At 65.0% G+C, this 57,318-nt stretch carries 53 protein-coding genes (2 of these 53 running past the window's edge); 23 read left to right on the top strand and 30 right to left on the bottom strand.

The genetic code is table 11. From position 1 onward, the window contains the following. A protein-coding gene (locus tag AR323_RS08115; RefSeq protein WP_057883459.1) for a trans-sulfuration enzyme family protein crosses the window boundary here: on the bottom strand, positions 1 to 403 show its beginning. Its footprint begins 809 nt before the window's first position; 403 of the gene's 1,212 nt are visible here — the first part of the coding sequence; it begins with the start codon at positions 401 to 403; the stop codon falls past the left edge of the window. Between the two features lie 130 nt (positions 404 to 533). Beyond that, the gene (locus AR323_RS08110; protein WP_152980316.1) at positions 534 to 755 is read right to left on the bottom strand and encodes a hypothetical protein; all 222 of its coding nucleotides are present in this window, start codon (positions 753 to 755) and stop codon (positions 534 to 536) included. 170 nt (positions 756 to 925) lie between these two features. Here AR323_RS08110 and AR323_RS08105 point away from each other — a divergent pair, with 170 nt between their 5' ends. Continuing rightward, positions 926 to 2,200: a glycosyltransferase family 39 protein gene (locus tag AR323_RS08105; RefSeq protein WP_057883457.1), complete on the top strand. Its 1,275-nt coding sequence runs from the start codon at positions 926 to 928 to the stop codon at positions 2,198 to 2,200. 7 nt (positions 2,201 to 2,207) lie between these two features. Here the strand turns inward: AR323_RS08105 and AR323_RS08100 are convergent, their stop codons facing one another. The 5 genes from AR323_RS08100 to AR323_RS08080 all read right to left on the bottom strand — a co-directional run bounded on the left by AR323_RS08100 (position 2,208) and on the right by AR323_RS08080 (position 7,905). Continuing rightward, positions 2,208 to 3,299, bottom strand: coding sequence for a glycosyltransferase (locus tag AR323_RS08100; RefSeq protein WP_057883456.1), 1,092 nt, complete (start codon positions 3,297 to 3,299; stop codon positions 2,208 to 2,210). Continuing rightward, complete coding sequence (leuB, locus tag AR323_RS08095; protein WP_057883455.1) at positions 3,296 to 4,354, bottom strand: 3-isopropylmalate dehydrogenase; 1,059 nt, start codon at positions 4,352 to 4,354, stop codon at positions 3,296 to 3,298. Before leuB ends, AR323_RS08100 begins: the two co-directional genes overlap by 4 nt. After that, a complete protein-coding gene (gene recO, locus AR323_RS08090; protein WP_057883454.1) occupies positions 4,351 to 4,953 on the bottom strand; it encodes a DNA repair protein RecO in 603 nt (200 codons plus the stop codon). The genes leuB and recO overlap by 4 nt, the downstream gene beginning before the upstream one ends. A gap of 21 nt (positions 4,954 to 4,974) precedes the next feature. Beyond that, positions 4,975 to 7,095 carry a catalase gene (locus AR323_RS08085; protein ID WP_057883453.1) on the bottom strand — a complete coding sequence of 707 codons (2,121 nt, stop codon included), beginning with the start codon at positions 7,093 to 7,095 and terminating at the stop codon, positions 4,975 to 4,977. Between the two features lie 81 nt (positions 7,096 to 7,176). Continuing rightward, a complete protein-coding gene (locus AR323_RS08080; RefSeq protein WP_321164537.1) occupies positions 7,177 to 7,905 on the bottom strand; it encodes an arylesterase in 729 nt (242 codons plus the stop codon). 43 nt (positions 7,906 to 7,948) lie between these two features. On the opposite strand from AR323_RS08080, the gene AR323_RS08075 reads away from it, so the two are divergent. Both AR323_RS08075 and AR323_RS08070 read left to right on the top strand, forming a co-directional pair. Continuing rightward, entirely contained in the window at positions 7,949 to 8,638 is a 690-nt protein-coding gene (locus AR323_RS08075; protein ID WP_235510501.1) for an ABC transporter ATP-binding protein, read from the top strand. Positions 8,639 to 8,648: 10 nt separating this feature from the next. Beyond that, on the top strand, positions 8,649 to 11,159 hold the full coding sequence (locus AR323_RS08070) for an ABC transporter permease (protein WP_057883451.1): 2,511 nt from the start codon (positions 8,649 to 8,651) through the stop codon (positions 11,157 to 11,159). 96 nt (positions 11,160 to 11,255) lie between these two features. On the opposite strand, the gene AR323_RS08065 is transcribed toward AR323_RS08070, so the two are convergent. Then, complete coding sequence (locus AR323_RS08065; protein ID WP_083495346.1) at positions 11,256 to 13,955, bottom strand: TonB-dependent receptor; 2,700 nt, start codon at positions 13,953 to 13,955, stop codon at positions 11,256 to 11,258. A gap of 253 nt (positions 13,956 to 14,208) precedes the next feature. Between AR323_RS08065 and typA the strand changes: the two genes are divergently transcribed. Then, on the top strand, positions 14,209 to 16,023 hold the full coding sequence (typA, locus tag AR323_RS08060) for a translational GTPase TypA (protein WP_057883450.1): 1,815 nt from the start codon (positions 14,209 to 14,211) through the stop codon (positions 16,021 to 16,023). 9 nt (positions 16,024 to 16,032) lie between these two features. Here typA and AR323_RS08055 read toward each other — a convergent pair whose 3' ends face one another. The 4 genes from AR323_RS08055 to AR323_RS08045 all read right to left on the bottom strand — a co-directional run bounded on the left by AR323_RS08055 (position 16,033) and on the right by AR323_RS08045 (position 20,122). After that, the gene (locus AR323_RS08055; protein ID WP_057883449.1) at positions 16,033 to 16,806 is read right to left on the bottom strand and encodes a sulfite exporter TauE/SafE family protein; all 774 of its coding nucleotides are present in this window, start codon (positions 16,804 to 16,806) and stop codon (positions 16,033 to 16,035) included. A gap of 31 nt (positions 16,807 to 16,837) precedes the next feature. Continuing rightward, complete coding sequence (locus tag AR323_RS08050; RefSeq protein WP_057883448.1) at positions 16,838 to 19,297, bottom strand: TonB-dependent receptor; 2,460 nt, start codon at positions 19,295 to 19,297, stop codon at positions 16,838 to 16,840. 90 nt (positions 19,298 to 19,387) lie between these two features. Continuing rightward, positions 19,388 to 19,558, bottom strand: a complete 171-nt coding sequence (locus AR323_RS14385) for a YezD family protein (RefSeq protein WP_083495304.1) — start codon at positions 19,556 to 19,558, stop codon at positions 19,388 to 19,390. Positions 19,559 to 19,657: 99 nt separating this feature from the next. Then, positions 19,658 to 20,122: an RrF2 family transcriptional regulator gene (locus tag AR323_RS08045; protein WP_057883447.1), complete on the bottom strand. Its 465-nt coding sequence runs from the start codon at positions 20,120 to 20,122 to the stop codon at positions 19,658 to 19,660. Between the two features lie 352 nt (positions 20,123 to 20,474). On the opposite strand from AR323_RS08045, the gene putP reads away from it, so the two are divergent. Together putP and AR323_RS08035 are read left to right on the top strand one after the other, a co-directional pair. Then, entirely contained in the window at positions 20,475 to 21,950 is a 1,476-nt protein-coding gene (gene putP, locus AR323_RS08040; RefSeq protein WP_057883446.1) for a sodium/proline symporter PutP, read from the top strand. A gap of 35 nt (positions 21,951 to 21,985) precedes the next feature. After that, complete coding sequence (locus tag AR323_RS08035; RefSeq protein WP_057883445.1) at positions 21,986 to 22,675, top strand: extensin family protein; 690 nt, start codon at positions 21,986 to 21,988, stop codon at positions 22,673 to 22,675. Here AR323_RS08035 and AR323_RS08030 read toward each other — a convergent pair. Next, positions 22,672 to 23,145 carry a response regulator transcription factor gene (locus AR323_RS08030; protein WP_235510500.1) on the bottom strand — a complete coding sequence of 158 codons (474 nt, stop codon included), beginning with the start codon at positions 23,143 to 23,145 and terminating at the stop codon, positions 22,672 to 22,674. The genes AR323_RS08035 and AR323_RS08030 overlap by 4 nt on opposite strands. 21 nt (positions 23,146 to 23,166) lie before the next feature. Between AR323_RS08030 and AR323_RS15125 the strand changes: the two genes are divergently transcribed. Continuing rightward, positions 23,167 to 23,340: a hypothetical protein gene (locus AR323_RS15125; RefSeq protein ID WP_235510499.1), complete on the top strand. Its 174-nt coding sequence runs from the start codon at positions 23,167 to 23,169 to the stop codon at positions 23,338 to 23,340. 119 nt (positions 23,341 to 23,459) lie between these two features. Here AR323_RS15125 and AR323_RS08025 read toward each other — a convergent pair whose 3' ends face one another. The 7 genes from AR323_RS08025 to AR323_RS07995 form a co-directional block, all read right to left on the bottom strand. Continuing rightward, entirely contained in the window at positions 23,460 to 24,218 is a 759-nt protein-coding gene (locus AR323_RS08025; protein ID WP_057883443.1) for a proteasome-type protease, read from the bottom strand. Positions 24,219 to 24,282: 64 nt separating this feature from the next. Continuing rightward, positions 24,283 to 25,098: a transglutaminase family protein gene (locus AR323_RS08020; protein ID WP_057883442.1), complete on the bottom strand. Its 816-nt coding sequence runs from the start codon at positions 25,096 to 25,098 to the stop codon at positions 24,283 to 24,285. 16 nt (positions 25,099 to 25,114) lie between these two features. Then, positions 25,115 to 26,059, bottom strand: a complete 945-nt coding sequence (locus AR323_RS08015) for an alpha-E domain-containing protein (RefSeq protein ID WP_057883441.1) — start codon at positions 26,057 to 26,059, stop codon at positions 25,115 to 25,117. Continuing rightward, positions 26,059 to 27,486 (bottom strand): circularly permuted type 2 ATP-grasp protein, encoded by a 1,428-nt coding sequence (locus AR323_RS08010; protein WP_057883440.1) that lies wholly within the window; start codon positions 27,484 to 27,486, stop codon positions 26,059 to 26,061. Before AR323_RS08010 ends, AR323_RS08015 begins: the two co-directional genes overlap by 1 nt. Positions 27,487 to 27,573: 87 nt before the next feature. Beyond that, entirely contained in the window at positions 27,574 to 28,335 is a 762-nt protein-coding gene (locus AR323_RS08005; protein WP_057883439.1) for an esterase/lipase family protein, read from the bottom strand. Between the two features lie 42 nt (positions 28,336 to 28,377). Further along, complete coding sequence (locus tag AR323_RS08000; protein WP_083495303.1) at positions 28,378 to 28,935, bottom strand: DUF3617 domain-containing protein; 558 nt, start codon at positions 28,933 to 28,935, stop codon at positions 28,378 to 28,380. A 64-nt stretch (positions 28,936 to 28,999) separates the two neighbouring features. Beyond that, complete coding sequence (locus AR323_RS07995) at positions 29,000 to 30,697, bottom strand: N-acyl-D-amino-acid deacylase family protein (RefSeq protein WP_057883437.1); 1,698 nt, start codon at positions 30,695 to 30,697, stop codon at positions 29,000 to 29,002. 76 nt (positions 30,698 to 30,773) lie between these two features. On the opposite strand from AR323_RS07995, the gene uvrB reads away from it, so the two are divergent. The 3 genes from uvrB (at position 30,774) to AR323_RS07980 (ending at position 35,100) form a co-directional block, all read left to right on the top strand. Further along, a complete protein-coding gene (gene uvrB / locus AR323_RS07990; RefSeq protein ID WP_057883436.1) occupies positions 30,774 to 32,969 on the top strand; it encodes an excinuclease ABC subunit UvrB in 2,196 nt (731 codons plus the stop codon). Between the two features lie 80 nt (positions 32,970 to 33,049). Beyond that, positions 33,050 to 34,546 carry a S10 family peptidase gene (locus AR323_RS07985; protein WP_057883435.1) on the top strand — a complete coding sequence of 499 codons (1,497 nt, stop codon included), beginning with the start codon at positions 33,050 to 33,052 and terminating at the stop codon, positions 34,544 to 34,546. Continuing rightward, positions 34,543 to 35,100 carry a hypothetical protein gene (locus tag AR323_RS07980; protein WP_057883434.1) on the top strand — a complete coding sequence of 186 codons (558 nt, stop codon included), beginning with the start codon at positions 34,543 to 34,545 and terminating at the stop codon, positions 35,098 to 35,100. The genes AR323_RS07985 and AR323_RS07980 overlap by 4 nt, the downstream gene beginning before the upstream one ends. Here AR323_RS07980 and AR323_RS07975 read toward each other — a convergent pair. Then, a complete protein-coding gene (locus AR323_RS07975; protein ID WP_057883433.1) occupies positions 35,069 to 37,114 on the bottom strand; it encodes a protein-disulfide reductase DsbD family protein in 2,046 nt (681 codons plus the stop codon). The genes AR323_RS07980 and AR323_RS07975 overlap by 32 nt on opposite strands. A gap of 28 nt (positions 37,115 to 37,142) precedes the next feature. Between AR323_RS07975 and AR323_RS07970 the strand changes: the two genes are divergently transcribed. Further along, on the top strand, positions 37,143 to 38,357 hold the full coding sequence (locus tag AR323_RS07970) for a UbiH/UbiF/VisC/COQ6 family ubiquinone biosynthesis hydroxylase (RefSeq protein WP_057883432.1): 1,215 nt from the start codon (positions 37,143 to 37,145) through the stop codon (positions 38,355 to 38,357). Here AR323_RS07970 and AR323_RS14380 read toward each other — a convergent pair. The 5 genes from AR323_RS14380 to AR323_RS07945 form a co-directional block, all read right to left on the bottom strand. Further along, positions 38,354 to 38,938 carry a JAB domain-containing protein gene (locus AR323_RS14380; RefSeq protein WP_161808727.1) on the bottom strand — a complete coding sequence of 195 codons (585 nt, stop codon included), beginning with the start codon at positions 38,936 to 38,938 and terminating at the stop codon, positions 38,354 to 38,356. The genes AR323_RS07970 and AR323_RS14380 overlap by 4 nt on opposite strands. After that, a complete protein-coding gene (locus AR323_RS14825) occupies positions 38,878 to 39,390 on the bottom strand; it encodes a hypothetical protein (RefSeq protein WP_057883430.1) in 513 nt (170 codons plus the stop codon). The genes AR323_RS14380 and AR323_RS14825 overlap by 61 nt, the downstream gene beginning before the upstream one ends. Positions 39,391 to 39,409: 19 nt before the next feature. After that, the gene (locus AR323_RS07955; protein WP_057883429.1) at positions 39,410 to 39,748 is read right to left on the bottom strand and encodes a hypothetical protein; all 339 of its coding nucleotides are present in this window, start codon (positions 39,746 to 39,748) and stop codon (positions 39,410 to 39,412) included. Between the two features lie 34 nt (positions 39,749 to 39,782). After that, a complete protein-coding gene (locus AR323_RS07950; protein ID WP_057883428.1) occupies positions 39,783 to 40,355 on the bottom strand; it encodes a LuxR C-terminal-related transcriptional regulator in 573 nt (190 codons plus the stop codon). 90 nt (positions 40,356 to 40,445) lie between these two features. Continuing rightward, a complete protein-coding gene (locus AR323_RS07945; RefSeq protein WP_057883427.1) occupies positions 40,446 to 41,645 on the bottom strand; it encodes an LL-diaminopimelate aminotransferase in 1,200 nt (399 codons plus the stop codon). Between the two features lie 107 nt (positions 41,646 to 41,752). Between AR323_RS07945 and AR323_RS07940 the strand changes: the two genes are divergently transcribed. From AR323_RS07940 to AR323_RS07915, 6 genes are all read left to right on the top strand, one after another. Next, entirely contained in the window at positions 41,753 to 43,618 is a 1,866-nt protein-coding gene (locus tag AR323_RS07940) for a PHA/PHB synthase family protein (RefSeq protein WP_057883426.1), read from the top strand. Between the two features lie 108 nt (positions 43,619 to 43,726). Then, on the top strand, positions 43,727 to 44,536 hold the full coding sequence (locus AR323_RS07935) for a phasin family protein (protein WP_057883425.1): 810 nt from the start codon (positions 43,727 to 43,729) through the stop codon (positions 44,534 to 44,536). A 161-nt stretch (positions 44,537 to 44,697) separates the two neighbouring features. Beyond that, positions 44,698 to 45,063, top strand: coding sequence for an ATP-dependent Clp protease adapter ClpS (gene clpS, locus AR323_RS07930; protein ID WP_057883424.1), 366 nt, complete (start codon positions 44,698 to 44,700; stop codon positions 45,061 to 45,063). 121 nt (positions 45,064 to 45,184) lie between these two features. After that, complete coding sequence (locus AR323_RS07925; protein ID WP_123321796.1) at positions 45,185 to 46,417, top strand: LptF/LptG family permease; 1,233 nt, start codon at positions 45,185 to 45,187, stop codon at positions 46,415 to 46,417. A gap of 3 nt (positions 46,418 to 46,420) precedes the next feature. Further along, a complete protein-coding gene (gene lptG, locus AR323_RS07920) occupies positions 46,421 to 47,518 on the top strand; it encodes an LPS export ABC transporter permease LptG (RefSeq protein ID WP_057883423.1) in 1,098 nt (365 codons plus the stop codon). Between the two features lie 66 nt (positions 47,519 to 47,584). After that, positions 47,585 to 47,872, top strand: a complete 288-nt coding sequence (locus tag AR323_RS07915) for a hypothetical protein (protein WP_057883422.1) — start codon at positions 47,585 to 47,587, stop codon at positions 47,870 to 47,872. A gap of 30 nt (positions 47,873 to 47,902) precedes the next feature. Here AR323_RS07915 and AR323_RS07910 read toward each other — a convergent pair whose 3' ends face one another. Beyond that, on the bottom strand, positions 47,903 to 49,048 hold the full coding sequence (locus AR323_RS07910; protein ID WP_083495301.1) for a fatty acid desaturase family protein: 1,146 nt from the start codon (positions 49,046 to 49,048) through the stop codon (positions 47,903 to 47,905). 106 nt (positions 49,049 to 49,154) lie between these two features. Between AR323_RS07910 and AR323_RS07905 the strand changes: the two genes are divergently transcribed. After that, entirely contained in the window at positions 49,155 to 50,306 is a 1,152-nt protein-coding gene (locus AR323_RS07905) for a hypothetical protein (RefSeq protein WP_057883421.1), read from the top strand. Between the two features lie 143 nt (positions 50,307 to 50,449). Beyond that, positions 50,450 to 50,899 (top strand): response regulator, encoded by a 450-nt coding sequence (locus AR323_RS07900; RefSeq protein ID WP_057883420.1) that lies wholly within the window; start codon positions 50,450 to 50,452, stop codon positions 50,897 to 50,899. 224 nt (positions 50,900 to 51,123) lie between these two features. On the opposite strand, the gene AR323_RS07895 is transcribed toward AR323_RS07900, so the two are convergent. Next, complete coding sequence (locus AR323_RS07895) at positions 51,124 to 51,819, bottom strand: Crp/Fnr family transcriptional regulator (protein WP_057883419.1); 696 nt, start codon at positions 51,817 to 51,819, stop codon at positions 51,124 to 51,126. A 186-nt stretch (positions 51,820 to 52,005) separates the two neighbouring features. Between AR323_RS07895 and AR323_RS07890 the strand changes: the two genes are divergently transcribed. Next, positions 52,006 to 52,800, top strand: a complete 795-nt coding sequence (locus AR323_RS07890; RefSeq protein WP_057883418.1) for a response regulator — start codon at positions 52,006 to 52,008, stop codon at positions 52,798 to 52,800. A 103-nt stretch (positions 52,801 to 52,903) separates the two neighbouring features. On the opposite strand, the gene AR323_RS07885 is transcribed toward AR323_RS07890, so the two are convergent. Continuing rightward, complete coding sequence (locus AR323_RS07885) at positions 52,904 to 54,586, bottom strand: CHASE domain-containing protein (RefSeq protein ID WP_200956697.1); 1,683 nt, start codon at positions 54,584 to 54,586, stop codon at positions 52,904 to 52,906. A 180-nt stretch (positions 54,587 to 54,766) separates the two neighbouring features. Between AR323_RS07885 and AR323_RS15120 the strand changes: the two genes are divergently transcribed. The 3 genes from AR323_RS15120 (at position 54,767) to AR323_RS07870 (ending at position 56,831) form a co-directional block, all read left to right on the top strand. Then, positions 54,767 to 54,955 carry a NepR family anti-sigma factor gene (locus AR323_RS15120; protein ID WP_057883417.1) on the top strand — a complete coding sequence of 63 codons (189 nt, stop codon included), beginning with the start codon at positions 54,767 to 54,769 and terminating at the stop codon, positions 54,953 to 54,955. Continuing rightward, positions 54,955 to 55,566 (top strand): sigma-70 family RNA polymerase sigma factor, encoded by a 612-nt coding sequence (locus tag AR323_RS07875; protein ID WP_057883416.1) that lies wholly within the window; start codon positions 54,955 to 54,957, stop codon positions 55,564 to 55,566. The genes AR323_RS15120 and AR323_RS07875 overlap by 1 nt, the downstream gene beginning before the upstream one ends. Positions 55,567 to 55,646: 80 nt before the next feature. After that, positions 55,647 to 56,831, top strand: a complete 1,185-nt coding sequence (locus tag AR323_RS07870; RefSeq protein WP_057883415.1) for an AI-2E family transporter — start codon at positions 55,647 to 55,649, stop codon at positions 56,829 to 56,831. A 64-nt stretch (positions 56,832 to 56,895) separates the two neighbouring features. Here the strand turns inward: AR323_RS07870 and AR323_RS07865 are convergent, their stop codons facing one another. Beyond that, on the bottom strand, positions 56,896 to 57,318 hold the 3' portion of the coding sequence (locus AR323_RS07865; protein ID WP_057883414.1) for a superoxide dismutase. The gene runs 189 nt beyond the window's last position; only the last 423 of its 612 coding nucleotides appear in the window; its start codon lies off the right edge, out of view; the stop codon is at positions 56,896 to 56,898.

Genomic DNA, 57,318 nt, shown 5'->3' with positions numbered 1-57,318 from the left:
CAAAGCGCGGCAGCAGGTGGTCGACCAGCCAGCGGCACGATCCGAACGCGGCACGTGCGGCGACGACATGATCGCCCATAGACAACTGGCACAGAAGGGCTGCGGTCATGGCGGCCATCCCGCTTGCCTGCACGCGACAGGCCTCGGCGCCTTCGATCAGCGCTATGCGCTCTTCGAGCATCGCGACGGTCGGATTCTGGAGGCGGGAGTAGGTCATCCCCTCGGCCTCTCCGGCGAAGCGATCGGCCACCGTTTGCGCGTCGTCGTAGGTGTAGCCCGAGGTGAGGAACAGCGCCTCGCTCGTCTCGCCGTGTTCCGAGCGCCAGGTGCCACCGCGGACTGCGCGGGTGGCTGGGCGCCATTGCGCCGTGGCGGCGCGATCCATTCCGGTGGTTTTCTTCATGCCGACCGCGCGTCTAGGGGCGGCGGGTCGGGCCGCGCAAACAAAAAGGCCTCTTGAAGCCTAAAGTGAGCCCAAACGAAAAGCGGGGCCACGAATGGCCCCGCTTCGAATTCGTCGATATCGGTCAGGCTTACGGGCTGACCGGATCGTCGTCGCCGTCCAGGATCAGGATGGCACCGACAACCGCAGCGATCGCGAGAACGATCCACAGGATGCTGCTGCCGCCGGCACCCAGATCCGATTCCTCGGTTGAGGGAGCAGCCGCGCGGGCTGCCGGAGCCGCCTGAGCAGCAATAGGCGCCGCGAGCAGCGAAAGCGCCACAAGCGACGAGGCAATATTACGAGTCCTCATTGAAATTCCCCTGACAAAGACATGATGGTTTGCGACCGATGTTCTTCACGTTGGCGGCTAGCCGATTGTGCGCATGCCAACAACCACCGCGTCCGAAAATTGCGGCGAACCGTTGTATGTCGACGGTAGGCCTTTTCTTAAGGGGGGCGGCGGGTTAGCGTCATTGCCGCATGAGCGATCCGCCGCATCAACCTCGCGACCCGATCGGCTGGTGCGTCATAATCGCGGCGGGCTTCCTTGCGCTCCTGCTCATCCGGCTTGCCCTCCCGTCGAAGCCGTATTTCGACGAAGTGCATTATCTCCCCGCCGCCCGGGCCTTGCTTGCGGGAAGCGACTGGTTGAACCGCGAACATCCGATGTTCGGCAAGGAGTTGATCGCGGCCGGAATCGGGCTGCTCGGCGACCGTCCCTTCGCCTGGCGCCTGCCAAGCGCGATCGCCGGAGCGGTTGCACTATTTGCCGCGATGCGTGCCCTCTGGTTCGCCTCGCTTCGCCGATATGCGACGATCGCGTACGGTCTGCTGCTGGCGAGCGGGTTCGTGCTTTTCGTCCACGCGCGTATCGCGATGCTCGATGCGTTCATAGTGGCATTCCTGGCGATCACTTTCTGGCAGCTCGCATCCGCCGTTCGCCAGCCTGAGCAAGGGCGTCGCAGCCTGGCCATCGCCGGGATCGCCCTGGGCCTGGCAATGGCCTCGAAGTGGAATGCCATCGCACTGGCCCCGCTGCCCGGCCTCGCATTCCTGGCGGTTCGCCTTCACGCCTGCGGCTGGAAAGGCCTGTTCGGACGTCGCGGCGCTCCGGTTCCGGGAATCCGGCTGGTGGAGGCTGCTCTGTGGCTGGGGCTGGTGCCGATCGCGGTTTACGCGATTACCTATCTTCCCGCGTGGCTGATCGAACCGGCCGAGTTGGGGCAGCGCGGCCTAATAGGTCTGCACCAGATGATGCTCCAAATGCAGGAAAGCGTGGTCAAGCCGCACCCCTACCAAAGTTCTTGGTTCGACTGGATCATCGACCGGCGCGCGATCTGGTACCTCTACGAGCAGGTCGACGGCGCCCAGCGCGGCGTGCTGCTGATCGGCAACCCGCTGTCGATGCTCGCCGGGCTACCCGCGGTGGTGTGGTGCATCTGGGCCGGCATAAGGAAGCGTCGGATGGATGCGCTGTCAGTTGCAACGATCTATGCGCTGTCGCTGGGCTTCTGGATCGTCGCGGCCAAGCCGGTGCAGTTCTATTATCACTACTTCGTGCCGAGCATGGCCCTGCTCGCGGCTCTGGCGCTTGCCCTCCACGAGTTGCGCGCTCGTGGATGGGCTTGGCTGTCGTGGGGGGTACTAGGGGGCTCCTTGGCGGTATTCGCGTGGTTCTATCCGATCCTCAGCGCCGCACCGCTGCCGGACGAGCGCGGTTTCGAGAAATGGATGTGGGTGGACAGCTGGCGATAGCGGCCAGCTAGAACCGTCCCCATACGAAGCGGCTCGAAAGCGCATAGTTCCACACCGATCCGATCAAAATCCCCGCAAGCGCCGCAAGAACCCAATGCACTCCCCGTGCCTCGATCAACGTGGCAGTGGCGACATTGGCGAGCGCGCCCACGGCACAAGTCGCGCAGAAGCCGGCCCAGCCCTTGAGCAAACCGGCAACGCCTTTCAGGCGCTGGTCGCGATAGGTGAGCTGGTTGTTGAGCCAGAAGTTGAAACTCATCGCGGCGAAGGTGGCGAAGATCGTCGCGAGCGCGAACCCCTCGCCTGCAAGACGATAGAGCGCCCACAGCACCGCCATGTGGACCGCAACGCCCATCGCTCCGACGGTGCCGAACAGAGCGAAGCGGCTCGGAATCACGCGGCCGAAACTGCGATCGTAGAGGCCCACGAGAAATTCGAACGCGACCGCGCTGTCGAGCTTGCTGGTCCCGCTGCGGCGTTCGGCGAATGCGAGCGGGAATTCCTTCACCCTCAGCGGCGGGTCGGCCGTTGCCAGCAGGTCCAGCAGGATCTTGAAACCGATGCCCGACAAGCGCGGTGCGGCGGCCCGCAGGCGATCGGCCCTCAGCATAAAGTAGCCGCTCATCGGATCGCTCAGCTCCACTCCGGTGACCTTGCGGGCCAATCGGTTGGCGAGCCTGCTCCCCTTCTCACGGGTTTCGCTGGAAAGACCCGCTGCGCTGGCACCCGGGGCGAAGCGGCTGGCGACCGCCACGTCGCATTCGCCCGCCTCCACAGCGGCGCGCATGGTGGGAAGAAGCGCCGGATCGTGCTGGTGATCGGCATCCATGACCGCAACGAACGGCGCCGCGGTCGCGCACATGCCTTCGATGGCCGCGCTCGCCAGGCCCCGCCTTCCAAAGCGCTGCAATACGCGGACCCGGGAATCGGCGGCGGCGATGGCGCGAACCGCGTCGGCGGTGCCGTCCGTGCTGTTGTCGTCCACCACGATCACTTCCCACCCGTCGGGCCCCAGCGCCCGATCGATGCGCGCGACGAGGGGCGCGATGTTGTCGCGCTCGTTGAGGGTGGGGAGAATTATCGCAAGCGTAGCCGTCACAGCCGGGCGATTACCGCATCACCCACTTCACCGGTAGTCGCCGAACCGCCAAGGTCCCGCGCTAAGACACCTTCGCCCAGAGTCCTTGCCACGGCGGCCTCGATCCGCGCGGCCTCGCTCTCGCGCCCGAGCGAATGGCGCAACATCATCGCCGCCGACAGGATCGTGGCGACCGGGTTGGCAACTGACTGTCCGGCAATGTCGGGTGCGCTGCCATGGATCGGCTCGTAGAGACCGAACGTGCCGAACGCAGTCGTCCGATCGCCCGTTGCGGCACTCGCGAGGAGGCCGATCGAACCGACGCACATGCTCGCCTGGTCGGACAGGATGTCTCCGAACAAGTTGCCGGTCACGACGACATCGAAGCGGCCGGGATCGCGCACCAGCTGCATCGCCGCGTTGTCGACGTACATGTGTTCCAGAGTTACTTCGGCGTATTCGCCAGCCACTTCGCTCACCACGTCGCGCCAGAGTTGGCTGGTCTCGAGTACGTTGGCCTTGTCCACACTGCACAGGCGTTTGCCGCGCCCCTGCGCCGCGCGAAACGCGACGTGGGCGATCCGGCGAACTTCGTCCTCTGCATAGGACATCATGTCCCACCCGCGCCGGCGCCCGTCCGCCAGGGTGTCCGTACCCTTCTCCCCAAAATAGACGTCGCCGTTGAGTTCGCGAACAATCAGCAGGTCTATCGCGCGGGCGATTTCGGGCCGCAGAGCACTCATACCTTCGAGGCCCGCGAAGGTCTTCGCGGGGCGCAGATTGGCAAACAGGCCCAGTTCCGCGCGCAGGCCAAGGATCGCCTGTTCGGGGCGCAACGCGCGTTCGAGCGCGTCGCACGACGGATCTCCGACCGCACCGAACAGCACCGCGTCGGCGGCGCGCGCCATTGCCAGCGTTTCGGCGGGCAGCGGGTGGCCGTGGCGGCGATAGGCGATACCGCCCACGTCGCCTTCGAACAGGGTCAGGCCTGGCAGGTCGAGCGCTTCGAGCACCCGCACGGCCTGGCGGGTCACTTCCGGGCCGATCCCGTCGCCGGGCAGTATCGCGACTTTCATGCCCTCAACTTCTCCAGACGCTCGCCCAGCATGGCGCGCAGGGCCATACCATCGCCCTTCCGGTCGACAAGCAGGTAGCGCTCGAGCGGAGCGGCGGTTCGGGCAAACATTTGCAGGAGCGCGTCAAGGTCAGCTTCGGCGGGTGGGGGCGCGCCGCCGTACCCGAGCTCGCGGAGCAGCAGCGATTCGTATCCGACCAGCCCCCGCAACCATCCCCGCGCGGAAGGGGCGTGGCAGATGGCGTCGAGGGTCGCCCCCAGCGCGCTGTAGAGCGAAGCATAGGCATTGCGTTCCGGCAGGACCAGCGCGGTGAGCGTGGTCACCCACGCGATCGCACTGGCAGCAAGCGGCTCGCCCAGCCACGGACCCCGGCTCTCGACGAGTTCTAGGCGCAGGAACGGAAGTTGACTGTCGCTTTTCGCCGCAAGCTCCACCGCGACCCGGTTCCCGGGGATCACCACCGGCCGCAGCACCCGCCCGCGACCTCCGGCCACGTAGCCGGCGACCAACCCGTATTCCTCGCTAAGGACCCGGGTAATCACCGCCGTCTCACCATGCGGGCGCGCGGCGACGAGGATGGCAGGGAAGGTCAGGTGCATTGCCCGGCCTTCCCTAGCGCATCAGGCGATCACGCGCACCTTGGGTTCGCGATCGTAGAATCGCTGCGCGGCCGCCTTCACAAATGCTGCACCGAGGTCGGTCACCCCGTCGTCGGCAGCGACGCCGACCTTGTCGAGCAATGGCTGGGCCGCCTTCGTAGCTCCGATCGCCTTGAGGTGGCCGAATGCATCCATGACAAACTGCACCGCGGCACCGTCCTTGGCCATCTCAGCCGCATCGTCCTTGGTTAGAACGAGTGCGACCGCATCGAACAGGACCGAGGGACTGCCCGCGAGCTGTCCATCAGCGCCAAGGCCGATCTTGGGAGCGATGAAGAAGGCGGTGCCCCCGGCCTTTTCGATCGCGCCCTCGAGGTCGTCGAGGTCCTTCTGGTCGCTGTGCTCGCCAAACAGGACCGCAACCTTGCGACCGTCGAGGACGGGCTTGGCATTCTTCTGGATCGACAAGGCAGCGCTTGCGGTCATGTCGATCGGCTCCCGGGCCGCGGGCGTCTTTGCCGGCAGGTCCATCGCGAGGCCTTCGGCAACGCGGGTTGCCAGGTCCTCATCGATATTGCGCAGGCGGGCGACCACCCGCACACGAACGTGCTCGAGCATGACCTTGCTCAGCTCGAACACGATCGCACTGGCGATGTGCGCCTGTTCGTTCTCGGTCTGCGACCGGTAGAACAGACGAGCCTGGCTGTAGTGATCGGCGAACAGTTCCGGCCGGACGCGAAGCTTGTCACCGCTTTCGCTCACCACGTCCTGCGCGGCGAAGCTGGTGAAACCTGTCTCGGGACATTCGCGCGGGCCGCCGTCCTCCCCTGCCTGGGCGAGGCTGTTGGGTTCGTAATTGGCCCGGCCTTCTGGGACCGCCATCTGCATGTGCCCGTCGCGCTGGAAATTTTGCATCGGGCATTTGGGCGCGTTGATCGGCAGCTGGTGGAAGTTGGTCGATCCCAGGCGCTTCAATTGGGTGTCGAGATAACTGAACAGCCGTCCCTGGAGTAGCGGATCGGCGGTGAAATCGATCCCGGGCACGACGTTGCCCGGGCAAAAGGCGACCTGCTCGGTCTCGGCGAAGAAGTTCGCGGGATTGCGATTGAGTTCCATCCGCCCGATGATCTCGACCGGGCAGAGTTCTTCCGGGATCAGCTTGGTCGAGTCGAGCACGTCGTAGGGTTGCGCGCGGGCGAATTCCTCGTCGAAGGTCTGGATACCAAGTTCCCAAGCCGGGAAATCTCCGCCGTCGATCGCTTCGAAAAGATCGCGGCGATGATAGTCCGGGTCAGCGCCCGCGATCTTGACCGCCTCGTCCCAGCAGGTGGACTGCATGCCGAGTACCGGCTTCCAGTGGAACTTGCAGAACGTGCTCTTTCCCTGCGCATTGACCAGCCGGAACGTGTGGATGCCGAAGCCTTCCATCATGCGCAGCGAACGCGGGAGGGTCCGGTCGCTCATCGCCCACATGACCATGTGCATGGTCTCGGGCATCAGGCTGACGAAGTCCCAGAAAGTATCGTGGGCCGACGCGGCTTGGGGATAGCCGCGATCCGCTTCCATCTTCACGCTGTGGATCAGGTCGGGAAACTTGATCGCGTCCTGAATGAAGAACACCGGAATGTTGTTGCCGACCAGGTCCCAGTTGCCTTCGTCGGTGTAGAACTTGACCGCGAAGCCGCGTACGTCGCGCGGGGTATCGACGCTGCCTGCACCGCCTGCCACCGTCGAGAAGCGCGTGAAGACCGGCGTCTTCTTGCCTTTCTTCTGGAAGGGCGCCGCACGGGTCAGGTTGGGGATCGCCTTTGTGCAGGTGAAAGTGCCGTGTGCCGCGCTCCCGCGCGCGTGGACGATGCGTTCGGGAATCCGCTCGTGATCGAAGTGAAAAATCTTTTCGCGCAGGACGAAGTCTTCGAGCAGCACCGGGCCGCGCGCGCCCGATTTCAGGCTGTTCTGGTTGTCCGATACGCGGATGCCCTGGTTCGTCGTCAGGTGGGCGTTGCCGTCGTCATGGCCGCCCTTGGCGTCCACCTGGTGGTGCGTTTCGCCGCCCTCGCCCCGCGACGATGCGAAGGCTTCGCCCCCGGCGTAATCAGCGTTGGAGCCTGCAGGACTGCGATCGTTCTTTTTCTGGGCCATGCGCGGCGCTCCTGAATTGTGCGAGGGAAACTCAGGAGAGAGACGGTTGCGGGCTGTGCCCGTTCCGAGACTGATCGTTGTTTAGCTAGTCGGCGCCGGCAATGCCTTCGCAACCGCGTCCGCCGTGGCGGATACCAGGACTTCGACGCCCTGCGCCGTCGGGTGGATGCGGTCCGATTGCAGCATCGCGGGATCCGTGAAGACCTCCTCGGTCACGAACGGAACCAGCGTAGCGCCGTACTCCCGGGCGAGATCGGGGAAGATCGCGTCGAATTGGGCCTGCCACTCCGCCCCGTAGTTGGGCGGAGCCTGCAGCCCGTAGAGCACCGCCGGGATGCCGCGTGTCTTCAGCTCGTCGAGCATCGCCGCAAGGTTGGCGCGGGTCTGTTCCGGCGGCAGACCGCGCAACAGGTCGTTGCCGCCCAGCTCGATGATAACGAGGTCCGGCGCCTGCGGCTGGCTGTCGAGGGTGAAGACGAACCTTTGGCGGCCTGCCGCGGTCGTATCGCCCGAGACGCCTGCGTTGGCGACGCGCACGTTGCGCCCGTCCGCGCGCAAGGCGGCCTCGAGCCTGGCGGGATAGGACTGGTCGGCGCTGGACAGGCCATAGCCGGCGAACAGCGAATCGCCGAACGCCAGCACGCGCACTTCGGGACCGGTCACCTGGTTGGTCACTGGGGGAGATGCGGTTGCGGCCGCGCCGGGAGCGGCGGCGGCATCGGGTGCGGGCGCTTCGCCCTGGCAACCGGCAAGCAGCGCCGTCGCGCCCAGAAGCATCCACCAGCGCTTGCCCATCGTACCTACTCCCATGCCAGATGTTGCCGCCTCTCCCCAGCTATGCCATCGCACCGATGTGACAAGCCCCTCCCCGGCGATTTCCGCCCGAAACCTGACCCTGACCCTCGGGACCCAAACGGCCCCGGTCGAAATCCTCAAGGGTATCGACCTTGACGTGATGCCCGGAGAGGTCGTCGCGCTGCTCGGCCCCTCGGGGTCCGGCAAGTCCAGCCTGATGGCGGTGCTGACCGGACTCGAGCGGGCGACATCGGGGTCGCTCACCGTCGCGGGCGCCGATTTCTCGGGCATGGACGAGGACGGCCTTGCGTTAGCGCGACGGGGACGCATCGGCATCGTGCTGCAGGCGTTCCATCTGCTGCCCACGATGACCGCAGTCGAGAACGTCGCCACACCTATGGAACTGGCCGGGATGGACGACGCGCGCGAGCGGGCCGCAGCGGAGCTGGCGGCGGTCGGCCTCGGCCACCGGCTCGATCACTATCCCTCGCAGCTTTCGGGCGGGGAGCAGCAGCGCGTCGCCATAGCGCGAGCCACCGCCCCGCGACCGCCACTGATCTTCGCCGACGAGCCGACCGGCAACCTCGACGCCGCGACCGGCCACGCGATCATCGACCTGCTGTTCGCGCAAGGGACCGAGACCGGCGCCACGTTGTTGGTCATCACCCACGACGCCGAACTCGCCGCGCGCTGCGGACGGGTGATCACCATCGGCGACGGCCGCATCGCGAGCGACGTGTCGAAGTGAGCTGCCCCGCATGACCTGGGCAGCCGCCTGGCGCATCGCGCGCCGCGACCTTTCGGCCCGCTTTCGCGGCCTGCGATTGCTGCTGGTGTGCCTGTTCCTGGGCACCGGCGCGCTCGCCGCGATCGGCACCCTGACCGGCACGATTGAGCAGCAGCTGGAAGAACGCGGGCGCGAGTTCCTGGGCGGGGACCTCCAGGTATCGCTCTGGCAGCGCGCCTTGAACCCGGAGGAACGCGCCGCGCTCGATGCGCTCGGAACCGTCTCCCAAGGCTCGCGGATGCAGGCGATGGCGACGACCGGAACCGCCGCCGCGCCGGTCGAGCTCAAGGCCGTCGACGACAACTGGCCGCTATACGGCACCGCGACGCTGGTCGGCAGCAAGGCGATCGGCGCTCCTGCCGAAGGGCAGGCGTGGGTCGCCCAGGGCGCGGCGGACCGGCTGGGCGTGGCGCCGGGCGATGCGTTCTCGGTGGGCACCACGCGCCTGACCGTCGGCGGCATTCTCGTTGTCGAACCCGACCGGCTGGGCGAAGGGTTCCAACTCGGCCCGACCGTGATCGTCCGCAGCGACGTGCCGGCATCCGCCGGCCTCACCGCGCCGGGGGCCATGTATCGCGCGCGGACCAACGTGAAGTTCGATGTCGAGCGCGACGCACAGGAGGCGGAGGACGCGCTCAAGGCGCAGTTCCCCAACGCCGGGTTCGAGATCCGCACCCGCGACCGCGGCGCGCCGGGGGCCGACCGCTTCGTCGGCCGCATGGGCGAGTTCCTCACGCTCGTCGGACTCGCGGCGCTGGTGATCGCCGGGATCGGGATCGGCGGCGGCGTGTCGTCGTATCTCGACGCGCGGCGACAGGGCATCGCGACGCTCAAGGTGCTCGGCGCCACGAGCGGCGACATCGCCAAGATCTACGCGCTCGAGATCGGGGCAGCGGCGCTCGTCGGCAGCCTGGCGGGGATCGCGGTGGGCGTGGCGGTGACGCCGCTTCTCGCCAGCGCGCTGGAGGGCCTGCTCCCGGTGGGCAGCGGTATTGCATTTGCGCCAGGCGCGCTGGCGACCTCGCTTGCCTACGGGTTGCTGGTCGCACTGGTGTTTGCCGCTCCGCCGCTGGTTCGCGCGCGCCACTTCCCGGCGATGGCGCTGATGCGCGAGCGCGTGAGCCCGCTGGCGCGGGACAAGGCCGCCCTCATTCCCGTGCTGCTGGGACTGGCCGCGATCGTCGCGCTGGCGCTCGGCACGGCGCGGCAGCCACTGCTGACCGCCGGTTTCCTCGCGGGAGCGGCCGGAGCACTGGCGCTTCTGGCCCTGCTCGGTTGGGCAATCCGCAAGGGCGCCGCCTCCCTGCCTCGCCCCCGCGACCCGCTCTGGCGGGCGGCGCTTGCCAATCTTCACCGGCCCGGCGCGGCGACCGGCACGCTTGTCACGGCGCTCGGCTTCGGCCTTGCCGCGTTCGTCCTGCTCGCAGCGGTGCAGACCAGCATCGACGGCACGGTCGCCAAGCGCGTGCCTGCCGAGGCCCCGGATTACTTCGTGCTCGACCTGCCCAAGGACCGCGAGGCGGAGTTCCGCCGACTGGTGGGCGAGGATGCCGCCGGATCGCAGGTCCGCACGGTGCCCGCGCTGCGTGGCGCGATCCTCGCCTACGGACCAAAGGACGCGATGACACGCGTTTCCGAGCTTGGCGAAAACCTTCCCGAAGGCGCTTGGGCACTGCGCGGCGAGCGCGGGCTGACCTATTCGGACACCGTGCCAGAAGGAAACACGGTGACCGACGGCGAGTGGTGGTCAGAAGGATACACCGGCGAGCCGCTCGTCTCGATCGATGAGGAACTCGCCGAAGCGATCGGCCTGGGCGTGGGCGATTACCTCACCATCGGCGTGCTCGGCGTGGAGCGGACTGCACGCATCGCCGCGCTGCGCCGGATCGACTGGCAGACGATGGGCTTCAACTACGTGCTCGTGTTCAGCGCCAATACGCTGAGCGATGCGCCCCACAACCTCGCCGCGACAGTGGAACTGCCCGACGAGGCGGGCAAGGGGGCCTTGCTCCAATCGCTGGTACGCGCATTTCCATCGTCGAGCGTGATCGAGACCGGGCCGGTCCTGCGCCAGGCACGCGACCTGCTGGCGCAGGTCGGCCTGGCGACACTCGCGGCAGCTTCGGTCGCGGTGCTTGCCGGTCTTGCCGTGCTTCTTGGCGCGATCGCCGCCGCGCGCGCGCAGCGGACCTACGATACCGTCATCCTGCGCGTGCTCGGCGCGAGCCGGCGGCAGGTCCTGTTGCTGGCGCTGGCAGAGTACGGGGCGCTCGCCGCGGTGTTGGCCGGCGTGGCGCTCGCGCTTGGGCTCGGCGCGGCGTGGTTCGTGGTCACCCAGCTGTTCGAGTTCGAGTGGCTGCCGGCCTGGGGTGCCGTTCTCGGCGTGCTGGCGGCTGGTATCGGCCTGGTCCTCGCATTCGCGACGGCGGGGGCCCTCCCGCTGCTGCGTGCCAAGCCCGCGCAGGCGCTGAGGTCGCTCTGACAGTCACGGTCAGGTTGCGAACGGTCCCAACCGCATAGCGCACAAAAAAAGGGCCCCGCGAACGGGGCCCTTCTTCGTTGCTCTTGAGCAGTCGGATCAGAACTTGAAACGTCCCGTCACGCCATAAGTGCGCGGCGTATTGGTGTAGCCGGATACCGAACCGGTCTGCGCCGTCGAATCGAAGATTCCGGTGATGTTCCGGTCGTTGAGCAGGTTACGGCCCCAGATCGACAGTTCCAGACCCATGTCCATCGCGTAGGTGAGCGAGGCGTTGAGGTCGTGCACTTCGTTGCGGAACGGGCGCGCTGCGGCAAGGTTCGCCGCCACGCTGCCGAACGCCACCAGGCCCTCGGCGGCCTGGACGGGCGCCACATAGCTGAAGTCGGCGCGGGCGATGATGTTGTCGCCATTGCCGAGTTCCTGGTCCCACTGTGCGCCGAAGACCGCCGACAGCTTCGGGATGGTGACGATCTCGGTCCCCGAGACGTCGCCGAACACCGAACCGGTGTACACGTCGTACTTCGGGTCGAGATAGGTCATCGCGAGGTTGAAGGTCAGTTCGTCGGTCGGGCGGACGTAGCCGTCGAACTCGACGCCGAAAGTCGACTGCTTTTCGGCATTTCCGAGGGCGAAGCCGGTTCCGGTGAACACGTTCGTCTGGAAGTTCTTGATCGACTGCTGGAAGACCGTGAGGTTCGCAGCGGCAAGGCCCCAGTTGCCCTTGAGGCCGAGCTCGTAGACTTCCGAGTTCTCGGCTGCCGCAAAACGCGAACCCGCCGACAGGTTGGTCACCGCAATGCCCTGCGTGATCAGGGCCGTGCGATCGATCGCCGTCGGACGGCTGTCACGCGACAGGTTGAAGCTCGGCGCCTTGTAGCCGGTCGACCAGCTTACGTACGCGTTGAGCGTCGGGGTCAGTTCGGCGGCCAGACGTGCGGTCCAGCTCCAGTCGCCGTCCCGCGTACTGCAGGCTTCCACCGCGTTCGGGCAATTCTGGAACGGCGGGAGGAACTGAAGCGGGCGCAGTGCCAGCAACGGGTTCACTGCCGGGTTCGAGGCGTTGGCGGCGGCGAAAGCAGCGGCCGGACCGGCGATCAAGGTGTTGAACGAGTTGAGGCCAATGATGCCGATGAGCGTCTGGACTTGCGCCGCGGTCGCCAGCGTTCCGGGAGCCAGGCCCAATGCCTGACCGGCACCCAAAGCGATGCCCTGCTGGGTGATCGCCGTCTGGCCGATCGCGGTCAGGTTCAGGCCTGAGAAGACGTCGGTGCTGTTCGAATTGGTGACGATATCCTTCGAGTCGTTGGTGTAGTTCGCACCTACCGTGAACGTGACGCCGTCGGTGATCTCGAAATCGACGTTGCCGAACAGAGAGTAGGACTCGTTGTCCTGGCGCATCTCATTGAAGAAGCCCTGCCCAGCTTGGAAGAACCGGTTGATGTAGTTGGTCCCGGTCAGGGCAGTGATCGTCGCCTCGAGGCTGTCGACGGCGGCGTCGTTCGGCGGGCTGGTGATCGGGCCGCCGACAAGGATGTTGGCATAGTTGCGGAAGTCGGCGCCGTAGACGATCTGGTCGGCGGTGCGGGCCTTTTCCTTGAAGTAATATGCGCCGAGCAGGAAGTTCAGCGGACCGTCGAAGTCGGAGGCGACGCGCAGTTCCTCAGTAAAGGTCTTGATCCGCGCCTGGCCGATGTTCGCACCGGTCGCCAGTCGGGCACTGGTGAAATCGACGTCCTGGTTCGCGTTGAGCTTTGTGTCGCGGTACGCGGTGATCGACGTCACCGTAAGCGCACCCAGTTCGATGTCGGCCTGGCCCGAAACGCCCCAATTGCGCACGTTGCTGAACGGAACGACGTCCGAATAGACGACATCGGCATCGGGATCGAAGGGCGTCGGGTTCACCAGGCCACCGATCGCGTTGATCGCCGCAGTGGCGGGCGAACGCTGGAGGTTGAATGCCGCGCAGCACTTTTCGGTGATCTTGTCGTAGTCGCCAATCAGGCGGAACTTGAAGGTGTCTGACGGCTCGAACATCAGCTGTCCGCGCGTGAACCAGCGATCGCGGTTGTTGACGTCGTCGCCATTGAACAGGTTCGTCACGTAACCATCGCGCTTGTTGATGCCCGCGGCGACCGAGAAGGCGAGCGCGTCGCCGATCGGACCGGTGAGGTAGCCCTTGGCGACCATCGCATCGTAGTTGCCGTAAGTCGCTTCGATGCTGCCGCCGAAGTCGAAGCTCGGCTCTTTCGTGACAATCGAGATCACGCCGGCACTGGCGTTCTTGCCGAACAGGGTCGACTGCGGGCCGCGCAGAACTTCGACGCGCTGGATGTCGGGAAGGTCGGAAATCTGCGCGATCGCGCGGCTGCGGTAGACGCCATCGACGAACATCGCGACCGAAGGCTCGAGGCCCAGGTTGTTGCCGCTCGTGCCGAAGCCGCGGATCGAGTAGGTCGTGGCGAACTGGCTCTGGCTCTGCGAAACGCGAAGCGAGGGGACGACCGAGGCCAGATCGGACACGTCGCGAATCTGCGCGCGCTCTATGGTCTCTGCCGTGGTTACGCTGACGGCGACCGGGGTTTCCTGGAGGGTCTGTTCGCGCTTGGTGGCGGTGACGATGATCTGGTTGCCGGTATCCGAATCGCCAGCGTCCTCGATGTTGTCCCCGTCGCTGTCGACCTGCGCCTGGACGTCGGCATCCTGAGCGTAGGCGATGCCGGGAAGCGCCAGTGCGGCAGCCCCCGCAAGCAGGGTGAATCGGGCCGTGCCGGCGAATCCGGTGCGCGTCTTGATCATGGTCATCCTCTCCTAAGTGGGGAGAAACGACCGCCTGACCGACGGTCCGCCCTGCCCCAACTGACACGCGGGTCAATAAACTTGCCGAATCCCGCGCTCAAGCGACATTTCGTAACTGGATGAACGCATTAGACACTGTGGCTAACGTGACACAGTTACCAGCTCGAGACTCCCGGTTGTTTTCGCGCGCCCGCTCGGCTAGGGGCGCGCCGACTTCGCGGGCCGCCCAGCCCGCCAACCCAAGAGAAATTCCATGTCCCTTCGCAACGTGGCGATCATCGCCCACGTCGACCACGGCAAGACCACGCTCGTCGACCAGCTCTTCCGCCAATCCGGCACCTTCCGCGACAACCAGCGCGTGGAAGAGCGTGCGATGGATTCCAACGACCTGGAAAAGGAACGCGGGATCACCATTCTGGCGAAGTGCACATCGGTCGAGTGGGAAGGCACACGGATCAACATCGTCGACACCCCAGGCCACGCCGACTTCGGCGGCGAGGTGGAGCGCATCCTCAGCATGGTCGACGGCGTCATCCTGCTGGTCGACAGCTCCGAAGGCGCGATGCCGCAGACCAAGTTCGTCACCGGCAAGGCGCTCGCGCTGGGCCTGCGCCCGATCGTCGTCGTCAACAAGGTCGACCGTCCGGACGAGCGCATCCAGGAAGTGCTAGACGAGGTGTTCGACCTGTTCGTCAGCCTCGACGCAAGCGACGAGCAGCTCGACTTCCCGGTCCTCTACGCCTCGGGCCGCAACGGCTATGCCAATGTCGACCCGAGCTTGCGCGAGGGCACGCTGACCCCGCTGTTCGAGAAGATCGTCGAGCACGTGCCGCCGCCGGAAGCGGACTTCGACGGCCCGTTCAAGTTCCTGGTCACCCTGCTCGATCGCGACAACTTCCTCGGCCGCATCCTGACCGGCAAGGTCCAGTCGGGCACGGTCAAGGTCAACTCGCCGATCCACGCGCTCGATAACGACGGCAAGATCGTCGAGACCGGCCGCGCCTCCAAGCTCCTCGCCTTCCGCGGGCTGGAGCGCATTCCGGTGGACGAGGCGCGCGCGGGCGACATCGTGTCGATCGCCGGCCTGGCCGTCGCAACCGTGTCCAACACCATCGCCGACACCTCGGTCAGCGAGCCGCTGCACGCGCAGCCGATCGACCCGCCGACGCTGTCGATGCGTTTTGCGGTCAACGATTCGCCGATGGCCGGACGCGAGGGGACTAAGGTCACGAGCCGCATGATCCGCGACCGGCTCGAGCGCGAGGCGGAATCGAATGTCGCCATCCGCGTTACCGAAAGCGCCGACAAGGACAGCTTCGAAGTCGCCGGCCGCGGCGAGCTTCAGCTCGGCGTGCTGATCGAGACGATGCGCCGCGAGGGCTTCGAGCTCGGCATCAGCCGCCCGCGCGTGCTGTTCCGCGAAGACGAGAGCGGCAACCGCACCGAGCCGTACGAGACCGTCGTGATCGACGTCGACGACGAGCATTCGGGCACGGTCGTCGAGAAGATGGCCACCCGCAAAGGCGAGATGACCGACATGCGCCCCAGCGGCGGCGGCAAGACTCGGATCACCTTCTCCGCGCCGAGCCGCGGCCTGATCGGCTATCACGGCGAATTCCTGTCCGACACGCGCGGCACCGGGATCATGAACCGCCTGTTCGAGAAGTACGGCCCCTACAAGGGCCCGATCGAGGGCCGCGCCAACGGCGTGCTGATCTCCAACGGCACGGGCGAGGCAGTCGGCTACGCGCTCAACATGCTGGAAGAGCGCGGCGTGCTGTTCGTGCGCCCGCAGGAAAAGATCTACGAAGGGATGCTGATCGGCGAGAACGCCAAGCCGGACGACCTCGAGGTCAATCCGATGAAGTCCAAGCAGCTCACCAACTTCCGCTCGACCGGCAAGGACGACGCCATCCGCCTTACCCCGCCGCGGGTCATGACGCTGGAACAGGCGATTGCCTACATCGACGACGACGAGATGGTCGAAGTTACGCCCAAGAGCATCCGCCTGCGCAAGGCGATCCTCGACCCGCATGAACGGAAGAAGGCGCGTCGCAAGGCAGACTGACGGCCCCGTTCAGAGGATCGGCCACGCCTGCACGATGCCGTAGGCGCTCGTCGCGATGATGACGAGCGCCACCGCGCCGAGCAGCATCCGCGCCTTGACCCGCTTGACCAGGTGCGCGCCGATGGGCGCCGCGGCGACACCCCCCACGATCAGGCCGACGGTCGCGATCGTGAACGCCTCGAGCCCCAAGGTCAGCAGGAACGTGATGGAGACCGACAGCGCCAGCAGGAACTCCGCCGAGTTGACGGTGCCGATGATCTTGCGCGGATCGCCGCCCTGGACCAGCAGGTTCGACGTCACGACCGGTCCCCATCCCCCGCCACCCGCGGCGTCCAGGAACCCGCCCACCAGCGCGAGCGGCCGGGTCGTCTTGGGGTCGGCGAACCGGGGCTCGCCCCAGCGGATGGACTTCACCAGCAGGATGACGCCTACCGCCGACAGGTAGACCAGCACGAAGGGTTTGGCAGCCGAGGCGTCGATGTTGGACAGCAGGTAGGCGCCCGCGACCCCGCCCGCGACCCCGAACGGCACCAGCCGCCAGAACAGACTCCAGTCGACGTTGCGGTGCGCGATGTGGCTCGCGCCCGAAGCGCCGGTGGTGAACACCTCGACCAGATGGACGCTGGCCGATGCCGACGCCGGCGGTACCCCGATCGTGATGAGCAGGGTCTGCGAGATGACCCCGAAGGCCATCCCCAACGCGCCGTCGATCAACTGCGCGGCAAAGCCGATGGCGATGAACGGGGCGATGTCGGCAAACGTCAGGCTGGCGAAATCGAACATGAGGCCGTCCTCTCTGTGCGTTGGATACGGGTCAGAACTCCGCCTGCAAAGTCAGGCCGTAAGTGCGCGGATCGCCGGGGTTGCCGACGATGAGCCCGGTGTTTCCACTGGGCACTTGAAGCTGCTCGAAATAATCGGTGTCGAACGCGTTTCGCGCCCAGGCAAACAGGCCGAAGCCATCATCGCTGCGATAGCCCAGACGGAAGTTGTGCAGCGAGTATCCGTCAATCCAGGTGTAGGCCGACGGCGTGGGGTTCGACGAGAAGTTCGAACGGTAGCTGCCGTCGTAGCCGAGATAGGCCTGCCCATCGAGACCCAACAATCGCGCCGGCACGTTCGCTTCCGCGCCGAACGAAAAGGCCCAATTGGACACGCCCGGCAGCCGCTGGCCCGAGATATCGCAATTGGCGGGGCTCAGCCCCCCGGGCGTCCCCGGCGCGCTGGGCGACTGGCCCGCGCCCACGGTGGTCCCGCCCGAAAGTTCGGGTGGGCAGGGCGCATCGACGAAGCGAATGTATCGCCCATCGGTGTAGGCGCCGTTGACGTATGTGTTGAACCGCGGGCTGGGACGGACGGATAGATCGACCTCCACACCTTGCGTCCGCACCTTTTCGGCATTCGCCAGATAGCCGCGCAGAACACCCAGTTGGCCATTGGTCACGAGCGCCTGATAGTCCGAAATGTCGGTGCGAAAGGCCGCGACGTTGATCGTGGCACGGCGACCCCACGCCTGCGCCTTGATCCCCGCCTCGAAATGATCGACGGCTTCGGGGCGCACGGTGCCCGCAGCTAGGATCGGGTTGCCCGCCGCATCGTTGGGCACCCCGTTCAGGTTGACCCCGCCCGACTTGAAGCTCTTCGCATATGTCGCGTAGGCCAAAACGTCCGAAGCCAGCTCATAGCTCGCGGTCAGATCGTAGCTGAGGTTCCAGTCCTCGTAGGCCACTTCGAACCGCTGCGGCGACAGGACCCCGCGCTGGGCTACGATCCGCGGATCGGTGCTGGCGAAGGTGACCGCCTGGCCGGCACCGTTGGTGACGACCGAATCGTAGAGTCCGTCCTTGCTGTCGTAATTGATTCGGAGTCCGGGCTGGATGGTCAGTGCGTCGGTGATTCGCCAGCTAACCTGTCCGAACAGGGCCGCGCTGGTGTTGTCGAGGCGTATGTCGTTGTTTGCGGTCAAGCCGTCGAGAACGGTCGGGTCGTTCGCCAGCGCGCCGGTCAACAACCACCTGCTCGCTGCGGGTCCCTGCACCTGTTGCCCCTGGGTTCGGACCTTCTGATGATAACCGAACGCCCCCAGAACGAAGTCCAGTCGCCCCACGGTCCCGGCATAACGCAGCTCCTGCGTCCACTGTTCCTGCTGTGACGGATTCTTGGACTGGGTCGTGATCGGCAGTCCGGTAAAATCGCGGTCGTTCTCGGGCAGCCAGTCCCAGTATCGCCAGGCTGTCACGGACGTCAGCTTGCCGGGACCGACATCCCAGTTGGCTTTCAGGGCCACCCCGCCGAGTTCGTTACCGGCGTTGAGGCTGGCGTCGATGTCCGTCAGTCTTTCGAACGGGTTGGTGCTGACGACCTGATAGTTCTGCGCCGCGGCGAGCGCCGCGTACTGGCGGGAGAGCGCCCGCTGGGTCGCCCCGGTGCCGACAAACACGGTGCCGCAGCATTCGGGGTTCTGGCGGCTGAAATCGCCGGCCAGCGTGATGTCGAATTTGCTGCTCGGTTCCCACAGGACCTGCGCGCGCAAGCCCAGGTTGTCCTGTTCATTAATGAACGTGCCGGTGGTTACATTGTCGATCGTGCCGCGCCGGTTTGTGACCGAGAACGCGAGACGCGCGGCGACCTGATCCGACAGCGGCCCCGAGAGCGAAGCCTTGGCCTGTTTGAAACCCAGATTGCCTGCCGAGACTTCCGCCCGGCCCTCGAAATCGAAGGTCGGCTGACGCGTGGTTATGTTGATCGCCCCGGCGGTCGTGTTCTTGCCATAGAGTGTGCCCTGGGGTCCGCGCAGCACTTCGATCTGAGCGACATCGAGGAAGTCGAATGTCGCGGACGCGACGCGCGAGTAATAGACGTCGTCGACGTAGATGCCGACGCCCTGTTCGATCCCGTCGTTGGTCAGGCCGAACGGCACGCCGATGCCGCGGATGTTCACTGCGGTGTTGCGGGGGTTGGAACTGTAGAACTGCAATGTGGGCGTAAGCTGTTGCAGGCGGCCGACATTGAAGCTGCCGGTGTTATCGATGTGCTCTCCACCGACGACCGATATGGCGAGTGGCACGTCCTGCGACGTTTCCTGCCTGCGGCGCGCCGTCACGGTGATCTCGCCATCGTCACGCTGTCCGGTGCCCACGGACGAAGGGGGCGCAGCCTGCGCCGGCTCGACCTGTTCCGGTTCGGTGATCGTTTCCTCTTGCGCCAGGGCAGGCATCACGGGCGCGATCAGGGTAATGAGGACCAGCGCGGTCCCTGGATTTTTCGGATGCATGATCTCTCGCTTTCGAAAGGTGAAGATGCATCCGGTGGTCCGGTCTGATCTGCGGAATGTTGGGAGCGTTCGCGGCGGAACGGCAGTCTGTCAGCCCATGCGCCGCCGTTCGGTGACGTCGAATTGCATCAGCTTCCCGTCGTGGACGGTCAGCTGGATCACCCCGAAGCGAAGCCGCTCGAGGGCTTCCTGGACGAGGCGTAGATGCTCGGGAAGGTTGCGGGAGGTGGAGCTAACTGCACGTTCGCGGGAAGCGGCCATTCAAAGACTCCGATGCTGGCGGCTGGTGCCGCGACTGCGCACAGGGCTTATTCTCAACCATTTTAGTTGACAATAGCCTTGCGCCAGACTGTGCGGAAATTAATGCCGATGCGTTGGGAGAATTTCTTCCTCGCCCGGTTCGAACGGCGGGACTGGGTCGATCGGTTCGGACAGGCGAACCGAATCGAGCAGTTCCGCGGTCCGGTCGCGCACCTTCAGCATCAGCGCACGGGTGCGGCAATCGCCCTCTTCCACGCAGTTCTTGCACTTCTCGTGCGCGTATCGACTGGCGCAGGGCACAAGCGCCAGCGAGCCCCGCATCACCCGGATAAGGTCGCCGTACGTGATGTCGATCGGAGAGACCGCCAGCCAGTATCCGCCGTCCTTGCCCCGTTGCGATGCCACGATGCCGAACCGGGACAGTTCGGACAGGATGGTGGCGAGGAAATTGGCCGGAATGTTCTGGCGTTCGGCAATCTCCGCCAGTTGCACCGGCCCCTTGCCATAATGGTCGGCAAGGTGCTGCATCGCCCGGATGGCGTAGCGGGTCTTCTGCGAAAGCACGCGTCAGGGGATGCCGTCTGGCGCCTCCGAGGGCAATCGCTTTCGATATCGGTCGATCTTCCCGCGCCTGCAGATGATTTTCCTACATACCCCGCGGCTGCTAGTCCGGAGGCGGCTCTTTCGGATCGTCGACACCCCCTTCTTCGCGCGCTCATGGGGCGCGCATCTGCAAGGTTACACTTTCCCCCTGCAAGGAGACGCCCTCCCCCGCCAATGTGACGCGTCCCACGCACAAGGCGACACTATCTGCACAAGGCGACATTCTTTCCTCTGGACAGTGTGACAAGTGTGACATGCCCTCGGTGGCCCGCGGACCTAGCCACCCCGCATCGCGGTCGCTAACACCCCGTCCATGCAGACCGGCATCCTCGTTTCGCTCGCGCTCTATTTCATCCTCATGCTGGCCATCGGCGTCTATGCCTGGCGCAAGTCGACGTCCGACAGCGAGGGCTACCTGCTCGCCGGGCGCAACCTGTCGCCATCGGTCACCGCGCTCTCGGCCGGAGCGTCCGATATGTCGGGCTGGTTGCTGCTCGGCCTCCCCGGCGCGCTCTATGCCAGCGGACTGGTCGAGGCGTGGATCGGCATCGGGCTGTTCGTGGGCGCGTTGGTCAACTGGATCGTCGTCGCCCCCCGCCTGCGCAGGCAGACCGAGGAACTGGGCGACGCACTGACGATCCCCGAATTCCTCGGCAATCGCTTCCCCAGCCACTCGACCGCACTGCGGCTGGCGAGCGCGGTGATCGTGGTCCTGTTCTTCACCGTCTACACCGCGGCCGGGATGGTCGGCGGCGGCAAGCTTTTCGAGATGGCCTTCTCCGAACTGGTCGGCGGCGGTTACATGACCGGCATCTGGATCACCGCCGGGGTCGTGCTGGCCTATACCATGATCGGCGGCTTCCTTGCGGTCAGTCTGACCGATTTCGTGCAGGGCGTGATCATGCTGCTGGCGCTGGTGATCATGCCGCTGGTCGTCATGTTCGGCGAAGGCGGCAGCGCGGGCGGCAGCATCGCGGCGATCCCGCAGGAGGGATATCTCAGCCTGACGACCGGGCTCACCGCGGTGGGTTGGCTTTCGGCGGTGACCTGGGGCCTCGGCTATTTCGGGCAGCCGCACATCATCGTGCGGTTCATGGCGATCCGCTCGGTCGAGGACATTCCCGCCGCCCGCGCGATCGGGATGGCGTGGATGGCGATCTGCCTTGCCGGCGCGATCGGAGTAGGCCTTGCGGGGCGCGCCTATGTGGAGCGCAATGGACTGGTGCTGGAGGATCCGGAAACGATCTTCATCCTGCTCGCCAACCTGCTGTTCCATCCGCTGGTGACCGGGTTCCTCTACGCCGCGCTGCTGGCGGCGATCATGTCGACGATTTCGTCGCAACTGCTGGTGTCGTCGAGTTCGCTGACCGAGGATTTCTACCGCCTGTTCCTGCGCAAGAATGCGTCCGAACGGGAAGCGGTGACGGTCGGGCGGATCAGCGTGGCGCTCGTCGCGCTTGCCGGGATCGCCATCGCCGCTGACCCGGACAGCGAGGTGCTGAGCCTGGTCGCGCACGCCTGGGCCGGCTTCGGCGCGGCGTTCGGACCGCTGATCGTGCTGGCGCTGATGTGGAAGCGGATGACCGGGGCAGGCGCGCTCGCCGGCCTGATCACCGGCGCGGCTGTGGTGATCGCGTGGATCAACCTGGGGTGGGATGCCGCCTTCCTGGGCGGGCCTGGGGTCTACGAAATCCTGCCCGGCTTCATCGCGGCGTGGATCGCGATCGTAGTCGTCAGCCTGCTCACCTCACAAGCCACTCCGGCGAACGCGCCCGCAGCCACCGATTAGGGTCTTGTTAACCATGCTGCGCGAGACTGCCGCGCATGGTCCGGTCCCTTCCCCGCCTGCCTGCGATGGCCGCGCTGCTGGCGCTATCCGCCTGCGGCGGCCTGGTGCCCGACGGCGGGACACCGAGCCGGCCGCAGGTGCAGGCCGCTCCGCGCGCCGTGGCGGTCGCGCCGCAAACCGGGATGTGCCTGAACGAACTCGGCGCGCGGCAGGCCGCTTTCACTCCGCTTCCCGACCGGTTCTACGGCGCCGGATGCTCGACCGTCGGCACCGTCAGCCTCGCCGCACTGCAGGGTGACGACGCCCGCTTCCAGCTCACCAATCTCGGTCCGGTCGCCTGCCCGCTGGCCGATACCCTCGCCGCCTGGGCGCGCTTCGGCGTCGACCGCGCGGCCCGCGAGGTGCTCGGCAGCCCGCTCGCCCGGATCGAGACCATGGGCAGCTACAGTTGCCGCAACGTAGCCGGCAGCGGCCGCCTGTCTGCACACGCAACCGCGCAGGCGGTCGACATAGCCGCCTTCGTCCTCGAGGATGGACGCCGCGTCAGTGTGCTGGGCGACTGGAGCGCAGGGACGACAGAGGAGAGGCGGTTCCTCCGTCTAGTCCACGCCAGCGCCTGCAAGCGTTTCGGAACGACGTTGGGTCCCGATTACAACGCGGCGCATCGCGACCACTTTCACCTGGAAGCGACCTTGAGATCCGGTGGCCGCGGCTTCTGCCGCTAACCCCGGCCCGCGAAACGATCCAGACGTGCCTCGATCTGGAGCCGGACCGCCTCGGCGGAATGGTTGGCCCCGAGCTTGCTCATCATGTTGGCCCGATGGATTTCGACCGTCCGCGGGCTGATCTGCAGATCGCGGGCTATCGACTTGTTGCTGTTGCCGACCGCGAGCCGATCGAGCACCTCGCGCTCGCGCGCGGACAGATTACCGATCCGCCCCCGTGCCTCGACCATGCGCCTCCGCGCCTCGGCCTGTTCCAGCGCCTCGCTTCCGATGTGGTCCAACATTTCTCCGAGCCGCTTCGAGTCCAGCGGCAGGGGCAGATAATCGAGGGCACCAGCCTTGATCGCCGCCACGACTCGGGACGTTCGAGGATTGGCGTCCATCGCCACCAGCGGAAGCCAGATTCCGGCTTTCGCGAGGCGTTCCAGGACACCCTCGATACTTTCGACACCGGTCCTGTCGCGCGCCACGATGATCCCCGATCGCGGAGGATGATCGCAGAGTTCGTCAAGATCCGCGTAGACCTCGGCATGATGACCCATCATAAACACGGTGCTGGCGAGTTCAGCCCGCACTCGAGTATCCGCGTCGACGAAATGAATGATGTTGCGTTGACCCATGTCGCCGATCTTGTCGGCGCAAAGGTATTTGACAATTCGGTGTGACCACCAAATTGGAGATAATGAATTAAGTACTCATTCGTATTTCGAACCAGAGCGAAGAGCAGACATTCCTCCGCATCGGATGTGATTTTCCGGCAGGAAGTGCGCCTAGGGAGCCGGAATCAAGCCGTCTCGTCGGCCTGCGCGTAGAAGCTGTAATCGGGCAACTGATTGAAAGCGTTTCGCAGGGAATCGCTCCAACCTGCGGAGATCGCCTGGAAATAGCTGTCTTCGTGCGTGATGCGGCGCTGGTGCCCTGCGGTAAAGGCATCCCGTTCGATCACCATCATGTCGAGCGGCAGGCCGACGGAAAGGTTGGCCTTGAGAGTGGAATCGAAGCTGACCATCAGCAGCTTCACCGCATCCTCGAAACTCATCGATCGGTCGTATGCGCGCAACAGGATCGGCCGGCCGTACTTGGTTTCGCCGATCTGAAAGAACGGCGTGTCCCAGTTCGCTTCGATGAAGTTTCCTTCCGGGTAGATGAGGAAGAGCCGCGGCTCCATGCCCTTGATCTGGCCGGCTACGATGATGGAAGCGGTGAAGCGCCCATGCCCCGATGCACCGTTCGCAGACTGCCTCTCGTCGATCGTATCGCGCAGCAACCGTCCGATCTCGGTCGCGACCTGGAACATGGTCGGGGCATCATAGACGGTGTTGTGCCGATCATCCGGAGCCTTGGTGCGCTCCTCTAGCTGGCTGATCACGGCCTGGGTCGTCGCAAGATTTCCGGCGGTCATTACCGCGATGATCCGTTCGCCCGGCACTTCCCAGTGCGTCATCTTGCGAAACACCGAGATGTTGTCGACGCCCGAGTTGGTTCGCGTGTCGCTCATCAGGACGAGGCCCTTGTCGAGCACCATTCCCACGCAATAAGTCATTTGCTTCTGGCCCCCCGGCCCACATCTGCAGCTTCGCTTGATTGTAACTAAAGCGCGGGCGCGGTCACTGTTCCTGCCTTTGTTGTTCCACAGCCACATCGACATGGAGATCTTCGGTCGAGGTGCCGAAAACGACCCCGGTGATCGGAGCGGCATCGCGGTAGTCGCGGCCGGTGGCAACGCGGACGTATCGGGGATCGGGACTAATGCCATTCGACACGTCGAAGCCGACCCATCCCAGTCCGTCCACGTGCGCTTCGGCCCAGGCGTGCGTGGCCTCCTGATCGATGCGGTCGTTCATCATCAGGTAGCCCGATACATAGCGGGCCGGCACCCCGACGCTGCGCGCGGCGCCGATGAAGACGTGGGCATGATCCTGGCACACGCCGATCCCCGCTTCGAGCGCCTCCTCGGCGGTCGTCGAAACACCCGTGGCGCCGGTGCCGTAGGTCACCTCTCCGCGCACCGCCGCCGAAAGGGCATGGAGGAATTCGAGGCGTCGCTGGTCGGAAAAATCGAGCATGCGGACCATCTGGCGCAATCGCGGTCCCGGCCGGGTCAACTTGGTCTGCCCGGTAAAACACCACAGCGGAAGGTGCCCGGCGTGATGTCCGATGATGCCTGCCTTGTCCTGCGTCTGCACGGTGCCGTGACAGGTTACGGTAACCTCGCGCGCACCCTCGTCGACCGAGATCAGCGTTACCGTGTTATGGTGCTGGTCCTCGTACTCGAGCTCCTTCCGGGCGTTCGAGTAGTCCATTTGCCAGTCGAGGATCGCCTGCCCTTGCGTTGTCTTGGGCGTAAGGCGCAATCGCTGAAGGGCATGCGCCACAGGGGCGGCAAACGTGTACCGGGTGGTGTGGCGGATCGCCAGGCGCATATCGTCTAGCCCTCCCTCACCGCAGGAACCGGTAGTCGTCTGCGATCGCCCGCGCGATCTGCGCGTTGGCGCGCATGAAATCGGTCAGGAATTCATGTAGACCGCGGTCGAATACGTTTTCGATCGTCAGATCCGCGAGCTTGGAAGAAGATGCTTCAATCAACTCGATGCTTTCGCCCCTAGTCTTGTGAATGCGCGCCAGCGACTTGAGGTTCGCGCGCAGCAGGGAATGGCTGAAGGCAAGGCTGCGCGGGAAGCGTTCGTCCAACACGAGGAATTCGACGATGCCCCTCGGATCGGCCTGCCCGGCATTGAGCCAGCGGTAAGCACGGTCGCCCGAAACGGAGCGCAGCACCTGATCCCACTGCCCGGAATCGAGGCTCGACCCGACGTAACTGAGCGACGGCAGCAGTAGGTAATATTTCATGTCGAGGATACGCGCGGTGTTGTCCGCCCGCTCGACGAAGGTGCCCGCGTTGGCGAAATTGTAGCCGGCATCGCGCAGCATGGAATTGACCATCGCCCCGTGCGCCAGCGTCCCGGTCCGGCGGACCATTCCGATCACCCCCCCGACTGCGCCCTGCCCGACCGGGCGGGACAGGGCCTCGTCGATCTGCATCCAGCTTTCGTTGACGACACTCCACAGTTCGCCCGAGATGGCATTGCGCACCAACCGGGCATTGGTCCGCACGTTGCGCATCATCGCGAGCACGCTGCCCTGATTGTCGCGGTCGCGCAGGATGTGGTTCCAGACCTGGATGCCGGTGAACGTGCCGTGCTTGGCGCGATAGGCGGCCGCCTGTCCCGAGGCCTGGATCACGGAGCGCCATTCTTCCTCGGCAGTGATGATATCGCGCGTAAGAGCCATCCGCAGCCCTGCATCGAGCAACCGCGCAGTATTCTCCGCCCGCTCAAGATAGCGGAACATCCAGAACAGGTGATTGGCGGTGCGGCCCAGCATCAGTCTTTGAGCACCCAGGTGTCTTTCGTCCCGCCGCCTTGCGACGAGTTAACGACCAGACTGCCCTTCTTGAGCGCCACACGCGTAAGGCCGCCCGGCGTGATCTCGACCCCGTTGGGCGACACCAGAACGAATGGCCGCAGGTCGACGTGGCGGGGCGCGAAACCCTTGCGGGTGAACACGGGGCAGGTGCTGAGCGCAAGCGTGGGCTGGGCGATGTAGTTCTCGGGACGCGCGATCAGCTTTCGGCGAAATTCGGCGATCTCGCGCTTGGTGGACGTCGGTCCGACCAGCATCCCATATCCGCCCGATCCGTGGACTTCCTTCACGACCAGTTCGCCGAGGTTGTCGAGTACGTACTTCAAGCTGTCGGCATCGGCGCAGCGGAAGGTCTCCACGTTCGGGAGTAGCGGCTTTTCGCCGGTATAGAACTCCACGATCTCGGGCATGAACGAATAGATCGCCTTGTCGTCGGCGATCCCCGTCCCCGGGGCGTTCGCGATCGTGATCCCGCCCGATCGATACACGTCCATAAGCCCCGGAACGCCCAACATGCTATCGGGCTGGAAGCTCAGCGGATCGAGGTAGTTGTCGTCGACGCGGCGGTACAACACGTCGATCGGCTCGTACCCCCCGGTGGTCCGCATCGCCACCCGCCCGTCGATAACCCTCAGGTCCGCGCCTTCGACCAGTTCGGCGCCCATCTGGTCGGCGAGAAAGGCGTGTTCGTAATAGGCGCTGTTGTAGATCCCCGGGGTCAGCACCGCGACCGTGGGCTTGCCCCGGGTCTTCGGCGGCGCGCAGGCCGCCAGGCTGCGGGCGAGCTTGCGCGGGTAATCGCTGACGGTCTCGATCCCCACCCGCGTGAACAGCTCGGGGAACATCGCCATCATCGTTTCGCGATTCTCGAGCATGTAGGACACGCCCGACGGGGTGCGGGCGTTGTCCTCGAGCACGAAGAAATCGTCGGGTCCGGTCCGCACCAGGTCGATGCCGACGATGTGCGTATAGACGCCGCCGGGCGGCGTGAAGCCGACCATGTCGGGCAGCCACGCGTCGTTGTCGCGCAGCAGACGCTCGGGCACGCGGCCCGCGCGAATGATTTCCTGCCGGTGGTAGAGGTCGTGGATGAAAGCATTCAGTGCGCGCACGCGCTGCTCGATGCCGCGTGTCAGCCGCCGCCATTCGGGTGCCGAGACGATGCGCGGCACCATATCGAACGGGATCAGCCGCTCTTCGGCCGCGTCTTCGCCATAGACGTTGAAGGTGATGCCGGTGCGGCGAAAGACTCCTTCGGCCTCGCGGTCCTTGCGCCGCAGCCAGTCGCGGTCCTGTTCGTCGTACCACTTCGAGTAGTCGGCATATGCCGGCCTGACCGCTCCGGCCGGATCGCGCATCTCGTCGAAGGGTTCAGCCGCGATGTTCATTGCCCCCGTGCCATCATCGCACGCACACTAAACAGGCAGGCGGGAATTGCATCCCCAATATTGCAGTGCATCATATTGTGTCGGCGGTCAGCGATCGAGTTCGCGCAGGACGGCGGCGATGGCCTGCGGATCGTACGCGAAACCCATGTGGGTGCACCGCAGCGCGACCTCGCGATCGCGCTCTCCCGGTAGTCCCCGCGCGGCTCGGGGATGAACGATACCGTCGCGCGGGCTCCAGAGTGCGACCGTTTCGACCGGCGGCTTGCCCGCCAGTTCGACCTTGATCGGGGGTTCCTCGACCCTGTGACCGGTGACGAGATGATAGGCCCGCCACACGTTGTTCGCCCGTGTGCTCCACGAAAAGGGCGAGCCCATAGTCACGACCTTGGCGACCCGGTCCGGCTGCCGCTTGGCTAGCTCTCGCGCGAACAATCCGCCTAGGCTCCATCCGACGAGGACGATCGGCTCACCATGACGCTCGTGGATGTCGCCAAGCCTAACCTCGAGCTGCGCCACGTTGTCCTCGGTCGGACCCCAGTTGAAGCCCAGACCCCAACGCTTGACCGTATGCCCGGCCGCTTCGAGACGACGCGCCATGTATCGCATCCGGACGGGGTGCGTGGCGAACCCGGGCAGCAGCATGACGGTGCGCGAACGCACGGCTGCGATCGGCTCGTGACGACGGACCACCCGGCGGAAGGGTTCGGCCAGAACATCCAGTTCGCCGATCAGGCGGCGTGCGGGTGGCCCCACGACATCTCCCGGCCCATCCTCGCGCACGATCGCGATGCGCCGCGCGAGGGCATCGCGGGCAAGGGAAACCCGGCTGTAGTCGAAACGTGGAGCCATTGCCCTACAACTCCCGCGCCGGCCGCTGGTTTCAGGCAGGCTTCACGAACAATCGCCGGTCCGGCGAGACTTCATCCGCATTTCCATCCGCATTTCGCCGCCGGGGATCATCGAGCCCTTCTGGACCATCGCCATGCGCATGTCGGAGGCTTCCGCACCCGCCGTTCCGTCGAGGGTGATTTCGGAGTTCATTCCCTGCGGACCCTGGCAGGTCATCGCCGCGTCGAGCTTGCCGCCGTCCGCATCGAACTTGTCGAATGCGCACTTCATGCCGTCGCTTCCTTCGGTCATCTTGCGAATGGAATCCTCGAACCCCTTCGCCGCTTCCTCTTCGGTCAGGCAGAACGAACTCGACTGGCGGGCGGCGTTGCCCATCATCGATTTCATCTGCTCCGCCTGCGCTGCGGGAAGACCGGGAATATTGAACTCGACGATTTCGGTGGTCGTTTCGTACTGCCCGGCGCGTGGCTGCTCAAGCTTGCCCGCCTCGGCGACCACCTCCTCCGAGGTCTTGGACGAAGCTGCGGTATCGCGGGTTTCGCTGCCGCAGGCGGACAGCACAAACGAACCCATAAGGATCACTGCGGTACCAAGACGCATCACAAAGTCTCCTAGAGATCGCGACCGACGCTAGCGCCGACCGGGACCGCTGCCAACACCGCGCTCAGCGAGCCGGACAGCGACCCGTTCCCGGTCCACGTACCGCGCGCCCGGGCCGGGCACCTGTCATCTCGCCGCCGAGCAACACCGGTTGCCCGTTCACCACCACGTCGCGCACGCCGACGGCGAATTGCTGAGGCTCGGCGTAGGTCGCACGATCGGCGATGGTCGCGGGGACGAAGATCGCCAGGTCCGCGAACATGCCAGGCTTGACCTGCCCTCGATCCGTGATCCCTAGGTTAGCGGCCGGGAAGCTCGTCAGTCGGCGGACGGCTTCGGCGAGCGTCAGGCGCTTTTCCTCGCGAACGTATTTCCCGAGCAACCGGGCGAAGTTGCCGTAGCCGCGCGGATGGAGCCGCGAATTCAGGAATACGCCGCGCGGCGCCTGCGAAGAGGAATCGCTGCCGAAGGACATCCACGGCAAGGCGGTCTGCCGCGCCACGTTCTCCTCGCTCATCAGGAAATAAGCGACGCCGACACGCGAACCGTCCTCGATCACGAGATCCATCGCGGTGTCTTCCGGCGAAGTGCCCCGCTCCTTGGCCACGTCGGCCAGCGTGCGGCCGATGTATTTCGCCAGCGCCGGGTTCCGGAAATCGAGCAGCAGGACCTTGTCCGCGCTGCCGGCCTGGAAATACAGGTTGTCCCAGTCCTTGGGCCGTGCGGTCATTTCCGCGCGGAGACGCTCACGGACAGCCGAGTCCCTGAGCCGGGCCGACCACTGATCGTAACCGCCCTCGCGGACCCACGGGGGCATGGCGGCGTCGAGCCCGGTCGCCCCCGCGGTGTAAGTGTACATATTGGCAGTGATGCGAATTCCCTCGGCGCGCGCGGCCTCGATCCTGGCGATGACCGCGTCCTGCTTGTCCCAGTTGCCCGCCCCGGCCTGCTTCATGTGATACATTTCCGCCGGCCCGCCGGACCGCCGCGCGATCTCGATCAGTTCGTCAGTCGCTTCGAGCACCCCGTCGCTCTCGTTGCGCAGGTGGCTGATATACATCCCGCCGCATTCGGCTGAAGCACGGGCCAGCGCCACGAGTTCGTCGGTTTCCGCAAACAGCGCCGGAGCGTAGATCAGCGACGAACCCACGCCCATCGCGCCTTCGTTCATCGCTTCACGTACGAGGTTCTGCATCCGGGAAAGCTGAACCGGATCGGGATCGACATCGGCCTGTCCCAGAACGATCGACCGGACCGTCGTCGCGCCGACGAAGCTGGCGACATTGGTCGCGATGCCGCGTTGCTCCAGGAATTCCCAATATCCGCCGAGCGTGCGCCAGGGGACCGGATACCTGACGTCGGTCTGGCCGGCTTCCTTGCGCGCTGCCATCGCATCGGTGATCGGACCCGGAGATGTGCCCTCGCCCATGACCTCGAGCGTGACGCCCTGCCGGATATCGCTTTCGCTCGCCCCGTCGATGATCAGGGAATCGTTGGCCCAGCTCAACATGTTGATGAAGCCCGGCGCGACCGCGAGCCCCGAAGCGTCTATGACCTGCTTCGCCGCTCCATCCAGCCGCCGCTCGACCGCGACTATCCGGTCTCCCCGCACACCGACATCGGCCACGAACGGCGTGCCCCCGCCGCCATCGTAGACCGTACCCCCTCGCACTATGAGGTCGAATTGCTCGGGCTGCGGCACCGTTGCGCAGGAGGACAGGACCAGCGATGCGCCGACGAGGGCCAGGGTTGCGCGTTTCATCGCTCGCAAAGCTACGTAGGTCTTGCCGCGTTGCCAACCGCTTGCGTGTTCGCGTCCCGTTCCCCATATCGCGCCGATGGCCGAACTCGTTATCCGCCGGGGACTCGAAGAGCCCGACACCTCAGAGAAATTCGTTCCGCACAAGCCCGTCCGGCCCGAAAAATCGATGGGCGGGCGGCGGTTCGAATTGGTCAGCGAGTACCAGCCTTCGGGCGATCAGCCGACGGCGATCGCGGAGCTGACCGCCAGCGCCCGCGACGGCGAGCAGACGCAGGTGCTGCTGGGCGTGACCGGCAGCGGCAAGACCTTTACGATGGCCAAGGTCATCGAGGAACTGCAGCGCCCGGCATTGGTCCTAGCGCCCAACAAGATTCTCGCCGCGCAGCTTTACGGCGAGTTCAAGAGCTTCTTCCCGAACAACGCCGTCGAGTATTTCGTCAGCTACTACGATTACTACCAGCCAGAGGCTTACGTGCCGCGGTCGGATACCTACATCGAGAAGGAAAGCTCGGTGAACGAGGCCATCGACCGCATGCGCCATTCGGCTACCCGCGCGCTGCTGGAACGCGACGACGTGATCATCGTCGCATCGGTCAGCTGTCTCTACGGTATCGGCTCGGTCGAGACCTACTCGGCGATGATCTTCGACCTCAAGAAGGGCGAAACCGTCGACCAGCGCGAGACAATCCGCAAGCTCGTGGCGCTGCAGTACAAGCGCAACGATGCCGCCTTCCAGCGCGGCAACTTCCGCGTGCGCGGTGACAGCCTCGAAATCTTCCCCAGCCACTACGAGGACATGGCCTGGCGGGTCAGCTTCTTCGGCGACGAGATCGAGGAGATCAGCGAGTTCGATCCGCTGACGGGTGCGAAGGGCGCGAGCCTCAATTCGGTCCGTGTCTATGCCAACAGCCACTATGTGACGCCCGGTCCGACGATGAAACAGGCGAGCGAGGCCATCAAGTTCGAGCTTGAGGAACGGCTCAAGGAACTGCATGCCGAGGGCCGACTGCTCGAAGCCCAGCGGCTGGAGCAGCGCACCAACTTCGACCTGGAGATGATCGCCGCCACCGGAAGCTGCGCGGGGATCGAGAACTACAGCCGCTTCCTGACCGGTCGCCTGCCGGGTGAACCGCCGCCGACGCTGTTCGAATACTTGCCGGACAACGCACTGCTGTTCGTCGATGAAAGCCACCAGACGGTGCCGCAGATCGGCGCGATGGCCAAGGGCGACCACCGCCGCAAGCTGACGCTGGCCGAATACGGCTTCCGCCTGCCGAGTTGCATCGACAATCGGCCCTTGCGCTTCAACGAGTGGGACGCGATGCGGCCGCAGACCTTTGCGGTTTCCGCCACGCCCGGCACTTGGGAAATGGAGCAGACCGGCGGCGTGTTCGCCGAGCAGGTCATTCGCCCCACCGGGCTGATCGACCCGCCGGTGGAAATCCGCCCGGTCGAGGACCAGGTCCAGGATTGCATCGCCGAGTGTAAGGCCACCGCCCAGAAGGGCTATCGAACGCTCGTCACCACCCTGACCAAGCGCATGGCCGAGGACCTGACCGAGTTCATGCACGAGCAGGGCGTGCGGGTGCGCTACATGCATTCCGACGTCGAGACGCTGGAGCGCATCGAACTGATCCGCGACCTGCGGCTGGGCGTCTACGACGTGCTCATCGGGATCAACCTGCTGCGCGAAGGGCTCGACATTCCCGAATGTGGGCTGGTGTGTATCCTCGACGCCGACAAGGAGGGCTTCCTGCGTTCGGAAACGTCGCTGATCCAGACGATCGGGCGCGCAGCGCGCAACGTCGATTCCAAGGTCATCCTCTATGCCGACCGGGTCACCGGCAGCATGGAGCGCGCGATGGCGGAAACCGAACGCCGGCGCTCCAAGCAAGAGGAATACAACGCCGAGCATGGCATCACCCCGACCACCATCATTCGGGGGATTCAGGACATAGTCGCGCATACCGCCAGCCGCGACGGCGTGATCGTCGACACCGGCGATCCGGAGCGGAACAACCTCGTCGGGCACAACCTGCGCACCTACATCCAGGACCTCGAAAAGCGAATGCGGACCGCCGCCGCCGACCTCGAATTCGAGGAGGCCGGCCGCCTGCGTGATGAAATTCGACGTCTCGAGGCCGACGAACTCGGCATTCCCGACGCTGAAAAACGCGTACCCATCGTCGGCCGCAGCAACGAAGGCAAACCGGGCACCCGCAAGGACCGCTTCGGCAAGACCCGTTACAAGCGGATGGGCGGGAAGCCTTGAGCAGGTTTTCGTCGGCGTTAGCCGCCGGATAAACCGCCGCGACGATTTACCCCAGCGCGCCGCTTTGCCATAGGGCTGCCATGCTTTTCCGTATCTTGGCCACCGGTGCCGCGCTCGCCCTATTCGTTCCGACCGCTGGAATGGCGCAGGACGACAAGGCCAAGCCGCCCGTCGCGGCCAAGGATTACGTCGCGAATAGTGCCTCGAAAACCCTGTCGGGCACCTTCGGCGGTCGCTCCATGCGATATACCGCGACCGTCGAGGAGCAGGTGCTCCAGGACGACAAGGGCGAAGCGAAGGCAGCGATCGTCACGTCCGCCTATGTGGCCGAGCCGCGCGACCCATCGCGACCCGTCACGTTCCTGTTCAACGGCGGTCCGGGCTCCGGCTCGGTCTGGCTGCAGATGGGCGCGTTCGGGCCGAAGCGCGTGGCGATCCCTTCGGATGCCCGCGACGACGGCGCCCCGCCCTATCCCATCCTCGACAACCCGGACTCGCTGCTGGACGTCACCGACCTCGTGTTCATCGATCCGGTGGGCACGGGGTTCAGCCACACGATTGGCGATACCAAGGGCGAGGATTACTGGGGCGTCACCAAGGACGCCCGCTCGGTCGCGCAGGTGATCCGCCAGTGGCTCGACAAGAACGGGCGCTGGAATAGCCCGAAGTACCTCGGCGGCGAAAGCTACGGCACGACCCGTGCGGCCGCGGTCGTCAACGAGTTGGAGGGCGGCTACAACGACGTGGCCCTCAATGGCGTCTTGCTGATCTCGACGATCCTCGACTTCGGCGCGGGCGCCGAAACGGAAGGGGCCGAGCTGGGCTATATCACGGTGCTGCCCAGCATGGCCGCGACGGCGCTTTATCACGGCAAGGCCAGCGCCCCTTCGGTCGAAGGCTTCGTCGAGGAAGCGCGCCAGTTCGCGATCGGCCCATATGCCTTGTTCCTGCTCAAGGGGCAGAAGGCATCGGCCGAAGAGCGCGCGGCGATCTTGCCCAAGCTTGCCCGCTTCACCGGCCTGTCGCAGGAATTCCTCGACCGCGCGGATCTGCGGGTGACGAGCGGTCGGTTCTACAAGGAACTGCTGCGCGACCGCGGGCTGACCGTGGGCCGGCTCGACGCACGCTATACCGGCAAGGATTACGACAACGCGGGCGAGTACCCTGACAACGACCCGAGCTTCCACGGCATCGACGCGGGATACAGCGCCGCGATCAATTCGTGGATGCGCGACGGGATCGGGTACAAGACCGACCAGCGCTACGTCACGATCGGCAGCGTGCAGCCGTGGGACTGGCGGATCGCGGGCGGGCGCGACACCAATGCCTACCTCACCGTAGCCCCCTACCTCGGCAAGGCGATGCGCGAGAATTCGGGCATGCGCATCTTCGTCGGCCAGGGCTGGTACGACTTTGCCACCCCGTTCTTCGCCGCCGAATATGCGCTGACCCGCAACGGCTTCCCGCAGGACCGGATCGAGTACCAGTATTACGATTCAGGGCACATGATGTACGTCCGCGACGAGGACCGCCGGAAGCTGTCGGCCGACATTCGCAATTTCATCCGCGCACGGTGAAGCGCGCCGCCGTCCTGCTGCTCGCGGTATTGGCCGCGTGTCGTCCGCCGGCGAGCGATCGCTATGTCGAGCGCATGGCATTGGACGACGAGAGCGCCGGGCCGACCGTCATGGCGACTTCGCCGGATACGACCGGGGCGATCTGGGCCGACGGCGGCGGACCCGACCGGATCGTGTTCGGCCTGCCGGGCCAGGCTCCGCTTTTTGCGCTGGAGTGCGCGGCAAGCGGCGCGATGCTCAAGGTCACGCGCTTCGCGCCGACCGATGCCGGGGCCAAGGGCATGATGGCGCTGATCGGCAACGGCCACGTCGAACGGCTGAAGATCGACGCCCTGAAGGTGGCGGGAAAGCGCGCGTGGTTGTGGCAGGGGCGATACGATCCGGCCGACACGCGGCTCGAAGCGCTCACGGGCGGGCGCGGGCTGGAAGTCACGATACCGGGAGGCGGCACGCTCAAGCTGCAGGGAAGTCCGCGTCCGGCGGAACTGATCGAACGCTGCCGCCGGTCTAGCGGCGGCGCGCCTATGGCGTCGGAGACGCCTCCGCCAGCGTGACGAGGCTATCGGGCGTCAGCACCTGCGGCAGGGTCTCGGCCTCTGCGCCCGGCGCATACCACAGATAGAGCGGAACGCCGGCTGCGCCCTGCCGGGTCAGGAACCGGGTGATCTCGGGATCGCGGCGGGTCCAGTCGCCGACCAACGCGATGACGCCCGCCTTCTCGAACGCCGCGCGCGTCGCTTCGCGTTCGATCGCTACGCCTTCGTTGACCTTGCACGACAGGCACCAGTCGGCGGTGAACCACACGAAGACCGGTTTGCCGGTGGCGCGCGCTTCGGCAAGGCGCGCTTCGGTGAAAGGTTCGGCCGGGATGATGCCTTGCCTGGCCTCGGCAGCCGGACGGTTGGCGATGGCGGCGGGCAGCGCCACGGCGGCGAATAGTGCGAAGGGCGCCGCGAGCAGCGCAAACGTCCGTCCGGCAGGCCGCCCCGCCCGCTGGCGCCGACCGGCGGCCCAGACCGCCGCCACGAGCCCAGCCGCGACAAGGACGCATACCGCGGCGAACCATGCACCGCCCAGCCTCCAGCACAGCCATACCAGCGCCAGCGCGGTGATACCCATCGGCACCGCCATCCAGTGCCTGAACCGCTCCATCCATGGCCCTGGACGCGGCAGCATCCGCCGTAGCGCCGGGACGAACCCGAGCAAGAGGAACGGCAGCGCCAGGCCCAGGCCCAAGGCGGCGAACAGCAACAGCGCCTGCACCGGTGGCAGCAGCAAAGCCGCCCCCATCGCCGCTGCCATGAACGGCCCCGTGCATGGGGTTGCGACGAACGCCGCGAGAAGCCCGGTGGCGAACACCCCCGCCGGCTCGCCGCCGCGCGTGACTGAAATAGAGGGCAGGTCGAACAGCCCCGCAAGGTTCGCCGTGATCGCGACGGCCAAGACGAGCAGCAGCGCGACCACGCCCGGCTCCTGCAACTGGAATGCCCAGCCGACCATCTCGCCCGCCGAGCGCAGTGCAAGCAGCAGTGCGCCGAGCGCCAGCGTCGCGGCGATCACCCCGGCGGTATAGGCCAGGCCTTCGACGCGCGCCTTGGCATCGCTCTCGCCCGCCCGCGCGAGGCTCAGCGCCTTGAGGCTGAGGATCGGGAATACGCAGGGCATCACGTTGAGGAGCAGCCCACCGGCCAGCGCGCCGAGCAGCAGGAGCCACAGCGGCCCGGCGTCGGTCGTCGCGGGCGAAAGCCGCTCGCCCCCGCGCGGCACTGTGCCCGGTTGACCCGCGAAACGAATGCCGTTGCCGTCTCCAAGCGCCAGGATGCCAGTGAATTCGATCGGCGTGACGATCGGATCGCCGAGCTGGATTTCGGCGATCAGCGTGTCGCCCTTGCGAAAGAAGGCTTGCGGTGCGGCGTATCGCACCAGGTCGCGCGGGCCGAAGAACACGTGCGGACCCGGCACCTCGACCGCCGCGGGCAACGGTATCGCGATCCGGAGCTCCTTGTCGGCAATCGCGTAGGTAACCGTCCGGTCGAGCAGCGCCGGGATGGCCGAGCGCCAGCGATTGAACGAGCCGGGGGAAGGCGCCGGGGCGGATAGGTCGAGCGTCAGCCGCGCCTGTTCGGGCACGCAGATCTTGTCGGTGCAGGCCAGCCACTGGGCATCGACCGCGATGGGCGCGTCCCCGTTTGCCGAAGCGTTCGCAGGGACGGCGATGTCGACAAGGACCGCATATGCGCCCTTGTACACGTGGTTCATCAGTCCGCCGATGACCAGCTGTCTCGGCACCGGGTATTGCGGCTCTCCGGCACGCCAACCTTGCGGAAGCTGCCAGTCGAGCTCCATCCCGTATCCCGCGTCGCCCGGGTTCGACCAGTAACCGTGCCAGCCCGGCTCCGGATCGAAGGCAATCGCGATGGTCAGCGTCTTGCCGGGTTCGACGGGGCCTTCGGCGACCAGCCGCGCGGCGATGTGATTCTTGCGATCCTGTGCGCTGGCCGCGCCGGGCACCAGCACGGCCAGCAGCGCGAAGATTGCAACCAGCAGGGGCAATGTCCTTGCGCGCATCGTGCTGCGCGCTCTAGGGCGTGACCCCATGAACGACAAGCGCGACCTCGTGATCCTGGGCGGTGGCCTCGTCGGCATGACGCTGGCCCTGGCCGCGGCAAAGAAAGGCATCTCGACCCACGTGGTCGACCGCGCCGACCCCGCCGAATTGACGGCGGAGGGCTTCGACGGCCGGGCGAGCGCGATTTCCACCGCAAGCTGGAACCTGTTCACCAACATCGGCATCGCCCCCGCGCTCGAGAGCTTTGCCTGCCCCATCGCGCGGATCGCGGTCAGCGACCAGTTGAAGCCGGGCCGGATCGACTTCGTGCCAGAGGCGCATGAGGGTTCGCTCGGCAGGATGTTCGAGAACCGCCGCCTCCGTCTCGCGCTGTACGAGGCCGCGGAGAGCGAACCGCTCATCGCGTTTCACCCGCGCACCGAAGTCGTCGGGCGCGTGCGCGGTCCCCACGGCGTAACCGTGCAACTCGCCGATGGACGGACGCTGGCGGGCAGCCTGCTGGTTGCCGCCGAGGGCCGCCGCTCGCCGACGCGCGAGGATGCCGGGCTGGCCGTCGCGACCTGGGATTATCGCCATCGTGCGATCATCTCGTCGTTGGTCCATTCGCTGCCGCACGAAGGCACCGCGTGGGAAATCTTCTGGCCCGCCGGGCCTTTCGCTTTGCTGCCGATGCGCGACGACGCCGAGGGCCGCCACCGCAGCGCGCTGGTATGGACGGTAGACGAAAAGGATGCCGCCGGCACCCTCAAGCTGGGCGACCGGGCGTTCCACGCCGAAGTGGTCAAGCGCATGGGCGATGTCCTGGGCGACGTCACCTCGATCGGCCCGCGTTCTTCCTACCCGCTCGGCTTTCATCACACTGCGAAAGTCGTCGATGATCGTTTGGCGCTGGTGGGCGACGCGGCACACGGCATCCATCCCATTGCCGGACAGGGCCTCAACCTCGGCCTGCGCGACGTGGGCGCACTCGTCGAAGTCATCGCCGAGGGTATGCGGCTCGGCCTCGAACCCGGCGATGCGCAGGTGCTGGCGCGGTACGAGCGCTGGCGTGGCCTCGACGCGTTTTCGGTCGCTCTGGCCACCGATGGCCTCACGCGGCTGTTCGGGGTTCCGGGCAAGGCCGCGAGCGCGGTGCGCCGCATCGGCATGGCGGGGGTCCAGCGGATGGCGCCGCTCAAGACTTGGTTCATGGACGAGGCGCGCGGCGTATGGGGCGCGCTGCCCGAATTGCTAAAGGCCTAGAGGCAGCCCCCCGCGCGCATCGAATAGATGCTGCGCCGGGTCACGATCAGGTGATCCACCAGCGTGATTTCGAGCGCCTCGGCTATTTCCCGCAACCGACGGGTCGCGGCGATATCGTCCGCGCTCGGCCGGCACACCCCAGATGGATGGTTGTGCGCAAGCAGGAAGCCTGCCGCCCCCAGCGCGAGCGCGCGTTCGATCAGCGGCCGCGCGCGCGCCTCGATCCGAGCAGCATCGCCAACGGCGACGGTCTCGTCGGCAAGATAGCCTTGGGCGGCGTCACAATAAACGACATGGAGCCGCTCGGTATCCGAAGTCGCCAGTCGCGCGCGGAGGTAATGGTGGAGCGCGGGATCGGCTCCGTCGACGGGCGCGCGGACGAATTCCTCATCCAGCGCGGCTTCCACCAGTCGGCGCGCTCCGGCGATCGCGGCGCAGGCCCGTTCGTGGCCCCCGGCCGCAGCGCTAAGCTGCGGTGCGCTTGCCGACAGCACTCGGTTCAGCGATCCGAACCGGCCGATCAGCAGCCCGGCGAGTTCATCCGCCTGGTCACCGGCGAACGGGGCGAGGAATTCCGCCACGACCGATAGGGGCCGTGCCGCAAAACCCTTCGTCGATGGCACCATATGCCCAGCGCCAGCACAATGATCTGACAGTACGACGGGCCGATATACATGATGAGATACGCGATCGGAGACGCTTCCTGGGCGATGTCGCGCGCCAGGTGGGCCATCATCGCAAGGAGCTGGAACGCTGCGAACCATAACGGATACAGCCGGTTAGCGCGAAGCGCGACGGCGAAGGAAACCGCCAGCGCCACCAGGTCGATCACCATGTGTCCGGTGTCGACCGTCAAGTAATGCGTCTCGACCTCGAAAAGCCAGTGATTGAGGGTATCGCCCAAGCTGAACCAGATCAGCACCCCGGCCAGGATGCGTTCCGGCCCCCCGCCCCACCGCCATGCGGACAGGGCAAGGAGGCCGAAAACAATGGCCTGTAGCCAGAAGCGCGTATCGGCCGACGTTAGATCCACCAGGCCGTGATACGAACATTCAAGCCTCGATCAACGCAGGATTTTCTTCGCCGATCGCGCTCGGCGCGATCTGCGTGTTTCCATCCCCGTCCCCGCCCATCGTCTCGCGGGCGACCTTGCTCAGCTCGTCGTGGACGCGCAGCAGGCTGGTCGAAAGCGACAGCGCCTGGCTCTCCGCCTGCGTCAGCCGCATCAGTGCGCGCTGCCCGGCGTCGACGTTGACTTGCGGGTTCTGCCGGGCGCGGACCATCGCCTGCTTCAGCCGTGCGCAGGCAACGAGGACTTCGTCGCTGACGCCTTCGGCTTCGCGAATAAGCTTGCGCAGGTTTCGCGCGTCTTCGCGGATCTTCTCGGACATGGGTTGAAACTCCGGCGGACGTTTCCGCCGATGCTCATCCCGGCGGAGTCGATTGATCTGCGGGGACGATGGCCCTTCCCTCAAGCGCCTCGCTCAAGGAGAGCGAGGCCGTCACCACCAGGACGATCGCGGCGATTATGCAGAAAGCGAGCCCGATGATGACGGCAAGACGGAGAAGGACGGCGTTACCACCGTCGAGCACCCCGGGGACTACCCGGGGGCCGCTCTCTACCGACCACGGCGCCTCGATCGCATACAGCGCAGCGTCGGAGAGAACGAATTCCCCGGGTGCGACCCGGCTTTTCGTTTCGCTGTCCGACGCGGCGAGCGGAACCTGCGGATTTCTCCATGCAGGATTTCTGCAGTCCGTGTTTTCAGTGATTCCAACATCTTCGCTGCGCCAGGCGTCCACCAGGTCGGAGAGGTTGTTGACCTGGAAGCGCTCTTTCAGCGCCCGGACGTGCTGGTTGACCCGCGATTCCGAAACCCCGAGTTCGGCGGCGACGAGCTTGAGCGGCAACCTGCGGTCGATTCCATCGAGCACCGCGCGTTCGCGTTCGGTTAGCGTCCGCTCGGCGGCTACGTTGGGGCGGGTAACGGCCGGCATCGTGCGGCTTGTCTCCTTCGCTGGAGGCGCGGGTCATATCGCAGCCTTACGCTGCCGACAACTTGGCCAGAAATGACGGGTTCCGCAGCGTCAGGCCGCGTCGCTATTGTGCCCCATCGACTGGAACCAGCGCTTGATGTTGCGCGCAGCCTGCCGCAGCCGCTGCTCGTTCTCGACCAGCGCGATGCGGACATATCCCTCGCCGTCTTCGCCGTAACCGACCCCGGGCGCCACCGCGACTTCGGCGTGGAGCAGCATCTGCTTGGAAAATTCCAGGCTCCCCAGATGGGCGAACGCCTTGGGCAGCGGGGCCCATGCGAACATGGATGCGGGCGGGGGCGGAATGTCCCACCCTGCCCGGCCCATGACTTCGACCAGCACGTCGCGCCGCTTGTGATAGAGCTGGCGGTTCTTCTCGACGATGTCCTGCGGCCCATTGAGCGCGGCGCAGGCAGCGGCCTGGATCGGCGTGAACGCGCCGTAATCGAGATAGCTCTTCACCCGCGTCATCGCTGCGATCAGCTTGCGGTTGCCCACGGCGAAACCGATCCGCCAGCCGGCCATAGAATAGGTCTTGCTCAGCGAGGTGAACTCGACCGCGACGTCCTTGGCCCCTGGCACCTGGAGGATCGAGACGGTCGGCTTGCCGTCGTAATACAGTTCCGAATAGGCGAGGTCGGAGATGATCCAGACCTTGTTCTCCTTCGCCCAGGCGACGAGCCGCTCGTAGAACGGCAGGTCCACCGTTTCGGCGGTCGGGTTGGACGGGTAGTTGACCACCAGAATACTCGGCCGCGGGACCGTGAACGCCATCGCCCGCTCAAGGCTGGCGAAGTAATTCTCGTCGGGCGTCGTGGGCACGCTGCGAATGGTCGCGCCGGCGATGATGAAGCCGAAGGTGTGGATCGGATAACTGGGGTTGGGTGCCAGCACCACGTCGCCCGGCCCGGTAATCGCGGTGGCGAGGCTGGCCAGTCCCTCTTTCGAGCCCATCGTTACGACGACTTCGCTTTCGGGGTCGAGTTCGACGCCGAACCGCCGTCCATAATAGTTGGCTTGGGCCTTGCGCAGGCCGGGAATGCCCTTCGATTGCGAATACCCGTGCGCGTCGGGCTTGCTCGCCACTTCGCACAGTTTCTCGATCACGTGCGGCGGCGGCGGCAAGTCCGGGTTACCCATGCCGAGGTCGATAATGTCCCGTCCCGCGGTGCGCGCGGCGGCCCGCATGCCGTTGACTTCGGCAATGACGTAGGGCGGCAGGCGCTTGATGCGGTAGAATTCGTCGTCCATCGGAACCAGACAGGCCTTTGCGTTAAGCCGGGTGCGTCCCGGCGCAATTGGCTGTAAGCGATTCCGCACCGCAGCGAAACTGCCAAGCTTCGAGTAAGGACAGTCAGATGGCCGACGATTCCCGCCCGACCGATCCCTTTGCGGCCTTCTTCGACATGCAGGGCGAAGCGATGCGCGAAATGTGGGGCCAGTCAGCTCCGGGCCTGGCGACCACCACGCCCCCGGTGATGAAGGACTGGTCCGAGGTTTCGCAGTGGGCCGAAACCGCGGGCAAGCTGCAATCGATGTGGATCGAATTCATGGGCGAAAAGGCCGCTTCTGGCGGCACCTCGTTCGATCCGGCGCAGTTCATGATGATGAGCCAGGGAATGGCGCGAACCTGGACAAGCGCGTGGCAGGGCACGTTTGCCGCTCAGGCCAAGCTGGCCGAAGACGGCATGAAGCTGTGGCAGGGCGTGATGACCAACGCTCTTGCCGGGGGCAGCGACGAACCCGAGCTGCCGCGCACCGACCGCCGGTTCGCGGACCCGGCCTGGCGCAACCATCCCGCGTTCGCGCTGCTGCACCAGACATACATCCTGCTGTCGGAGTATTTCGTCGAAGCAGCCGAACGGATCGAGGGCATCGACCCCGAAAAGAAGGAGCAGATGACCTTCGCCGTCCGCTCGCTGGTCGAGGCGATGAGCCCGGACAACTTCCTGGCCACCAACCCCGTCGTCATGCAGCGCACGATCGAGACGAAGGGCGCAAACCTCGTGAAGGGGATGCAGCATCTCATCAACGACCTGAAGCGCGGCCAGCTCACCCATACCGACGCCGACGCATTCAGGCTGGGCGAAAACATCGCCACGACGCCGGGCAAGGTTGTCCACGAGGGACCGCTCTACCAGTTGATCCAGTACAGCCCGTCGACCGAGACCGTGCTCGAAACCCCGCTGGTGATCTTCCCGCCGTGGATCAACCGGTTCTACATCCTCGACCTGACGCCCAAGAAGAGCTTCATCAAATGGGCCGTCGATCAGGGCCTGACCGTGTTCGTGACGAGCTGGAAATCCGCCGACGCGAGCATGAAGGACGTGGTCTGGGACGACTATATCCGCGCCGAGATCGAAGCGATCGACGTGATCCGCGAACGGCTGGGCGTGAAATCCGTCCACACGATCGGCTATTGTGTGGCGGGGACCACGCTTGCCGCGGTGCTGGCGATCCTCGCTCGCCGCGACGAAGCGGACAAGGTGGCCAGCGCGACCTTTTTCACCGCGCAGGTCGATTTCGAGAAGGCGGGCGAGCTCAAGCATTTCATCGATGACGGCCAGCTCGAGATGATCGGTAACGTGTCCAAGGACGGCTATCTCGACGGTCGCTACATGGCGGCGACCTTCAACCTGCTGCGGGGCCGCGACCTGATCTGGAACTACGTGGTCAACAACTACCTGCTAGGCGAAGACTACCCGGCGTTCGACCTGCTGCACTGGAACGGCGACGTCACCAACCTGCCCGCGAAGTGGCACGGCGACTACCTGCGCGACCTGTATCGCGGCAACAAGCTGGTGGTGCCCGATGCGATGGAGGCCGACGGCACGCCGATCGACCTCACCCGGATCGAGACGCCGATCTACATCCAGGCGGGGCGCGAGGATCACATCGCGCCGGCGGAAAGCGTTTGGCGGATGACCCGCCACGTACACGGCGACACCACGTTCGTGCTCGCCGGGTCGGGGCATATCGCAGGCGTGGTCAACCATCCCGATGCGGGGAAATACCAGTACTGGACCGGCGATAGCGGCGCTGCCAGCCTCGCTGAATTCGTTGCTGGCGCGACCGAACATCCGGGCAGCTGGTGGCCGCACTGGCGCAAGTGGCTGGACAGCCGTGGCGGCAAGCAGGTCCCGGCAACCGGCAAGCGCAAGCCTGGCGAAAAGGGCGACAGGGTGATCGAGGATGCGCCGGGTCGCTACGTAAAGACGCGCTAACCGTCTGATCTTGAGGCTGAACGCGCATTATGTTGCACTGCACAAAAAATCCTTGACTTCGCGGTTGCAACGCCTATTTTGTGCAGTGCAACATAGGAGCGAAGTTTCATGGCTACCCAGCCCGAGACCAAGATTGATACCGCCAAGGCCGACGCTGCCGCCGAGAAGGCGTATGCAGCCGCTTCTGGCGAAGTGAGCGCCAAGAAGGCCCCCGTCGCCGAGACCGCCAAGGTCGAAGCGCCGAAGGTCGCCACCCCCAAGATCGACACGGCTGTCGCCCAGGCGAAGGCCGCTCCCAAGAAGAAGTCGGTCACCCGCAAGGCTACCCCGAAGAAGGCCGCGCCGAAGAAGGCCGTCGCCAAGGCTTCGCCCAAAAAGACCGTCGTGAAGGCGAAGCCCGCCGCCAAGAAGGCTGCGCGCACTGCCACGCCCGCCATTACCAACGTTTCGAATTTGAAGGACAAGATCATGGCCACTGCCAAGAAGACCGTCGACACCGACTACACCGCCAAGGCGAAGGAACTCGCCGCCGACGCGCAGACCCGCGCCAAGGCCGCCTATGACAAGCTGCAGACCGTGGCCGGCGACATGACCGAATTCACCAAGGGCAACGTCGAAGCCATGGTCGAATCGGGCAAGATTCTCGGCGCCGGCGTCCAGGACATGGCGCGTAGCGAAATCGCCGTTGCGAAGAGCGCGTTCGAAACCGCCACCGCCGACATGAAGGCGATGGCCGCGGTCAAGAGCCCGACCGAGCTGTTCAAGCTGCAGAGCGAAATCGCCCGTCGCAACCTCGACGCCGCGATCAAGCATTTCTCGAAGAACGCCGAAGTCTCGATGAAGCTGGCCGGCGATGCGTTCGCTCCGCTGTCGAGCCGCATGAGCGTTGCGGTCGAGAAGTTCTCGAAGGCCGCCTAAGCGCCTTCGAAGTCCGCGCGCCTACCTCTCCCCCTTTGCGGGCGCGCGACACATCAACGGGCCGGACGGTACACACCGTCCGGCCCGTTTTCGTTTGCCGGGCATTTACCGGTGGCGCCGCATCTTGCGGCGGGGCCGTCCGATACGATATTGCGAGTCCGATGACCGAACGTTTCCCTGCCCAGCATGAGCCTGTCCGTTCCGCGGGCAAGGACGACGACGCCGATACCGGCGATGCGGTCGGCGTAGCCACCAAGACCCGGGCCAAGCCGAAGAAGCCGAGCCAGTACAAGGTCCTCATGCTCAACGACGACTACACCCCGATGGAATTCGTGGTGATGGTCCTGAAGCGATTCTTCCGCATGGACCTTGAGCAGGCGACCCGCGTCATGCTCCACGTCCACCAGCGCGGCGTGGGCGTTTGCGGCGTATTTCCCTACGAAGTCGCCGAAACCAAGGTCAACCAGGTGATGGACTTCGCCCGCCAGAACCAGCACCCCCTGCAGTGCACGCTTGAAAAGGCCTGACGGAATACTGTCGGAACCGGACGCATCTGCAGCGCATTCGGGGTTGGCATACGACGAGGCATGACCGCGCGGTAATTTGCCGCTAAGGGCGCCTACCAGCAAGCGAAGACCGCCCACGACCGTGTTCAAGTTCCTACCCGCCATCGACCGCTACATCCTGCGGCTGACCATCGTTCCGATGGCGGGAGTTTTCGTGCTCGCGGCATCGCTGCTGATCCTCGACAAGATGCTCCGGTTGCTCGATTTCGTGGCGGTCGAAGGCGGTCCGGTCGGGGTCGTCTTCAAGATGCTCGCGACCATGATGCCGGAATATGCCAGTCTGGCCATCCCGCTCGGACTTCTGCTCGGGGTGCTGATGGCGTTCCGCAAGCTGGCCACGTCGAGCGAGCTCGACGTGATGCGCGCAGTCGGCCAAGGGTATGGACGCCTGCTGCGCGTTCCCTACGCGATCACGATGGTCCTCGTGGCGGTCAATGTGGCCCTGGTGTTCTACGTCCAGCCGGTCAGCCGGTACTGGTATGAGCGCCTGGACTACGAACTGCGTTCGGGCGCGCTGGGTGCCTCGATCAAGGTCGGAGAGTTCACGACCCTCAAGGACCGGATGGCCCTGCGCATCGAACGGTCCGAGGACGACGGTCGGCGCCTGATCGGGATTTTCGCCCGCGTCGCGAACGAAAAGGGGCAGGTCCTGTCGATCTCGGCCAACGAGGGCGCGTTTCTTGCCACGAGCGACAATCCCGACACGATCATCCTGCGCCTGACCGACGGGATCATCGTTCAGGACATGGGGAACACTTCGACCCCGCGCGTCCTCAGCTTTACCCGGCACGACCTGCCGATCGACCTGCCCGCAGTGGAGCGCTTCCGAGCCCGCGGCGACGAACAGCGCGAGTACATCCTGCCCGAACTCCTGCGCATCGGCTGGGGAGGCGAGGCCGAGACGAGAACCGAGCAGGCAGGCAGCCAGGCCAGTTTCAACTTCCGCCTGGTCGAAGTCGTCATGATGTTCCTGATGCCGCTCCTGGCAGTGGCCCTGGCCATTCCTCCGAAGCGATCGACCAGCGCGCTGGGGGTGTTCGTGTCGATCGTGATGGTGGTCGCCTATCACAAGATAAACCAGTACGCGGAGGACTACGCCACGCTCGGTCGGGTCGATCCAACCCTTGCGCTGTGGGTGCCGTTCGCGCTGTTCGCGGCTCTGATAATCTGGATGTACTACCGCGTGGCCTACGTGCCTGGCGGACAGGCCATCGGCGCGCTGGAGGCGGCGTTCTCCAAGATCGGCAAGCGGGTGCGCAAGCTGTTCCGTCGCCGTCCGCCCGGCCGACAGCCGGAACTGGCACCAGCCGAGTAGATCATGCAACTGGACTTCTTTCCCTCCAAAACGCTGACGCTGTACCTGGCGAAGATGTTCATCGTCCGGATCCTGGCGGTCCTGGTGATGCTCGTGCTGATCCTTCTGATGCTCGACCTGCTGACCGCCACGGGCAAGATTCTGGCGGTGCCGGGCAATGGCCAGGGCGAGATCCTGACGTATGCGGGGCTCCGGATGCCGCAGCTCGTCGCGCGCTTCCTCCCCTATTCGGTCCTTCTCGCCACGATCATCACCCTCGTCGGATTGAACCAGAACAGCGAGGTGGTCGCCATGAAGGCCGCCGGCCTCAGCGCCCATCAGGTTCTGGCCCCGCTTCTGCTGACGGCATTCCTCGTCGGCATCGGCAGCTTTGCGTTCAACGAGCGGGTCGTGACCCGCGCAACGGCGACGCTGAAGGCATGGGATGCCAACGAGTTCAAGGCGGTGCCGCGGGATTCGGGCGTGCGGGCGAACGTCTATATCGCCGAGGGGTCCGATATCCTTTCGGCGGCTTCGGTGTCCGGGGCCGGCAATGCGACCGAGCTTACCGGCGTGACATGGTATCGCCGCGCACCCAGCGGCGCGATCGCGGACCAGATCCGCAGTTCCCGCGCCACCTGGACAGGCGAAGGGTGGAAGCTGGAAGATGCAGTCCGTTTCGAGGTGGCCGGTGCCCGCAGCGCCACTGTGGGCACGGTCGTGCTCGGAGGGCAGATCACCCCCGATCAGGTCGCCCTGACCAGTGTCGACCCAGACGCAACGTCGTTCTGGCAGCTTCGCCAGTCGATCGACGAATACGAGGAAGCTGGTCGCCGTACGGCCGAACTGCGCACGAAATGGTGGCACAAGCTGGTGAGCCCCATGTCGTCCGTCCTCATGCCGCTGCTCGGAGCGGTCGCCGCCTTTGGCCTGGCAAGGTCGGGTCAGCTCTTCGTCCGTGCGGTGATCGGCATGGCGCTGGGCTTTGCGTATTTCGTCGTCGACAATGCCGCGCTCGCGATGGGCAACTTCGGCGGTTATCCCCCCTTGCTTGCCGCGTGGGCACCGTTCCTGCTCTTCGCGCTCGTTGGCGAAACGGTCCTGATCCGCACCGAGGAATAGATTGTGGCGGAACCTTGGCGAAGCTTACCCGTTTGAACGGGCAATGCTTTTCAAGGAAATCGCATCATGAAGAAGTTTGTCGTTCCCGCCCTCGCCGCTCTTGCCTTGGCCGCATGTGCCGACAGCACGCCGGACAACACCGATGCGATGGCCACTGCCGAAGGTGATGCCGCTATGATGGCGCCCGCCCCCGCCGCAACCGAAACGACCGTGGTCACGCCCGTCGACGGCACCGCCACCGACACCGCCGATCGAGTCGAGATCGGGCCGGATGGTGTAACCGCCGACGTTGGCGACGCCGATACGCGCGTAAGGGCCGATACAAACGCCGGAACGCTGACGGTCGAAGACTGAGTTCAACCAGTCGTCACGCCCGGGCCGCGCTTACCCGCGCCCGGCGTTTCCGGGGGCCGCTTCCATGGAGGCGGCCCCTTTTTCGTGCGCGACCGGTGCCGGACGCCGCATCGTGCTCGAGGCGATCTTGCCTACCAGCGGCGCCATGCCGCGGTAATGCGCGCAGCTGTAGGTCGCCTGACCGACTTCGTGCGCGGTAAGCCGGCGGTGCGCTTCGCCGAGCGAATGATAGGGCAACGAGGGCAGCAAGTGGTGCAGCGCGTGATACCGCAGTCCGACCGGAGCCCACAGCGCGGCCACGAACCCGGGTGGTGGCACATTGACCGTGTCGAGGTACTGCGCGGTTACGCTCATCGGTTCGCCGTCGTTTTCCCAAAGGTGTGCCACGAGCGTTCGCAACTGGTTCAGCACCGCGACTGCAGAGAACACTGCGAGAGCGACGATCAGCGGCTGCCAGCCGATCCAGAATACGCTGGCGATCACCACCATTCCCCAGATCGCGGCGCCTGTTTCCAAGAGGACGAAACGGCGGCGGTCTTCGGGCGCGGCGGGCCGCCGGCGGAAATCCGGGTTGATAGCCAGTGTCGAGAACCGCTCCCAGTTGAGCCGGCGAAGCGGCGGTATCAACAGGCCCAGCGGCGCCAGGACGCCGTAGCGGATGACCAAGCCAATCGGGGCGAGCAGCGATACCAGGATGAAGACCGGGAGGCTCCACGGCTTCATCAGCGCGAGCGGCAGGTATTCGGGATCGTCGGGGGTCCCATAGCGCTTGCGCGAGTGGTGGATCGTATGCCCGTCCTCGTACATGAACGAGGGCATCAGCATCGGGATGCCGACGATCAGGTTCCACGCAGTGCGAAAGCCGGGCAAAGCGTCGCGATGGAGGTGCGTCAGTTCGTGGATGAACAGCAGCGCGCGGTACAGCGCCAGCGTCGCGACCATGCCGAGCAATATCGTGACCCACAGCGCAGGCGACAGGATGGCACCGGCGAGCGCGGCATAGCCGACGATCGCCGAGCCGAGCATGTCGGGCCAATAGATGGCAGCCTTCGCTTCCCCGATGTCGCGGGTGAGTTCGACGGCGGCGCGCAGAAGCGCCTTGTCGTCCTCGTTCCGGGCGCCCGAATAGGGGCGCGGGGCTTGCGCGGTCGCCTGTATCGGGGTTTCAACGGTCATAATCTGCTTTTCAAAAATGGTGTGCGCGGCCTATCCGCCTTGCGGCTCATGCCGGTAGGTAGCGGTTTCGCGGACAATGCGAAATGAACGAGGTCAAAAACGCTTCATGCGCAAGATAGAGATCACGCCCGTAGCCAGCAAGCGCGAGCGCCGCGAATTCGTCGATCTCGCTTATCGATTGAATGCATCGGAGCCCAACTGGGTACCGCCTCTGAAGATGGAGGCGATCGAGCTCGTCACGCCGGGCAAGAACCCCTTCTTCGCCCACGCCGACGTGGAGCTGATGCTGGCGCGCGAGAACGGGCGGATCGTCGGTCGCATCTCGGCGCACATCGATCACCTCGCCCTCGCCCAGCCGCCCGAACAGGGCATGGGCCCGGGGACGGGCAATTGGGGCCTGCTCGAGGCGGAGGACGAAGAAGTCGCTCATCTGCTGATCGCGCGTGCCGAAGAATGGTTGCGTGCCAAGGGCATGACCCGCGTCCTCGCTCCGCTCAGCCTGTCGATCTGGGAGGAGCCGGGCCAACTGGTGCGCGGACACGAAAACCCGCCGACAATCATGATGGGCCATCAGCCCGAACGGTATGTGGGCTGGATCGAATCTGCGGGCTATTCCCGGGCGAAGTCGCTCTACACTTACGACTTGCCCATTCTTGAGGGGTTCCCTCCGCTCATCCAGCGGATAATCGCCGCCGGTCAGAAGAACGATCGAATACGCATCCGCAACGTCGACAAGTCGCGCTTCGATGAGGAGGCGCGCTTGATCCTCGGCATTCTCAACGATGCCTGGTCCGACAACTGGGGCTTCGTGCCGTTCACGGAGGCCGAGATCGCCTATGCCGGGAAGAAGTTCAAACCGGTGGTGTTCGAAGACCTCATCATGATTGCCGAATACGACGGCGAGCCGGTCGCGTTCATGATGACATTGCCGAACCTAAACGAAGCGATCGCGCCCCTCAAAGGCAGCTTGTTCCCGTTCGGATGGGCGAAGCTTCTGCTATGGCTTCGCAGGCCCACGGTCCGGACGATGCGGGTGCCCTTGATGGGCGTAAAGAAGAGGCTGCAATCTTCGCGGATGGCAAGCCAACTGGCCTTCATGATGATCGAGCAGATCCGCCTCAACGCCATCACCCGATATGGCGCGCAGCGCGGCGAGATCGGCTGGATACTCGAAGACAACCAAGGGATGATCGCGATCGCCGATGCGATCGACAGCCATGTGAACCGGGTATACGTTATTTACGACAAGGTCCTGTAATTCCGAGGCGTGTCCTGAAGGCAACGCGTACTTACAATCAATATCGGGCGGGAACTGGCATGTGCCGAACGCTGTTGGCATGACTGAGCGGGATTCGACGGGGCCATCCTGATCGACATGCCAGTACAAGAAGGTGCAAGCGTGTGGCCAAGCGACCAGGCAAGAACAAACCCGCCCGCAAGCTGGGCCACGTCTTGCTGGTGGAAGACGATGCGCTGATCGCTGTCGCTCTGGAAGGATCGCTGATCGACGCGGGCGCCAAGTCGGTGACGATCTGCACCACTACGGCCGACGCGCTTTCCGCGCTGCGCGACAAGCGACCGGACGGACTTGTTCTCGACGTTCACCTGGCCGATCGGGACGACGGATGGGCGATCGCCGAACTGGTCAACTCCGTCGGCCCGAACCCTCCGCGGATCGTGTTTTCCACCGGGTCCCCGCAGGACATTCCCGTCGAAATCGCCGAGTTGGGTCCCGTTCTCGAGAAACCGTACGATCACGCCGAATTGATCGATGCGCTGTGCAATCCTCCGCGCGAAGGCCTGCTGGCTCGGTTGAAGGACGCCCTGACCAAGGGCGAGCCAGCCACGTAGTCCATCATTCGGCTTTCGACTTCGATTGGCTACGCCGCGTCGAGCGTATCCGAAAAAAAAGGCCTCCGCTCTTCTAGAGAGCGGAGGCCCTTCGGGATCGTATCACCAGCCGCTTGGACGGGAGGGGGGGTCTCGGCGGTGACAATGATAAAATGCCCAACCCGAAAACGCGTTCCCGCGGGTCCGAAAATTTTTTTTGTGGCCTACGTTACGCCCCAAGATGATCAAATGTATGGGCTTTTTTTCGGAAGGTGAGGGCCAAGGCGCGCGAACTCGCTGGCTCGATCCAGGTCCGGAATATGCAACCCGCCGGGCCGCCAATCGATGATTCCGTCCCGGCGCAAGCTCTGAAGCGTCCGGTTGGCGTGGACGTGCGACAGTCCCATCATGTCGGCGATCTGAACCTGGGTCATCGGAAATTCGAACCGGTTGTCATCGCTCGCCAGTCCGGTCGCCTGGGCACGCTCTAGCAACCACACGGCAAGCGCGGTCACCCGCTCGCGCGCGTTCCGCTGCCCCAGCGAGACTAGGTGCTGCTCAAGTTCCGCCTCTTCCTTGGCGGCCATCCACACCAGATCGAAGCCCAGCCGGGGATGCGCAGCGATCAATGGCGTGAAGTCCTTGCGATGAAACACGCAGACGCGCGACGGGATCAGGGCCTCGACCGAGTGCCCGAAAGGTTCGTCGAAAGCGGCTTGTAATCCCACCAGATTGCCCGGGAAGAGGAAATTGGTGATCTGGCGCCGCCCGTCGTCCAGCGTTCGGTAGCGAATCAGTACGCCCTGAAGCACCGTGTATATCGCGTCGCGGTTTTCCCCTTGCGCGATCAGGACTCCGCCACGCGGAACCGGCAGCTCGCCGCGCTTGCGGTCTTGGATCGTAACCGTCTGCTCGTCACTGGGAGGGCAGAGACCGGGCAATGGCCGCAAGGGGCATTGGAAACAGTCGGGCACCAGCCAAACGCTCACGCTCGCCACAGTGCCCCGCTCCCCTTCCCCGGCATCCTTGTGCTCACTATGTTGGGGACTTGGCGAAAGTCAAACGATGCCGGAACCATGTCGCCGCAGCCACGTTCTGGGCGCAGGATTATTACGGGAAGGGACTGCATGTCGCTCGGGGATCAAGTCGCCGCAAATCTACCTTATTTACGTCGGTACGCACGTGCGCTTACCGGCTCCCAGCAAACGGGCGACGCATTCGTGCGCGCCACACTCGAAGCCGCTTTGGCTGACGACGCTTTGAAGCAGTCGCTCTCGCAAGGTCGCGTGCCGCTCTACAAGGCTTTCAACAAGGTCTGGGCAAGCGCTTATCTGGAAGTGGCCAGTTCGGAAGACGCGGGTTCGGATCACGAAACGATGGCGCAGGACCGCCTTCGGACGATCACTCCGCTCAACCGCCAGGCTCTATTGCTGACCACGCTCGAGGATTTTTCGATCCCCGAAGCGGCCGAGATCATGGACATGGACACGGCCGACGTGGAGACGATGGTCCAGGAGGCAGTCGAGGAAATCGACCGCGAATCCGCGACCAGCGTGCTCATCATCGAAGACGAACCGCTCATCTCTATGCAGCTCGAGGATCTTGTCCGTTCGCTTGGACATGAAATCTGCGGCACCGCCGCAACGCGCACGCAGGCGCAGGAAGTGGTGGCCGAGCGTACCCCTGGTCTGGTTCTGGCTGATATCCAGCTTGCCGATGGGTCCTCGGGACTCGACGCGGTCGACGATATCCTGGCGATCGGCAGTGTGCCGGTGATCTTCATCACGGCCTACCCCGAGCGCCTCCTCACCGGCGATCGACCGGAGCCGACGTATCTGGTCACGAAGCCGTTTCAGGAATCGACGGTCCGGGCGGCGATTAGTCAGGCTCTTTTCTTTGGATCCAGCCGCCCGATCGGGTGATGAACGGCCCTGATAGGGCATGATCCAGATGGTTACGGACGATACGATAAGGGGGGCGCATAAGCGCCCCCTTTTTTCGTTTTACGCGCTCGATAAACCCGGTTCAGCCTTCCGAGCGATTGGCCGCCAAGGCTCGGCGCCGCGCCCGGATCTCGAATTCGCTCGGCTGTCGCACTGGTACGAACAGTGTGCACGTCACACCCTGCTCCTCGAACTGCAGTTCGACCGGGTGGCGGAGTTCGTGCGCCACTATCTTTTCGATCAGGTCGGTTCCGAACCCGCGTGAACGAGGCTGCGAGACGAGCGGTCCACCCCGCTCCACCCAGCGAAGGCTGACCAGGTCGTCACGATCGAGCGCCCATGTGATCCGCACCTTGCCGCCGGGGACGGATAGCGCCCCATACTTGGTCGCGTTCGTCGCCAGCTCATGTATCGCAAGTCCCAATGACAGCGCATCGTTGGGCGCCAGTTCCACGGTCGGTCCGGCAAGCTCGAGCACGCCTCGGGCCTGCGCGTAAGGCGCCAGTTCCGCCTCGATCACATCACGTATGGGAGTTGTGCCCCACTCCGACTGGGTGAGGAGGTCGTGCGTGGCCGACAGCGCGCGAATGCGACCGTCCAGTCCTTCGGCAAACTCGTCGAGATTGGTGGCACGCCGACGCGTCAGGCTGACGATCGAAAGCACGTTGGCGAGGGTGTTCTTGACGCGGTGATTTAGCTCGCGAGTGAGGGTGTCGCGAATGGCATTCTGTTCTGCCAGCCAATCGAGCGATGCCTGATCCTCGACCGCCTGCTGGGTGAGCAAGCGGGCGACGATCATCAGCAGGGTCGCAACCATCAGCCCGAACAGCAGGGTCAGCATCGACAACATCGACAGCGAATTGCCGCCCGAGGATTCGACCTCGAGCAGCATGGTGCGATTCGCCACTTCGATCCGCTCGCGGCGGACTTGTCCGACCGAACGATCATCCCCCAGCTCGGCGAGCAACGCGTCCGAGCTTGGGGTCGCACCATCGAACAGCCGCACCTCGATCCTGTTGCGGCTTTCCGTTTGGATTGCCGAACGCAGGAAATCGCGGCCGTTGAACGGGCTGTAGATGAAGCCCTTCAACTGGCGCATGCCGCCGACCTGGTCGAACACCGGCATGAATATCAGGAACCCGGGAGGTCGCCCGGTGCCTTCCTGCGCCAAAACGATTCTACCGCTGGCCGTGGGACGCACCGTCCGTTCCGCCTCGTCCATCGCAGCGCGGCGAACGGGATCGGAATACATGTCGAACGCGAGCGCTCGCCGGGCGCGCTGGGTATCGGGCTGAAGATAAGTCACCACCACCAGCCTGTCGCGCTCGGGCCCGGGCCTGGGCCGCACCCGCGGATCGCCCGGCACCTCCATCCCGATGCGCGCCTCGTATGCAGCGACCTGTTCGGGCCGGATCACCTCGGCCCATCCCACGCCCTCGACTCCTCGATAGTCGGAATCGAGCCTGAGTTCGCTTACGAAGCGGCGGAACAGGCTGGAAGGCACACCGTCGACGGTACCGAACAAAGCTGCGCCGGCGCGAAGGTAGGCCGACGACGTGTTAGCACGCCGCTCAATCGCCGAGGCGATCGACATCGAGGTGGCCGTCAGCCGCGCATCTTCACGCCGCCTTTCGCCGCGCTCGATGGCGAACACGCTGAGCGAAGTAATGGCGGCGATGAGCGTGAAAATGGCAAGCGGCGTGGCACGCGGATATGCCACCAGCCAGCGGCGGGTCTTGCGGCCGTCCTTTACCGTATCATGCAACTCGATCGCCCCGATCGGATTCGTCCTGAACCTTTGCCCCGCGGACACCAAGGGTGTCAGGGGAACAAAGTCGCGAGGGTTACGTTCCCCATTTCTACGGGCTTGTCTTTCCCGGGCGATTGCGCACATGCAATCCCGAGGAAAGCAGGGATTATCAGATTGTCAGGGGCGATAGCTAAATTGGACAAGAAAAAACCTGCCGACGCATCGCGACGCGGGGCGCAGACGGGTCACGGCAAGGCACCTGCCGCAGGCAAGGAAGCGCCTGGCTGGGCAAACGGCCTGAAGCAGTTGTATGATGAGGTGGTGAAAGAACCGCTGCCGGACATCTTCGACGACCTGCTATCGAAGCTGGACGATAAGAACTGATGGATTCGCATCAGCGCACGGCGTCCGACAAAGCCGACTTCAAACGCGAATTGACCGGAGTGGTCCCGCACCTGCGCGCATTTGCGCGCGGTCTGTGCGGGCGTCCGGACATGGCTGACGATCTCGTCCAGGAAACGCTTCTCAAGGCCTGGGCGGCGCAGGACCGGTTCGAACCCGGCACCAGCATGAGAGCATGGACCTTCGTCATCCTGCGCAACGCGTATCTCACCGATATGCGACGCAACCGGTTTCGCGGCGACTACGACGAGTCGGTAGCCGAGCGTATCCTTACCGCACCGGCGGGTCAGGAGGAGCCGATCCATTTGGCCGACATGCGCCGGGCCTTGCTTACCCTTCCCCCGGAGCGACGCGAGGCCCTGCTTCTGGTCGGAGCGGGCGGCTTTTCGTACGAGGAAGCGGCAGAGATTTGCGGCTGCGCCGTTGGCACGATCAAGAGCCGTGTGGGGCGTGCCCGCGCGGCGCTCACCACCATGCTCGACGAAGGCGACATGCCCCGGCGATCGATCGACGATGTCGGAGCGCACCGCGCGATCCTTGAGGAACTCGATTCGGTTGCGTCGGGCCACGGCGTGAGCGAGCCGACCCGCTAACACCCAGAGCTGCGCCATGCCTTGAACGCGGCCCTGCTTCGCGGCAGGATCGCCGTATCCCGCGGGAGGTTCCGATTGCCATGAACGACGCGCGCGCTGACGGCGAAAGCGAACAGGCCCTTTCCCAGCGCAAGTCGGCGCGCACCGCGCGGATGACGTTCGCTGCGCAGGAACTGCGCCTGATCTCGGCACTGGTCGTCATTCTGGGCGTCGGTCTTTTCCTTGCGCTCCCATTCGTGCTTTCGATCGGGTCGGTCGTCTTCCTCCCGCTGGTCACGGCGCTCATCCTGACGATCGTGCTCTCGCCACTTGCCGACCGGTTGGCAGGTTGGGGGCTGCCGAATGTCCTAGCTTCGCTTCTGTCGATGCTGCTCATGCTGGGTGTCGTGATCCTGGCGGGCGTTCTGATCCTTCAGCCTGCCCTGACCCTGTTCGATTCGCTGCCTGCGATCCTCGAGCAGCTGAGCGAACGCTTCCGCGAGCTGCAGCGCCAGTTCTATTGGCTGGGAGAGGCCAATCGCCAGATCGCCGAGATAACCGGCGATCCGGGTCGCGAGGTGGTGATCGCCACGCCGTCGATGATCGAGGAATTCGCCTACGCGACCCCGACCGTCGTGCTGGAAGTTTTCCTGACTTTCCTGATGACGTTCTTCATGATCGAGGCGCGGGTCCGTATGCGGCGGCGGCTATTGCTCGAACGGAGCGATTTCGGTGCCAGCCTCAAGGCGGCGCGGGTCATTCGCGAAGTGCAGGACCGCGTCGCGGCGTATATCCTGACTGTTACCTGGATCAATGCAGGCGTCGGCGTGATCGTCGCGCTCGGAGCGTGGGCGCTGGGACTGGAGGCGCCGGTGATGTGGGGCGGCCTGGCCGCGATCCTCAATTTCCTGCCTTATATCGGCCCTTTGACGATGGTGGCCATTCTGGCGCTGTTCGGGGTCGGCACGGCTGAAACGGTCTTTCTGGGGATCATCCCGGCGGCGGCTTATCTGGCCCTGCACACGGTGGAATCCAACGCGGTCACCCCGTCGGTCCTCGGCAAGCGATTCACGATGAACCCGGTGCTGATCCTGCTGGCGCTCAGCTATTTCACCTGGATTTGGGGCGTGATCGGTGCGCTGCTTTCGGTGCCGATCCTGCTGACCCTGACGGCGTTCTTCGACCATGTCGGCAAACCCAACCTGGTCGGCTTCATGTTCGGTGAGCCATTGTTTCCCGAGACGCCCCTGGGCACCGAAGCGGAGATTACCCAACAGATCACCTGAATGCGAAACGGCCCGCCCTCCGGGAAAGGAGGACGGGCCGCTTGTCTCTACGAACTTGCGTCGGTCAGGCGGGGTACTTCCAGGTCGTCCCGCGCGACAGGTTCTCCGCCGCGAACGCCCAGTTGAGCTTTCCGTCGACGACCGCGTCGAGATAGGCCGGGCGTGCGTTCTGGTGGTCGAGATAGTAGGCGTGCTCCCACAGGTCGATCACCAGCAGCGGGTTGCAATCCTGGTCGGCCATGGTGTCGCCATCATGCGTCTCGCCAATCTCGAGCTTGCCGCCCTTTTCGACGAGCCAGACCCACCCGCTCGCAAAATGGCCGGCGCCGCGTTCCTTGAGTTGCTTCTTGAGATCATCGACCGAGCCGAAGGCATCGTCGATCATGCTCTTGAGTTCGTCCGACGGAGTGCCGGTGTCGCCCGCCAGCGAGTACCAGTAGAACCCGTGGTTCCAGCTCTGCGCCGAGTTGTTGAACAAGCCCTGGTT

The sequence above is a fragment of the Tsuneonella troitsensis genome, from assembly GCF_001441535.1.
Taxonomy (GTDB): Bacteria; Pseudomonadota; Alphaproteobacteria; order Sphingomonadales; family Sphingomonadaceae; genus Tsuneonella; species Tsuneonella troitsensis.
Note: the sequence above shows the minus strand (reverse complement) of the source record. Positions and strands in the feature narration are given on the sequence as shown.

Bases quoted from the DNA above. Each gene is read 5' to 3' on its own strand.
- AR323_RS08110 (WP_152980316.1), bottom strand. From the start codon at position 755: ATGAGGACTCGTAATATTGCCTCGTCGCTTGTGGCGCTTTCGCTGCTC.
- AR323_RS08105 (WP_057883457.1), top strand. From the start codon at position 926: ATGAGCGATCCGCCGCATCAACCTCGCGACCCGATCGGCTGGTGCGTC.
- leuB (WP_057883455.1), bottom strand. From the start codon at position 4,354: ATGAAAGTCGCGATACTGCCCGGCGACGGGATCGGCCCGGAAGTGACC.
- recO (WP_057883454.1), bottom strand. From the start codon at position 4,953: ATGCACCTGACCTTCCCTGCCATCCTCGTCGCCGCGCGCCCGCATGGT.
- AR323_RS08085 (WP_057883453.1), bottom strand. From the start codon at position 7,095: ATGGCCCAGAAAAAGAACGATCGCAGTCCTGCAGGCTCCAACGCTGAT.
- AR323_RS08080 (WP_321164537.1), bottom strand. From the start codon at position 7,905: ATGGGAGTAGGTACGATGGGCAAGCGCTGGTGGATGCTTCTGGGCGCG.
- AR323_RS08070 (WP_057883451.1), top strand. From the start codon at position 8,649: ATGACCTGGGCAGCCGCCTGGCGCATCGCGCGCCGCGACCTTTCGGCC.
- AR323_RS08065 (WP_083495346.1), bottom strand. From the start codon at position 13,955: ATGATCAAGACGCGCACCGGATTCGCCGGCACGGCCCGATTCACCCTG.
- typA (WP_057883450.1), top strand. From the start codon at position 14,209: ATGTCCCTTCGCAACGTGGCGATCATCGCCCACGTCGACCACGGCAAG.
- AR323_RS08055 (WP_057883449.1), bottom strand. From the start codon at position 16,806: ATGTTCGATTTCGCCAGCCTGACGTTTGCCGACATCGCCCCGTTCATC.
- AR323_RS08050 (WP_057883448.1), bottom strand. From the start codon at position 19,297: ATGCATCCGAAAAATCCAGGGACCGCGCTGGTCCTCATTACCCTGATC.
- AR323_RS14385 (WP_083495304.1), bottom strand. From the start codon at position 19,558: ATGGCCGCTTCCCGCGAACGTGCAGTTAGCTCCACCTCCCGCAACCTT.
- putP (WP_057883446.1), top strand. From the start codon at position 20,475: ATGCAGACCGGCATCCTCGTTTCGCTCGCGCTCTATTTCATCCTCATG.
- AR323_RS08035 (WP_057883445.1), top strand. From the start codon at position 21,986: ATGGTCCGGTCCCTTCCCCGCCTGCCTGCGATGGCCGCGCTGCTGGCG.
- AR323_RS15125 (WP_235510499.1), top strand. From the start codon at position 23,167: ATGATCGCAGAGTTCGTCAAGATCCGCGTAGACCTCGGCATGATGACC.
- AR323_RS08025 (WP_057883443.1), bottom strand. From the start codon at position 24,218: ATGACTTATTGCGTGGGAATGGTGCTCGACAAGGGCCTCGTCCTGATG.
- AR323_RS08020 (WP_057883442.1), bottom strand. From the start codon at position 25,098: ATGCGCCTGGCGATCCGCCACACCACCCGGTACACGTTTGCCGCCCCT.
- AR323_RS08015 (WP_057883441.1), bottom strand. From the start codon at position 26,059: ATGCTGGGCCGCACCGCCAATCACCTGTTCTGGATGTTCCGCTATCTT.
- AR323_RS08010 (WP_057883440.1), bottom strand. From the start codon at position 27,486: ATGAACATCGCGGCTGAACCCTTCGACGAGATGCGCGATCCGGCCGGA.
- AR323_RS08005 (WP_057883439.1), bottom strand. From the start codon at position 28,335: ATGGCTCCACGTTTCGACTACAGCCGGGTTTCCCTTGCCCGCGATGCC.
- AR323_RS08000 (WP_083495303.1), bottom strand. From the start codon at position 28,935: ATGCGTCTTGGTACCGCAGTGATCCTTATGGGTTCGTTTGTGCTGTCC.
- AR323_RS07995 (WP_057883437.1), bottom strand. From the start codon at position 30,697: ATGAAACGCGCAACCCTGGCCCTCGTCGGCGCATCGCTGGTCCTGTCC.
- uvrB (WP_057883436.1), top strand. From the start codon at position 30,774: ATGGCCGAACTCGTTATCCGCCGGGGACTCGAAGAGCCCGACACCTCA.
- AR323_RS07985 (WP_057883435.1), top strand. From the start codon at position 33,050: ATGCTTTTCCGTATCTTGGCCACCGGTGCCGCGCTCGCCCTATTCGTT.
- AR323_RS07975 (WP_057883433.1), bottom strand. From the start codon at position 37,114: ATGCGCGCAAGGACATTGCCCCTGCTGGTTGCAATCTTCGCGCTGCTG.
- AR323_RS07970 (WP_057883432.1), top strand. From the start codon at position 37,143: ATGAACGACAAGCGCGACCTCGTGATCCTGGGCGGTGGCCTCGTCGGC.
- AR323_RS07955 (WP_057883429.1), bottom strand. From the start codon at position 39,748: ATGTCCGAGAAGATCCGCGAAGACGCGCGAAACCTGCGCAAGCTTATT.
- AR323_RS07950 (WP_057883428.1), bottom strand. From the start codon at position 40,355: ATGCCGGCCGTTACCCGCCCCAACGTAGCCGCCGAGCGGACGCTAACC.
- AR323_RS07945 (WP_057883427.1), bottom strand. From the start codon at position 41,645: ATGGACGACGAATTCTACCGCATCAAGCGCCTGCCGCCCTACGTCATT.
- AR323_RS07940 (WP_057883426.1), top strand. From the start codon at position 41,753: ATGGCCGACGATTCCCGCCCGACCGATCCCTTTGCGGCCTTCTTCGAC.
- AR323_RS07935 (WP_057883425.1), top strand. From the start codon at position 43,727: ATGGCTACCCAGCCCGAGACCAAGATTGATACCGCCAAGGCCGACGCT.
- clpS (WP_057883424.1), top strand. From the start codon at position 44,698: ATGACCGAACGTTTCCCTGCCCAGCATGAGCCTGTCCGTTCCGCGGGC.
- lptG (WP_057883423.1), top strand. From the start codon at position 46,421: ATGCAACTGGACTTCTTTCCCTCCAAAACGCTGACGCTGTACCTGGCG.
- AR323_RS07915 (WP_057883422.1), top strand. From the start codon at position 47,585: ATGAAGAAGTTTGTCGTTCCCGCCCTCGCCGCTCTTGCCTTGGCCGCA.
- AR323_RS07910 (WP_083495301.1), bottom strand. From the start codon at position 49,048: ATGACCGTTGAAACCCCGATACAGGCGACCGCGCAAGCCCCGCGCCCC.
- AR323_RS07905 (WP_057883421.1), top strand. From the start codon at position 49,155: ATGCGCAAGATAGAGATCACGCCCGTAGCCAGCAAGCGCGAGCGCCGC.
- AR323_RS07890 (WP_057883418.1), top strand. From the start codon at position 52,006: ATGTCGCTCGGGGATCAAGTCGCCGCAAATCTACCTTATTTACGTCGG.
- AR323_RS07875 (WP_057883416.1), top strand. From the start codon at position 54,955: ATGGATTCGCATCAGCGCACGGCGTCCGACAAAGCCGACTTCAAACGC.
- AR323_RS07870 (WP_057883415.1), top strand. From the start codon at position 55,647: ATGAACGACGCGCGCGCTGACGGCGAAAGCGAACAGGCCCTTTCCCAG.